The organism is Limnohabitans sp., assembly GCF_038134685.1.
Classification (GTDB): domain Bacteria; phylum Pseudomonadota; class Gammaproteobacteria; order Burkholderiales; family Burkholderiaceae_C; genus Limnohabitans_A.
The window spans coordinates 1-56540 of record NZ_JAYPVP010000007.1 but is presented as its reverse complement, the minus strand read 5'-3'; the positions used below and the strand labels follow the sequence as shown (position 1 = coordinate 56540).

The following is a 56540-nucleotide window of genomic DNA, read 5'->3' as shown; positions in this document are numbered from 1 at the left end:
GTTGCGCAGACCACGCGGATCGTCATAGAAGATGTGTTGCAGCTGGGGGCATTGCTCGCGAATTTCGAGCATCTTGTCCACTTGCTCCTGGTCTTCAACCACCGCAAAGCGCACTTCTGCGTTGTTGATCGGGAACACGCATTCGGCAGCGACGGCGTCCTGGTACAGCGCAATAGGAATGGCACCCAGTGACTGAGCCGCCAGCATGGTGGCGTAAAGACGAGGACGGTTAGCGCCCACGACAATCAGGTGCTCACCGCGGTGCAAGCCCGCCTGGTGCAAACCACAAGCCGTGTGCTCCACCATCTGCGCCAATGCTTTCCAGCTGATGGTTTGCCAAATGCCGTACTCCTTTTCGCGCAGCGCTGGCGCGTCTGGACGCTGGGCCGCATGGGCCAGCAGCAGGCGGGGGAACGTGGTTGCATTCACAGCTTGTATCTCCTGTGTCACGCTATTGAGGCGTTTTTGATCTTGAATCCATGCTACGCCCCACTTTGACGTCAAGTTGTCATTTCGACGACAATCTAGGGGTCATAACTGTTCGGACTTTCCCTAGGTTCGGGATGGAAACTTTGTATCAACGACGCAGATCGCCCTCTGATGAGGAGTTGATCGGCATTCCTTGGCTGCATCTGCTCAGCCCACAAGAGCGTGAGCGTGCGCTGGCCGAACTGCGCGTGGGTGACGCCGCCGTGGGCGACTATGTCTGTCGGGTGGGCCGTCCAGTCAACTACTGGTTTGGCGTGGTGTCAGGCCTTCTGAAAATGAGCAACGACAGCGCCGACGGCCAGACCATGACCTTTACCGGCGTGCCTCCAGGCGGCTGGTTTGGCGAGGGCACCGTCATCAAACGCGAGAACTACCGCTACAACATCCAGGCCCTGCGCAAAAGCGTGGTGGCCGGTTTGCCGGTGGACACTTTTCATTGGCTGCTTGACCACTCCCTGGGCTTTAACCGCTTTGTGATGAACCAGCTCAACGAGCGCCTGGGTCAGTTCATTGCCGCTCGCGAAATTGACCGCCTAAGCAACCCCGAAATCAAGGTCGCCCGCAGCCTGGCGCAGTTGTTCAACCCGGTGTTGTTTTCTGGCGTGGGCGAGGTGCTGCGCATCACCCAACAAGAGCTGGCCTACCTGGTCGGCCTGTCCCGCCAACGCGTTAACGAAGCCCTGCGCACTTTGGAAGACCAACAACTCATCCGCATTGAATACGGCGGCCTGCGCATTCTTGACCTGGAGCAGCTGCGCCGCAGCGTATTCCGCCAACCTGATTGACCCCCATGACCACTCCCCCCACATTTCGCCGCGCCCCCCGCCCCGAGGGCAAATGCACTACCGCAGCAGCACCCACCGACACGATGCGCCTGAACAAACGCATGGCCGAACTGCGCCTGTGCTCGCGCCGCGAGGCCGATGCCTGGATCGAGCAAGGCTGGGTGCAGGTGAACGGCAAGGTGGCCGAGATGGGCCAACAAGTCACGCTATCCGACCGCATCACTGTCGACAAAGCCGCCGAGCAAAAGCAGCAACAGCAAGTCACCATCCTGCTGCACAAACCCATGGGCTACGTCAGCGGCCAGGCCGAGGACGGCCACCAGCCCGCAGTGACCTTGATCCAGGCACGCAACCATTGGCAAGGCGACCTGTCCCGCACCCGCTTCAACCCCGGCCAGCTGCGTGGCCTGGCCCCAGCCGGGCGTCTGGACATCGACTCCACAGGCCTGCTGGTGCTCACCCAGGACGGCCGCGTGGCCCGCCAGCTGATCGGCGAAGACTCGGAGATGGAAAAAGAGTACCTGGTGCGCGTGGCCTACACCGGCCACGAAAACACCGCTGCGGCATCAGCCGCCTCGGCCACCTACGGCGGCAAAGCCACGCAGCTGAGCGCCATTGGCGACCACGACCGCGTCAGCACCAATGTGCAGGCCGTCTTTCCTGCCGCGCAACTCGAGCGCCTGCGCCACGGCCTGAGCCTGGACGGCAAGCCCCTCAAACCTGCCAAAGTGGACTGGCAAAACCCCGAGCAGCTGCGCTTTGTGCTGACCGAAGGCAAAAAGCGCCAAATCCGCCGCATGTGCGAACAAGTTGGCCTCAAGGTGGTCGGCCTCAAACGCATCCGCATGGGCCGCGTGACGCTGGGGCAGCTACCGGCGGGGCAGTGGCGCTATTTGGCGCCCCACGAGAAGTTTTAAGCCCTCTTGAATCCCTTCAAAACGCCCCCACCTCCGGTGGCGTTTTGGTTTTTGACTTTCTGATTTCACCCGTATGAGCAAACAAACCCATGCCTTTCAGGCCGAAGTGGCCCAACTGCTGCACCTGGTCACCCACTCGCTGTATTCCAACAAGGAAATTTTTCTGCGCGAGCTGATCTCCAACGCCTCGGACGCCTGCGACAAGCTGCGCTTTGAAGCGCTGAACAATTCGGCACTCTATGAAGACGCACCCGAGTTGCAGGTGCGTCTGTCCTACGACCAGGCCGCCAAGACGCTGACCATCACCGACAACGGCATCGGCATGAGCGCGCAAGAGGCGATTGACCACCTGGGCACGATCGCCAAGAGCGGCACCAAGGACTTCATGAGCAAGCTCAGTGGCGACCAGAAGCAGGATGCCCAGCTGATCGGCCAGTTCGGCGTGGGCTTTTACTCGGGCTTCATCGTGGCCGACAAGATCACCGTCGAATCGCGCCGTGCGGGTCTGAAGGCCGAAGAAGGCGTGCGCTGGATCAGCGGCGGCTCGGGCGACTTCGAGGTGGAAACCATCACCCGCGCCGAGCGCGGCACCAGCGTGATCCTGCACCTGCGCGAAGATGCCCTGCAGTACGCCAACGCCTGGAAGCTCAAGGAAATCGTCGGCAAATATTCCGACCACATCAGCCTGCCCATCCGCCTGGAAAAGGAAGAGTGGAAAGACGGCGAGCTGATCGACCCCAACAACGAAGAGGGCGGCCGCAAGCCCGGCGGCATGGTCAAGACCGGCGAGTGGGACACCATCAACCAGGCCAGCGCCCTGTGGACCCGCGCCAAGAAAGACATCACGCCCGAGCAGTATCAGGATTTTTACAAGCAGATCAGCCGCGACTTTGAAGACGCTCTGAGCTGGAGCCACAACCGTGTGGAGGGCAGCACCGAATACACCCAGCTGCTCTACATCCCGTCCAAGGCGTCCATGGACCTGTTCAACCGCGACAAGAAGGCTGGCATCAAGCTTTACGTCAAGCGCGTTTTCATCATGGACGATGCTGAAGCGCTCATGCCCACCTACCTGCGCTGGGTCAAGGGCGTGGTGGACTCGGCCGACCTGCCGCTCAACGTCAGCCGCGAGCTGCTGCAGGAAAGCCGCGATGTGAAGGCGATCCGCGACGGCAACACGCGCCGTGTGCTGTCCATGCTCGAAGACCTGGCCAAGCACGACCGTGAACCCGAAGCCCAGGATGGCGTCACCGATGTGCTCAGCGAAGAAGACAAGGCCAAGCTGGGCCAGTACACGAAGTTCTACGCCGAGTTCGGCGCCGTGCTCAAGGAAGGCCTGGGCGAAGACTTCGGCAACCAGGAACGCATCGCCAAGCTGCTGCGCTTTGCCTCGACCACCAGCGACACCGTGACCGTGAGCCTGGCCGACTACAAGGCCCGCATGAAGGACGGCCAGGAAGCGATTTACTACATCACCGCCGACACGCTGGCCGCTGCCAAGAACAGCCCGCAGCTCGAAGTCTTCAAGAAGAAAGGCATCGAGGTGCTGCTCATGACCGACCGGGTGGATGAGTGGGCGCTATCCTTCCTGCACCAGTTCGACGGCACGCCGCTGCAATCTGTGGCCAAAGGCGCGGTCGATCTGGGCAAGCTGCAGGACGAGGCCGAGAAGAAGGCCGAAGAGGAAGCCGCCGAAGCCTTCAAGCCGGTGCTGGCCAAGCTGAAAGAAGCCCTGAAAGACAAGGCCGAAGACGTGCGCGTGACCAGCCGCCTCGTCGATTCACCGGCTTGCCTGGTGGTCAAGGACGATGGCGGCATGAGCCTGCAGCTGGCACGCATGCTCAAGGCCGCTGGCCAGCAGGCCCCCGACATCAAGCCTGTGCTCGAAGTCAACCCCGAACACGCGCTGGTCAAAAAGCTCGACGGTTCGGTCCACTTCCACGACCTGGCGCATATCCTGTTTGACCAGGCGGTGCTGGCCGAAGGTGGGTTGCCGGAAGACCCGGCCGCTTATGTGAAGCGGGTCAACGCCTTGTTGGGTTAAACACCCACCTCCATCACGTCCCAGCAGGCGCCCATGGTGTGGTAATCCACCTTGCCTGCGGGCGACTTGGTGTCTTCCAGCTTGCGTCCGTCATTGCCGACGATGCGAAACCAGGCGCCGTATCGGTGGTCCACCAGATGCTGCCAGCTCCAGGCCCAGAGCTGGTGGTACTGGGTTCGGAAAACATCATTGCCCGTGACACGCCATAGCCTCCACGCGCTGGCCAGCGACTCAGCCTGCACCCAAAAATATTTATCGCTGTCGCACGGCGTTCGATCGGGTGCGAAGCCGTAGATCAGCCCGCCATGCGTACAGTCCCATCCGTGCAGCCACGCCGCTTGCTGCAACTCGATGGCACGCTCCAGATAACGCGCATCCGGCGCGTGCTGATGCGCGATCAGCAGCAACTTTGCCCATTCCGTCTGGTGCCCGGTCTGAAAGCCCCAAGGCTTGAAGATGTCACCGGGCTTGTCGCGGTTGTGATCCCAGTCGATAGACCAGTCGCTGCGGTAGTGCTCCCAAACCAGGCCATCGGCTTGTGCGGCCAGATCAAAGGCAAAACGCTCAATCAGACTTTGCGCACGATTCAGGTAACGCGCCTCGCCCGTGCTGGCATAGGCCGCCAGACAGGCCTCGCACATGTGCATGTTGGCGTTCTGGCCACGGTAGTCAGACAGCACGCCGTCTGCACTCAGCTCATCGGCATAGGCCTGATCGGCTACGCGGTAAAAGGCATCGCCCATGCGGTCAAAGGCCAGCGCCACATCAGCCGCACTGCACAAACCCACAGCATGCGCATGGCTGTAAGCGAGCAGCACAAAGGCTTGCCCATAAGCCATGATGCGGCCGTCTTCCACCTCGCCATCTTGCAAAGTCCAAACGTACAAGCCAGCCTGCGGTCCTGCTTGAACGCGAAAACGCTCCAGGTGCGCCAACGCATGCACGGCCCAGTCATGCCACTGCACTTGACCGGTCTGGCGGTGCGCCATGCAGGCGTTGAACACCCAGCGCGTGGCACTCACCAGATGACGGTGACTGCGGTTGTAGACCGTGCCATCGTCTTTGAGGTAGTGGAAGAAACCGCCTGCGGGGTCCCAGGCGTGGCGCTCGTAAAACGCCAGGGTCTGGGCCACATGCGCCTGCAAAAAGGTCCGGCTCTCAAAGTCGGGATACGCAGGCGCGGGAGTATGCATCAGCCCACCCGCATACCGCTGGCACGGTCAAACAAATGCGCCTGGTCGGCCGACCACTGCAGGTGCACCGTCTCGCCGACGCGAGCGTGCAACACGCCGGGCACGCGGGCAGTGAGTTTGCCCACAGCGGTGTCCACCGTGGCATAGGTTTCTGGTCCGGTGGGCTCGATCATGCTCAGCTGCCCCGGCACGCCTTGGTCGGCAAAGCTGATGGCCTCGGGGCGCAGACCATAGACCAGGTCGTTAGCGCTGTGCTGCGCAGCTGCCGCACGCTGTGCATCAGCCAGTTGCAGCGCGACGCCTTGAGCGTTCACGCCATGGCCAGTGCTTTGCACATCCACCATGTTCATGGCGGGCGAGCCAATGAACTCGGCCACAAAGCGGTTGGCCGGGCGGGTGTATATCTCTGCCGGCGTGCCGAACTGCTGCACCAGGCCATCTTTCATGACCGCGATGCGGTCGCCCAGCGTCATGGCTTCAACCTGGTCGTGCGTCACATAGACCGTGGTGGTTTTGGTGCGCTGGTGCAGCTGCTTGATCTCGGCGCGCATTTCCACGCGCAGCTTGGCGTCCAGGTTGGACAGGGGTTCGTCAAACAAAAACAGCTTGGGGTCGCGCGCCAGGGCCCGACCCATGGCCACACGCTGACGCTGACCGCCAGACAGCTGGCCCGGCTTGCGGTCCAGCAAATGTCCGATTTGCAGCATCGCGGCCACGCGTTGTACGGCGGCTTCGCGCTCGGCTTTAGGCACCTTACGGATTTCCAAACCAAAGGCAATGTTTTGCGCGACGCTCATGTTGGGGTAGAGCGCGTAGCTCTGGAACACCATGGCAATGTCGCGATCCTTGCTGGGCAGGTAGGTCACGTCGCGGTCACCAATCAGAATGTTGCCGCTGGTCGGATGGTCCAGGCCCGCGATCATGTTGAGCAAGGTGGACTTGCCGCAACCGGAAGGTCCGACCAGGATCAAAAACTCGCCCGCCTCGATCTCCAGGTCGATGCCCTTGAGAATGTGCGTGGTCTGGTTGAAGGTTTTGTGAATGCCTTGAATGGAGAGTGCGCCCATGGTGTTTATCCTTTCACTGCGCCAGCCGTCAGACCGCGCACAAAATACTTGCCTGCCACCACATACACAAACAGCGTGGGCAAAGCGGCGATCAACGCGGCGGCCATGTCCACGTTGTATTCCTTGACCGAACTGGAGGTGTTGGCCAGGTTGTTCAGGCCCACGGTGATGGGCTTGCTGTCGGCGCCGGAGAAGACCACACCGTACAAAAAGTCGTTCCAGATGTTGGTGAACTGCCAGATCAGTGTGACCACCAGAATCGGCGTGGACAGGGGAATCACGATGCGCCAGAAAATTTGCCAGAAGCTGGCCCCATCGAGCTGCGCTGCCTTGATCAGCTCATCGGGCAGGCCCACGTAGTAGTTGCGGAAAAACAGCGTGGTACTGGGAATGCCAGCCACAATGTGTACCGCCATCAAGCCCCACACCGAGCTGGCGATGCCCAGCCAGCCGAGCACCTGACTCATGGGCAGCAAGACTACTTGCATCGGCATGAACACGCCAAACAGCATGAAGGCAAACAGGGTTTCGCTGCCCCGGAATTTCCACTTGGACAGCACATAGCCGTTGATGGAGCCCAGCAAAGTGGACACCAAGACAGCGGGCACCACCATCAGCACCGAGTTCCAGAAGAAGGGCTGCAAGCCATTGCACTCCACACCCGTGCACGCCGTGCTCCAGGCCTTGGACCAGGAAGAGAGTGTGGGCGCCGTCGGCAAGCTCAGCAAATTGCCGCTGCGCACCTGGTCTGCATCCTTGAGTGAAGTCACGACCATGACATACAGCGGCGCCAGGAACCACAGCGCGAACAACAGCAAGATGCCCCAGAGCACCAGTCGGTGAAGGTTAATCCGGTTCATCGCTTGGTCCTCAATTCAGAATACAGATAAGGCACCACAATGGCCGCCACTGTGGCCAACATGACCGTGGCACTGGCCGCACCCACACCAATCTGGCCACGGGTGAACGCTGTGGCGTACATGAAGGTGGCGGGCAAATCTGTGGCGTAGCCAGGGCCACCTGCAGTCAGGGCCATGACCAGGTCGAAGCTCTTGATGGCCAAATGCGCCACCACCATCAGCGTGCTGAAAAACACAGGGCGCAGACTGGGCAAGATGATGCTCCAGTAAATGCGCGGCAGGCTGGCACCATCGACTTGGGCAGCCTTGATGATGGACTCATCAATTCCGCGCAAACCCGCCAGGAACAGGGCCATGACAAAGCCCGCGCTTTGCCACACACCCGCAATCACAATGCAATAAATGGCGGTTTCGCCACGCACCAACCAGTCAAAGGTAAAGCTTTCGAAACCCCACTGGTGCATCAGGTGCTCCAGGCCCAGACCCGGATTCAACATCCACTTCCAGGCCGTGCCGGTCACGATCATCGACACCGCCATGGGGTACAGGTACACCGTGCGCAACACACCTTCAGCGCGTACTTTCTGGTCCAGCAAGATGGCCAGCAACACGCCAATGACCATGGCACCGCCAATGAACAGCACGCCAAAGATGCCCATGTTGGTCATGGCCACGCGAAAGCGATCGCTCTCGAGCAGGGCCGCGTACTGCTGCAAACCCACAAACTCGTAGTTTGGCAGGATGCGCGAGGCCGACATCGACAGGTAGCCGTTCCAGGCCATCAAGCCATAAATGAACAGCAGCGAGATGATGAAACTGGGGGCCACCACGATACGGGGCAGCCAGTCCACCGGGGTACGGTGCTTTGAAGACATACGGGGTTTCCGTCAGAAAAAAACCGGACCCGGCTTGTGGCCAGGTCCGGTCAGGACCACAGGAGGATTACTTGGTCTTGGCTGCAGCGGCGATCTTGGCCTGTGCATCCTTGGTGGACATCTTGTCGTCGTTCCAGAACTGGCTCACCACGTCCTGGATGGCGCCGGCAGCGGCCGAGGGAATGGCCATGCCGTGGGCCACGGAGGGCACCAGCGAACCGCTCTTGGCGGTATCCACGAAGTCCTTGGCCGACAGCTTGGCGCAGTCGTCAAACTTGGCCAGGTCCATGCCCAGGCGCACCGGGATGGAGCCCTTGTTCAGGTTGAAGGTTTCCTGGAAAGCGGGCGACATGATGGCAGCGGCCAGGTCGTTCTGGGCCTTGATGTTGGCATCGTTTTTCAGCTTGAACATGGCAAACGAGTCCACGTTGAAGGTGAAGGACTTGGCGGTACCCGGAGCAGCGCTGCAACCGAAGTCAGCGCCCGGCTTCTTGCCAGCAGCCTGGAATTCGCCTTTGGCCCAGTCACCCATCAGCTGCATACCAGCTTCACCCTTGATGACCATGGCGGTGGCCAGGTTCCAGTCGCGGCCAGGAGCATTCTTGTCGGTGTAGCCCTTGACCTTCTTGAAGGTGTCGAGCACTTTGGTCATGGTCGCACCGGTCAGGCTGGCCTGGTCCAGTTGTACCAGGGCCTTTTTGTAGAAGTCGGCACCGCCCACACCCAGAGCCACGCTCTCGAAGGTGGTGAAGTCTTGCCAATTCTGGCCACCGTGGGCCACGGCAATCAGGCCGGCTTTCTTCAGTTTTTCAGCAGCAACAAAGAATTCGTCCCAGTTGGTCGGCACTTTGGCGCCAGCCTTCTTGAATGCTTCGTTGCTGGTCCACAGCCAGTTGACGCGGTGCACGTTCACGGGGGCAGCAATGTAGTTGCCCTTGTATTTCATGACGTTGGCCACCACGGGGGGCAGCACGCTGTCCCACTTCTCGGCCTTGGCCACGCCATCGATGTTGGCCAGCACGCCTTCAGCGGCCCACTCTTGCAGAGCTGGGCCTTTGATCTGGGCTGCGGCAGGGGCATTGCCCGAGACCACGCGGCTCTTGAGCACGGTCATGGCGTTGTCACCGCCACCGCCGGCAACAGCGAAGTCTTTCCAGGTGTGGCCTTGGCCTTGCAGGGTGGCTTTCAGGGCCGAAGCGGCTTTGGCTTCGCCGCCGCTGGTCCACCAGTGCAGCACTTCAACTTCACCGGCGTGAACGGCACCAGCAGCCAAAGCGGCTGTGGCCAGCGCAGCGCGGGCGATCAGGGTCTTGGACAATGTTTTCATTTGTGTCTCCAATTGAGCGGCTGTTACAGCCAGGTTGAATGGACGAAACGCATTTTCGGATTCGCGGAAGCGATGTTAATTTTTCTTTAATAAATTAATATAAGGTTAAACCCTAGGTAAGTTTCGGCATCAAATCAGCCAGGGTAGAGCCCAGTCTATAAATCTTCCTTTAAGCTTGCAGACATGAAACTCCTGTTGGCTGAAGACGATGCGGTACTGGCAGATGCCCTGATCACCCAGTTGCAAAGTGCCGGTTTTGAGGTGGAGCACGCCCCCAACGGCGCGGTGGCTGACTTTTTGCTGGCCCGCAACCCGCCCGATATCGCTGTGTTGGACTTGGGCCTGCCCATGCTCGATGGTTTGAGCGTGCTGCAAAACGTGCGCAAGTCACACCCCACCCTGCCCGTTTTGTTGTTAACGGCCAAGGACTCGCTGGACGATCGCGTCGCTGGCCTGCAAGCGGGTGCAGACGATTACGTGACCAAGCCTTTTGACTTTCCCGAGTTGCTGGCCCGACTGCACGCCCTGTTGCGCCGCAGTCAACCCAAGGCCATGCATGAACAGTGGGGGGGCCTGTCGCTAGATGCCTCTACCCGCAAGGCCCTGCTGGGTTCGACGCCCATCGACCTCAGTGGCCGCGAATGGGATTTGCTGGACCTGCTGGTCAAGCAACGCGACAAGGTGGTCACAAAAGACCAGATCGTGCAAGCCTGGAATGGCGAGGGTGCCGAGGTGGGCGGGGGCAACGCCATTGAGGTGTATATCCACAAGCTGCGCCGCAAGCTCGATGGCAGCGGCTTGCAAATCCGCACTGTGCGCGGCCTGGGCTACCTGATGGAAGCCGATGCCTCCCGTTAAAGACTCTGCCACGCAGAACAACGTCGGCATCTCGCTGGCGCGCCAGCTGCTGCTGTGGGTATTGCTCCCGCAACTGGTGCTGTGGCTGGCTGGGGGCATTGCCTCGTATCAACTCGCATCACGCTACGCCGAGCGAGCCATTGACTCGAGCTTGCTGCAGGCCAGCCGCTCCTTGGCCCGGCAGCTCAAGCCGATTGGCAGCGGCTTGCTGATCGACTTTCCCCGCGCCGCGCAAGACATTCTGGAGGCAGACCCCAGCGACCGTTACTACTACATGGTCAGTTCGCCACCGGGTAAATTCATTTTGGGCAACCAGCTGCTGCCCTCACCGAGCGTCTTTGGCGAGCCCAACATCAACGCGCCCTACTCCGAAGACATTCATCTTCAGCGCAATGCCTCTGCCAAAAACAGTTCAGCCGAAAGCGAACCCATGCGCATGGTCTCGCTGTATCTGCACATTGGCGAAAAGGATGACAACCCGCAAAGCCTGCTGGTCCAAGTGGCACGCAGCAGCGCCAACCGACAAGAACTGGCCCAGCGCATTTTGGTGGACATGCTGCTGCCTCTGTCGAGCCTGATGCTGCTGATGACTCTCATTGTCTGGTTGGGCATTCGTGCCGGTCTGGCTCCTTTGGCTCGTTTGCTGCAGCAGGTCGAAGGCCGCGCCCCGATGGATTTAGCCCCTCTGCAGTTGTCATCGGCCCCCAAGGAGTTGTGGTCGCTGGTGCGTGCACTCAATACCCTGCTGCAAACCGTTCGCGACAACGTGGCACAACAAAAACGCTTCATTGGCGACGCGGCCCACCAACTGCGCACCCCGCTGGCCGGACTCAAAAGTCAGACCGAAATCGCCATGGAAACGACCCAAGACCCTGAGTTGCGCAAGCGCCTGGGCCGAGTGCATGAGAGTGCGGTGCGCAGCGCCCATGTGGTCACGCAATTGTTGACGCTGGCACGCGCAGAGCCCGAGTCCACACTGACCCATGACCTGCAAGATGTCAACCTGACCGCCCTGGCTCAGGATGTCACGGCAGCCCTGGTGCCTCGCGCCCTCAAAGCTCATATTGACTTGGGCATGGAGGCAGAAGCCAACGCACAAGCGCTGCACATCCAGGGTAACGCCCTGCTGCTGCGTGAAGCCTTGATGAACGTGATCGACAATGCTCTGCACTACGCGGGCGCACATGCGCAGGTCACGGTGCGCACGTTCTGCCACCCGGAAACTCTGGGCCTGGAAGTCGAAGACGATGGACCAGGCATTGACAGTGGACAACTGGACCGCGTGTTTGAGCGCTTTGTTCGCGCCACTGATATCGGCTCCGGTTGTGGCCTGGGCTTGCCCATCGTCAAGGAAATCATTGAGCGGCATGGCGGGCAGGTCCACCTGCTGGCCGTTCGGCCGCACGGCTTAAAGGTACGCATGCTATGGCCGCGAACCAAGCTGCAGAAAGAACCCGCTTTGTAACTCGTTGACAAACAGGCTTGTTAAGCTAGGGATCTCTTCCAACCTGCACCATGAACACCACCGCACACACCAGCTTCAGCCTGATTGGCGACATCGGCGGCACCAACGCACGCTTTGCGCTGCTGCGAGGCGACCAGCAAGCCATGGAGCACGAGCTGATTTTGCCCACTGCTCAGTTTGCCGATCTGGCCGCAGCACTGGGAGAGTACCTGCACCGCGTAGGCCAGCCCTTGGTGCACGAAGCGTGCATCGCCATTGCCAATCCCATCACCGGCGACTGGCTGCAGATGACCAACACGCATTGGGCGTTCTCCATTGAGGAGACACGCCAACAACTTGGCCTGCAGCAACTGCGCATGCTCAACGACTGGGAAGCCATGGCCATGTCCGGGCCCGTGCTGCATGCGACCGACCTTCACCAAGTAGGCCCCGGCGAACCGGTCGAAGGTGCACCCAAGGGTTTCATTGGACCAGGCACAGGCCTGGGCGTTTCCTCACTGGTTCGTGCGCGTGATGGGCAATGGGTGGCCTGCGCTGGCGAAGGCGGTCACGTCACACTGGCACCCACCTGCAAGCGCGAGCTCGACATCCTGGGTGTGCTGTGGCAAACCTACCCGCACGTCTCTGCCGAACGCGTGGTCTCGGGCATGGGGCTGGAAAATCTTTACAAAGCCATTTGCCAACTCGATGGCCGCGAGGCCGAACCGCTGACAGCGGCCGACATCACGGCCCGCGCCTTGCAAGCCAAGGACGTGGCTTGCGAAGAAGCGCTGGACCGCATGTGCCGCTTTCTGGGCAGCACCGCCGGCAACCTGGCCGTCACCTTGGGGACTTTGGGTGGCATTTATGTGGGTGGAGGCATTGTGGGTAAGCTCGGCGACTATTTCGAGCACTCAGGCTTTCGCGCTGCCTTTGAAGCCAAGGGCCGCTTCGAAGCCTATATGCAGCGCATTCCCACTTACGTGATTCGCGCTGCTCAGCCCGCCTTGCTGGGTGCAGCCATGGGGCTGAACCTGCGCGTCAAACACTGAGCTCTACAGAGCCTAAACGACCAGCGCCGGCTCCTGCATTTGCTCGATCTGTTCTTCGAGCATTTGCACCTGGCTGCGCCAGTAGTCAGGTGTACCAAACCAGGGAAAGTTGATCGGAAAGATCGGGTCGCCCCAACGGCGCGACAGCCAAGCGCTGTAATGGATCAGCCGCAGCGTGCGCAAGGGCTCGATCAGCGCCAATTCAGCTCGGTCAAAGTCACGCACTTGTTCATAGCCATCGATCAAGACTGACAACTGCGCCGTGCGCTGACGCCGATCGCCGGAGAGCAACATCCACAAGTCCTGCACAGCAGGGCCCATACGTGCATCGTCCAGGTCCACAAAATGCGGGCCGCCGCCCGGCAAGTCTGTTGGGGTCCACAAAATATTGCCGGGGTGGCAGTCGCCGTGCAGGCGAATGGGCTGCGCTGTGCTGCTGGCAAAGGCCGCTTGCACCAACGCCAAGGCTTGCTCAAAAGCGTGGTGCCAGGCGTGTTCAACTTCCAATGGAATCATCTGATGCGTCTGCAGCCATTGCGCGGGCTCCATGGCAAAGCTGTGCACATCCAGCATGGGCCGGCAGGCAAATGCATGCGCAGCGCCCACCGTGTGGATGCGCCCCAAAAAGCGTCCGATCCACTCCAGCACCTCAAAGTCATCCAGCTCGGGGCTGCGCCCGCCACGCACAGGGGACACTGAAAAATGAAAGCCCTCGGCCTGGTGCAACGTCTGTCCCTGCAGCTTGAGCGGGGCCACCACCGGCACTTCTTGCGTCTGCAAGTCCCAAGCGAAATCGTGCTCTTCCTGAATTTGTGCAGCACTCCATCGCCCTGGCCGGTAGAACTTGACGACCACGGCCTCTTGGTCTTGCACAGGCTCGTCCAGCTGGACGCGGTAGACCCGATTTTCGTAAGAGCCCAGCGCCAGCAAGCGCCCATCGCCATGAACGCCTACAGTATCGAGCGCATCGAGCACCAACGCGGGCTCAAGCGTGGCAAAAGAAGGCATCAGTAGGTATATACACCCTGGCCGGTCTTGCGGCCCAGACGACCCGCAGCCACCATTTCTTTCATAAGCGGACATGCGCGGTACTTGCTGTCGCCAAACTCCTTGAGGAAGACTTCCATCACGGCCAGACAGACGTCGATACCGATCATGTCTGCCAGCGCCAGCGGACCGATGGGCTGGTTGGTGCCCAGCTTCATGCCGGCGTCGATGTCTTCGGGCGAGGCCAGGCCTTCGGCCAGCACATAAAACGCCTCGTTGATCATGGGCACCAGAATGCGGTTGACCACAAAGCCAGGCGCGTTCTTCACGGTAATCGGCGTCTTGCCCAAAGCCGTGGCCAGTGCGTGAACCGCGTCGTGCGTGGCATCGCTGGTTTGCAGACCACGAATGATTTCCACCAGCGCCATCATGGGCACCGGGTTGAAAAAGTGCATGCCGATGAAGCGGTCTGCACGGCCGGTCGTCGCGGCCAGCTTGGTGATGGAAATGGAAGAGGTGTTGGACGCGATGATGGTCTCGGGCGCCAGCAGCTGGTCAAGTTGCTGCAGGATCTTGACCTTGATCTGCTCGTTTTCGGTGGCAGCCTCAATCACCAGCTGTGTGTCTTTGAGGTCTTCGTATTGGGTGCTGCCCTTGATGCGGGAAAGTGCAGCGGCCTTGTCAGCTTCGCTGATTTTTTCTTTCTTGATCAGACGATCCAGGCTACTGGCCACAGTGGCCAGGCCCTTGGCCACGGCAGCTTCGGAAATATCCACCATCACCACGTTCACGCCCGACACAGCACACGCCTGTGCAATGCCATTGCCCATGGTGCCTGCGCCCACAATACCTACGGTTTGAATGCTCATGTTCGTCCTCGAATGTCTGAAATAAATGGCTACGGATCCATCTTAGCCGCTGTCCACGCCGCCCTTGCTGACAGGCTGTCACCCACTCAACTCCTGAAACGCTTGCGGGTCAGGGCAAGTGCAACCCAAAACGACACACCCGCGAAAACCGTCAGCACAAGGCCGTGGCGTAGCGCATGTTCGGGCCAGCGGTCCAGGAACAAGGGCCGCACCAGATCCACCGCCGCCGACAGCGGGAGCCAATCGGCAAGCAAGCGCACAAGTGGCGGCAACTGATCACGCGGGAAAAAGATGCCGGAAAGGAACATCATGGGCGTCAGAAACAGGGTGAAGTAGTAAGTAAAAAAGTCATAGCCCTTGGCCAGCGCGTTGAAGATCAGCGCCATGCAGCTGAAGGTGATGCCCACGCCCAGCAGCACGGGCCAGGCCACCAGCAGTTTGGGGCTGTGGCTGATGCCCAGGGCCAGCATCACGCCCAGGATGGCGGTCACGGTGAACAGCGATTTGAAAGCGGCCCAGAGCATTTCGGCCAGCACCACGTCGTCCAGGCGCACCGGGGCGTTCATGATGCCGTCCCAGGTTTTTTGCACATGCATGCGCGAAAACGCCGAGTACAGCGCCTCAAAGGTCGCCGCATTCATGGCGCTCATGCAGATGCTGCCGCTGGCCAAGAAGAGGATGTAGGGCACTTTCTCGCCGCCCAGCTCGATCTGCCCGACCAACGAGCCCAGGCCGTAGCCAAAGGCGACCAGCCACATCAGCGGTTCGGCGATGTTGCCCACCAGGCTGGGGATGGCGAGCTTTTGCCACACCAGGAAGTTGCGTCGAAACACCGGCCACCAACGCATGGACAGGCGCGGCGCGGCCCATAGATTGTTCTGGATTTGGCTCATGATCAGCCTTCCTCCCGGATCTGGCGCCCGGTCAGTTTCAGGAACAGGTCTTCCAGGTTGGAAGGACGGTGCAGGGTGCGCAGCTGTGGCCAGGCCTGCAGGGCGGCCAGCAGGGGTTGGTTGTCGCGGGTGTAGAAGAAGATGGTCTCGCCGCTGACCTCGATGCGGCTGGCCAGCGCCTGCAGGCTGGCCTCTTGCGCCAGGGGCACGGCGCCCTGGCCAAAGACCTCGACCACTTCGGGCTCCAGGTGCTCGGCGATCAGGTCACGCGGCTTGCCCTCGGCGATCTTGCGGCCGTGGTCGAGCACCAGCAGGCGGTTGCACAACCGCTCGGCCTCGTCCATGAAGTGGGTGGTCAGCAAAATCGATTTGCCTTGTTGCAGCAGCACCTGCAGGCGCTCCCACATGAGGTGACGGGCCTGCGGGTCCAGCCCGGTGGTGGGCTCATCTAGCAGCAGCAAGTCGGGCGCGTTGATCAAAGCACGAGCCAAACTCAGCCGCCGCTTCATGCCGCCTGACAGCTGCCCCGGCTTGGCATCCGCTTTGTGTGAGAGCGCGGCGTACTCCAGCAGTTGTGGAATGCGCTCGCGGATCACCCGGTCAGGCAGGCCGAAGTAGCGGCCAAAAACCAGGAGGTTTTCTGCCGCGGTGAAGTCCGGATCCAGCGTATCCATCTGTGCCACCACGCCCAGGCGGGCCTTGATGGTCAGGGCATCGCCAGGCATGTGCCGGTCACCAAAGTAGGTGATGGCACCGCCATCCGGTTCGGACAGGCCCAGACACATGCGGATGGTGGTGGTCTTGCCCGCCCCGTTGGGGCCGATCACGCCCAGGCATTCGCCGGGCTCGATGTGGAAACTCAGGTCATTGACCACCGTCTGGTCGCCATAGCGTTTGGCCAGGTGGTTGACCGATAACAAAGTCGGATTCATGCCCTGATTGTGCCTTGGACCGATAAAATTCAGGATCTCCTGATATCGCCTTGGCGTCTGCTTCATGTCCAGTTCTTTTTCTGACCGCCTGGCGGTTGTGCCCCAATACCTGATCCCCAAACAGACCCTGACAGCTTTTGCGGGCTGGGTCGCTGGTCAACAATGGGGCTCCACGACCACGGCGATCATCAATCGCTTTGTGCGTCGCTACAACGTGAACATGGCCGAAGCGGCCAACCCGGACACCGCCAGCTACCCCAGCTTCAATGCGTTCTTCACGCGTCCTCTGCGTGCAAACGCGCGCCCTCTCGCGGACAGCGACTTTGTCAGCCCGGTGGACGGGGCCATCAGCCAGTGCGGCGTCATTGACGGGGATCGTATTTTCCAGGCCAAGGGCCACAGCTACACAGCGCAGACGCTGGTCGGTGGCGATGCTGCTCTGGCCGCTGCATTCACCAACGGCACCTTTGCGACCCTGTACCTGAGCCCGCGCGACTACCACCGCATCCACATGCCCTGCGCCGGTCGCTTGACGCGCATGATCCATGTGCCGGGCGATCTGTTTTCGGTCAACCCGACCACCGCCCGCGGTGTGCCTGGCCTGTTTGCACGCAACGAACGCGTGGTGTGCGTGTTCGAGGGCGAGTTCGGTCCGTTTGTCATGGTGCTGGTGGGCGCCACGATTGTGGGCAGTATGGCCACCGTGTGGCACGGCGTAGTCAACCCGCCGCGTCCGGGACAGGTGCGCGAGTGGACTTACGAGATGGGTAACATCAACCTGGACAAGGGCGAGGAGATGGGCCGTTTCCTGCTGGGCTCGACGGTTGTCTTGCTGATGCCACAAGGCACGTGGCAACTGCCCACAGACTGGACACCTGCCCGCCCCATCCGCATGGGTGAAGCCATGGGCCAGCGCCCCTGAAGCTGGGGCGCTACAGCGCTTAAATTTCGATCTTCGAGCCCAGCTCCACCACCGAGTTGCTGGGCAGGTTCAGGAACTCGGCAGCCGGGCTGGCGTTGAGGTGCATCTGCGCAAACAGCTTTTCGCGCCAGGGCGTCATGCCGCCGCCGACGGTAGGCACCACAATATCGCGCGACAAGAAGTAACTGGTGCTCATCAAGTCCAGCGGATAGCTCAGGCCCTGCACCCCCTCCAGTGCCTTGGGCAAATCCACATCGTCCTTGAAACCATAGTGCACCAGCACCTGCCAGCTGTCGTGGCCCAAAGGCTGGATTTCCAGGCGTCCATCCCGATCAATCCAGGGCACTTCGTGGTGGCGGACCGTCACAAACAGGTTTTGTTCATGCAGCACCTTGTTGTGCTTGAGGTTATGCAACAAGGCATTGGGCACCACCCCTGGTTCTGCGGTCAGGAACACGGCCGAACCCGCAACACGGGTGGGCGGCTCCACAAAAACCGCTTCCAGAAAATCGCCTAATTTGAGTGAGTCAGACTGCAAGGACTGGTTGAGCAAACGCCGCCCCTCTTTCCAGGTCAGCATCAACATGAAGATGGACCCACCGATGAACAGCGGGAACCAGCCCCCCTCAAACAGCTTGAGCATGTTCGATGACCAGAACGCCAAATCCACAACAAAGAAAAACCCTGTGGCACCCACGCACAATGCCAGTGGCATCTTCCATCCATAACGGATGACGTAGAAGGTCAACACCGTGGTGATCATCATGTCTGTACACACCGCAATGCCGTAGGCCGACGCCAGGTTGCTGGAGGATTTGAACATCAGCACCGCCAGCACAATCGCCACAAACAAACCCCAATTTACAAAAGGCATGTAAATCTGACCTGTTTCGTGCTCGCTGGTGTGCTGCACATGCAAACGCGGCAGGTAACCCAGTTGAATCACCTGCTTGGTGACGCTAAACGCACCGGAAATCAGCGCCTGTGAGGCAATCACCGTGGCCAGCGTGGCCAGGCCCACCATCGGCATCAAAGCCCACTCAGGCATCATCAGGAAAAACGGATTTTTAACCGCTTCGGGATTGGACAGCAACAAGGCCCCTTGCCCAAAGTAGTTGATGATCAGGCTAGGCATCACCACGGCGAACCAGGCCAGTCGGATCGGCTTTTTGCCAAAGTGACCCATGTCTGCGTACAAGGCCTCGGCCCCTGTCACACACAACACCACAGCACCCAGAATGACAAAGGTCGTGCCCGGGTTATGCCAGATGAAGCCCAGGGCATGGTGCGGACTCAAGGCCCACAAAATGGCTGGATACTGGACGATCTGCGCCACACCACTGACGGCCAGGGCCGCAAACCAGATCAGGGTGATGGGCCCGAAAAACTTGCCGATGCCGGCCGTGCCCCGCTTTTGCACCCAAAACAGGGCCAGCAAAATCAGCAGGGTCAGCGGGATCACCATCTTCTTGAAGTTGGGAGAAATGACCTCCAGACCCTCAACTGCAGACAGCACCGAAATGGCAGGGGTGATGACGCCATCGCCATAAAACAGGCAGGTGCCAAACACGCCGATGAACAACAAGCGCCGGCGCAAAGCGGGCCGGTCCTTGACCGACTGAGAGGCCAGCGCCAACATCGCCACCAGGCCACCCTCGCCATGGTTGTCTGCGCGCAGCACCAGCAGCACATACTTGACCGACACAATCGTGGTCAAGGTCCAGACAAACAGCGACAGCACACCAAACACATTGGCAGGGGTGAAATCGACATGGCCAGAACCAAACACCTCTTTGACGGCATACAGCACGCTGGTGCCGATGTCACCGTACACCACGCCAATGGCGCCCAAAGTCAGTGCAGCTAAGTTTGAACGGGAAGAAGACACAAATCAGGGGCTCCTTGCGCAAAACAGGAGCCGAAGTCAGACATGGCGCTATTGTGCGCCTGTCCAGAAAGATTTAAACCGGTTAGGAGAAAATGTTGCAGCGCAGCAACTTAATCCGCTCCCGCATCAAACGTCAAAGTTCTCCGCTTCTGGATCTGTTGCTTCGAGCTCGTAGCTGGCAGCGAGCATGGCCAGACGTCCGACCACCCCGTACATGTAAAAACGATTAGGCACGCTGACACCGGGCTTGACGCCCGGCTGAGGTAAGTGAGCACTCTCTTCGAATGCCAGGGGTACAAAACTGGCCCCTGGAGCATTGAGGTTTTCGTCCACGCCACGGTCCGCGTGCACGCGGTAGAAACCGCCAACCACATAGCGGTCCATCATGTAGACCACTGGCTCGGCCACAGCATCGTTCATCAACTCGTGGGTGATGACCCCCTCCTGGATGATCACATCGCTCACGGTTTGGCCATCCTTGATGACGTTCATCTTGTTGCGCGTCTTGCGGTTGAGCTGATCCAAGTCGGTCACATCGCGCACCGTCATGATGCCCATGCCGTAAGTCCCGTTGTCGGCTTTGACCACGACGAAAGGCTTTTCGTTGATGCCGTATTCCTTGTATTTGCGCTTGATCTTGGTGAGCAAGGCGTCCACATTGCTGCGCAGGCACTCCATGCCTGTGCCTTCGGCAAAGTTGACTTCACCGCACTGGTTGAACATGGGGTTGATCAGCCATGGGTCGATGCCCAGCATCTTGCCAAAGCGCTTGGTCACCTCTTCGTAGCTCTGGAAATGGGTACTCTTGCGACGTACGCTCCAACCTGCATGCAAAGGCGGCAAAAGGTACTGCTCGTGCAGATCTTCCAGAATGCCCGGGGCCCCTGCGGACAAGTCGTTGTTCAGCAAGATGGTGCAGGGGTCGAAGTGCTGCAAGCCCAGGCGGTGGCGCGTGCGCTGCACGGGTTCGAGCAGCACCGTCTCGCCGCCTGGCAAAGCGATTTCAGTCGGCTCCTTGATCTCGGGGTTGATCGAGCCGATGCGCACATTCAGGCCCGCCATGTGAAAGATACGCTGCAGCTGCAGCACATTGCTCAGGTAGAAGGTGTTGCGTGTGTGGTTCTCGGGAATGATCAGCAGGTTTTTGGCCTCAGGGCAAATCTTCTCGATAGCTGCCTGCGCTGCCTGCACCGCCAAGGGCAACATTTCGTTGGTCAGGTTATTCCAGCCACCGGGAAAGAGGTTGGTGTCCACCGGCGCGAGCTTGAAACCGGCATTGCGAATGTCCACCGACGAGTAAATGGGCGGGGTGTGCTCCATCCACTCCAGACGGAACCAGCGCTCGATGGCAGGCATCGAATCCAGGATGCGTTGCTCAAGCTCGTTGATGGGGCCCGTGAGCGCCGTGACCAGATGCGGAACCATATCAACTCCTCACTTCACCCTCGCCCAGCACCACGTACTTGAGCGAAGTCAGACCTTCGATACCCACGGGTCCGCGGGCGTGGAATTTGTCAGTGCTGATGCCGATCTCGGCACCAAGCCCATATTCAAAACCGTCGGCGAAACGGGTGCTGGCGTTGACCATCACGCTCGACGAGTCCACCTCGCGCAAAAAGCGCTGGGCGTGCATGTGGTCACGCGTGAGGATGGCTTCGGTGTGGTGGCTGCTGTAGTGGTTGATGTGGGCAATCGCCTCGTCCAGACCCGCCACCACCTTGACGCTGATGATGGGCGCCAGGTATTCCTCGAACCAGTCCTGCTCGGTGGCGTCCTTCAGGTTCGCCCCCGGCACATTGGCCAGGATCTGCTTCGCTTCAGGACAGCAGCGCATTTCCACGCCCTTGCCCGCGTAAACGGCGCCGATCCTGGGCAGGAACTCGGCCGCCACACCGCGTGCCACCAGCAGGCTTTCGCTGGCGTTGCAAGGGCTGTATTTTTGCGTCTTGGCGTTGTCGGCCACCTTGATCGCCATGGCGATGTCGCAGGGATCATCCACATAGGTGTGGCAGTTGCCGTCCAGGTGTTTGATGACCGGCACCTTGGCCTCGGCGCTGATGCGCTCGATCAAGCCCTTGCCGCCACGCGGAATGATCACATCCACAAACTGGGGCATCGCAATGAGTTGCCCCACAGCCGCACGGTCGGTGGTTTGCACCAGTTGCACCGCGTTTTGCGGCAGACCCGCTTGCGCCAGTGCCTGCTGCACCAGCAAGGCCAGGGCCTTGTTCGATTCAATGGCTTCAGAGCCACCACGCAAAATGCAGGCATTACCGCTCTTGATCGACAGGCTGGCCGCTTCGATGGTCACGTTAGGACGGCTCTCGAAAATCATGCCGAACACGCCAATAGGCACCCGCATCTGACCCACGCGAATGCCGCTGGGTTGCTGTTTCATGCCGATGATTTCGCCAATCACGTCGGGCATGGCGGCCAACTGCTCGCAGCCCAAGGCACAGGTTTCAATGACCTTGGGCGCGAGCTTGAGACGATCCACCATGGGCTCAGCCAGGCCGGCAGCGCGTGCACGCTCCAGGTCTTTGGCGTTGTCGGCCTGCAGACTGTCTGTGTTGGCACGCAGCAAATCGGCCAGCGCAAGCAGCGCCCGGTTTTTCAGGGCCGCAGAGGCTTTGGCCATGGCTGCGCTGGCCTCTTTGGCCTGCGCGCCCAAAGCCGCCATGTATTGAGCTGTATCGAGAGCATTCATGAGATTCATTTTCTCACACCCCCTGCCGGAGGTCTGCCACTCAACGGACAGCGCACAGATGTGCAAGACGCAAAGCCAATCGCTCCAGCGCTTGCCATGCGTCGGCAGGCCAACCAGGTGTTTTCAGACCCTTGACCACGCCATCGACCTGGTGCGCCGCCTGCAACAAGCCTTGCAGGCGCGCCACGGACAAGCGTGGCATCACCCGCTCGAATTGGCGCTCACGCACGCCCCAGACCCGCTGCTCACGCAGCGCCATGGGCATGGGCTTGCCTGCAACCACTGCGTCTTTGACGCGTTTGAGGGCGCGAATGTCTTCGCCCAAGGTGTAGTGCACCAGCACCGGCGTTTCGCCCTCAGCCTGCAGGCCTTCGAGCATGCGATGCACGCGCAGGATATTGCCCGACAGCACCGCCTCGGAAAGCTTGAACACGTCATAGCGGGCCACGTTGAGGACCGCAGCTTCAATAGCTTGCAGTGTCAGCTCACCCGGTGGGTGCAACAGTGCCAGCTTCTGGATTTCCTGATGGGCGGCCAGCAAATTGCCTTCCACCCGGTCTGCAAAAAATTGCAAGGCCTGTTGCCCCTGCTCGCCCGATTGCACATACTGGCCTTGCTGCTGCAAACGCTGGGCGATCCACGCGGGCAAGGCATTGCGCTCCACAGTGTCCACGGCAATGGATACCGCCGATTGCTCCAGCGCCGCAAACCAGGCGCTCTTGCGCGTGGCTGCGTCCAGCCGGGGCAGTGTGATCAGGGTCAGTGTGTCTTCCTGCTGCGGCGCGCCTTCGGCCAGATTTTGCAGGGCGGCGCTGCCGTCCTTGCCAGGTTTGCCCGACGGGATGCGAATTTCAACCAATTGCTTGTCTGCAAAAAGGCTGAGCGCCCCCCCAGCGGCCAGCACCTCGCTCCAGTCAAAATGCGCGCCTTGCACGGTGTACACCGTGCGTTCGGTGTAACCCTGCGTTCGTGCCAGATTGCGAATGGCGTCGGCAACCTCTTGCATCAGCAAAGGCTCATCCCCATGCAATACATACAGGTGACGCAAACCTTTTTGCAAATGCGCAGGCAATTGAGCGACAGTCAGCTGCATGCTCAACGCCTCAGCCGCGGCGGCGCACAGCCGCCAGACGACGCATGATCTGGCCGACAATGTCCGACTGCATGCTGCGGTAAGTCAGGCCCTCTTCAATCTCTTTGGACAGTGCCGCGCTTTCCGCGTAACTGAGATCACGCTCCATTTGCAGCGTCACTGGCTCCAGCCACTCCACGCCCTGGGCATCGCGCAGGCGAAAACCAACACTCAGTCGCAGCTGCACCTCTCGGACCTGACCGGAAGCGTTAACACCCACAATCACCCGCTGGCGGTTTTGAGAAAGGATGTCCAGCGTGGCATCGGCCTCGCGCATGCGCTTGGGGTCTTCGATCAACTCCAGCTTGCCTGTGCCCAACAAGTGTCTGCGCAACTCCACGCCCAACGGGTCTTGCGGAAAATTGACAAACAGTTTGCGAAAAGCAAAGTCACCCCCTTCGCGCAGTTTGAAGCCGCAGCCACTTAAGGCCACAGCTGCCAAACCCCAAAGAAAGTGGCGACGAGCGCTTTGCATCAGACCACCACGTTAACCAAACGACCCGGCACCACAATGACTTTTTTGGCTGCTGCGCCATTGGCGGCCTTGGCAAAGGCTTCACTGGCCAGTGCAGCAGCTTCAATTGCAGCCTTGTCAGCGCTGGCAGGCACCAGAACGGCGCCACGCAGCTTGCCGTTGACCTGCAGCATGAGTTCGATCTCGTCGCGCTGCAGGGCAGACTCGTCGACACCCGCCCAGGCCACATCGAGCAGGTCACCGCAGCAGGCGGCGTAGCCCAGATCGGTCCACAGCTCATCGGTGATGTGCGGACAGGCCGGGTAGAGCACGCGCAGCAGGATCGAGAAGCCCTCGGCCAGCGCGGCGGCATCTTCGGCGCTGTCAGACAGTTGCACGTCTTCGAGCGTGTTGAGCATCTTCATCACCGCCGAGACGACGGTGTTGTACTGCATGCGCTCGTAGTCGTAATTGGCCTGCTTGAGCACGGTGTGGATGTCCAGACGCAGCGCCTTGGCGGCCTTGCCGAATTCCACAGGTTGGCTGCGATCCACCGCAATGCCCTTCTTGAGCAAGGCTTCATTCTTGGCCGCGAAGTTCCACACGCGGCGCAGGAAGCGGTAGCTGCCTTCCACCGCCGCGTCATTCCACTCCAGCGTGGCTTCGGGCGGCGCGGTGAACATGGTGTACAGGCGGGCGGTGTCGGCGCCGTATTTTTCGATCAGGTCCTGCGGGTCCACGCCGTTGTTCTTGGACTTGGACATGGTACCCACGCCTTCGTAGTCGATGGGCGTGCCCACAGGCAGACGGCCGTCGCCACTCTCGGCTTCGTTCTTGAGCTTGGCACCCACGATCTTGCCGTCATCACCCAGCACATGCTCGACATCGTGTGGCCAGAAGTAGTCCTTGCCGCCCTTGGCGGTGCGGCGCGAGTAGATGTGGTTGAGCACCATGCCCTGGGTGAGCAGCTTGCTGAAGGGCTCATCGACCTTGACCAGGCCCAGATCGCGCATGACCTTGGTCCAGAAGCGCGCGTACAGCAGGTGCAGGATGGCGTGCTCGATGCCGCCGATGTATTGGTCCATGCCGCTGCCGCCAGTGGCATTGTTTTGGTCCCGCATCCAGTAATCCGCACCCTCGGCCACCATCTTGTCGGGATTGGTCGGATCGCAATAGCGCATGAAGTACCAGGACGAATCCACAAAGGTATCCATGGTGTCGGTCTCGCGGCGGGCAGGTTTGCCGCACACCGGACAGGTCACGCCCGCGTGGAAGCCTTCGTGCTTGTGCAGCGGGTTGCCAGAGCCGTCAGGAATGCAGTCTTGCGGCAGCACCACCGGCAGGTCTTTTTCGGGCACCGGCACCGCACCGTGCTCGTCGCAATGGATGATCGGGATCGGCGTGCCCCAGTAGCGCTGGCGGCTGATGCCCCAGTCGCGCAGACGCCAGGTGGTTTTCTTCTCGCCCAGGCCTTTGGCAGCGAGCAGCTCGGCCACCTTGTTGACAGCGGCTTTCTGGTTCAGGCCATCGAGTTCGCCGGAGTTGACGCACACGCAGTTTTGCTTGTCGCCGTACCACTCTTGCCAGGCACTGGCATCGAAAGCCTGGTCCTTGACGGACACGACTTGCTTGATCGGCAGCTGGTACTTGAGGGCGAACGCAAAGTCACGCTCGTCGTGTGCAGGCACGCCCATCACGGCGCCATCGCCGTAGCTCATCAGCACATAGTTGCCAACCCAGACCTCGACCTTTGCGCCCGTCAAAGGGTGCGTGACGAACAAGCCGGTGGGCATGCCCTTTTTCTCTTGCGTGGCCAGCTCGGCCTCGGTGGTGCCACCGGTCTTGCACTCTTCCAGGAAGGCAGCCAAGGTCGGGTTGCTGGCCGCGGCATGCAGCGCCAGCGGGTGCTCGGCCGCCACGGCGCAAAACGTCACGCCCATGATGGTGTCGGCGCGCGTCGTGAAGACGTACATCTTGCCGTCACCGATCAATTGACCAGCGGCATCCTTGATGTCGTGCGTGAACGCAAAGCGCACGCCCTCGCTCTTGCCGATCCAGTTTTCCTGCATCAGACGGACTTTGTCGGGCCAACCGTCCAGCGTCGCCTTCTCGTTTCCGATCTGCACATGGTCCAGCAGCTCTTGGGCGTAGGCCGTGATGTTGAGGTAGTAGCCAGGAATCTCGCGCTTTTCCACCAGTGCACCGGTGCGCCAGCCACGGCCGTCAATGACCTGCTCGTTGGCCAGCACGGTCTGGTCCACTGGGTCCCAGTTGACGACTTGCGTCTTGCGGTAGGCGATGCCCTTTTCGAGCATCTTGAGGAACAGCCACTGGTTCCACTTGTAATAGTCGGGGTTGCAGGTGGCGACTTCACGCGACCAGTCGATGGCCAAGCCCATCGCCTGCATCTGCTTTTTCATGTAGGCGATGTTGTCGTACGTCCACTGGGCCGGCGGCACCTTGTTCTTGAGTGCGGCGTTTTCGGCGGGCAGGCCAAAGGCGTCCCAGCCCATGGGCATCAGCACGTTGTAGCCGCGCATGCGCAGCTGGCGCGTGAGCATGTCGTTGATGGTGTAGTTGCGCACGTGGCCCATGTGCAGCTTGCCACTGGGGTAGGGCAGCATGGAGCAGGCGTAGAACTTGGGCTTGCTGGCGTCTTCAGTGACGCGGTAAGCATCTTTGGAGGCCCAGCGGGCCTGTACGGCGGCTTCGATGGCCTGATGGTTGTACTTGTCTTGCATGATGCCCCGATTGTAGAAGGTGGGCGACCCCATTCACGGCGCTTTCAGGGCTTGAGGGCCGGACTGGTCAGGAAACCGATCTGTCCCAGACCGTTTTGTTGCAACACATCCATCACCCGAACAATCTGCTCATATTTCACACTGGCATCGGCGGCCAAACGCACAGACGGCGATTCACCCCGGGAAGCGAGAGTCCACTGCTTGAGCTGCCCTGGCAAATCGGCCCAGGCCACAGCTTCACGGTTGAGCCACAACGTACCATCTGCCTTGATGCCAATGTCCAGCACAGGCGCCGTTTGCACGGCACTCGACGCTTGGGCAGAGGGCAACTCCAAATGCAAGGCTCGACCCAACCAGGGCGCAGTGACCATGAAAATCACGAGCAGCACCAGCATCACGTCCACCATGGGCGTAACGTTGATTTCTTTCATCGGGGCCGCCGGGGCCTGGCGCCTCAAACGTCCGAAAGCCATTCAAGCCTCCTCGGTCGCCAGCAATTCCAGCACATCGTGCGCAAAACCTTCGAGCTCGGCTTCAATGGCTGATGCACGGCGCCCGAGAAAGTTATAGGCCAGCACAGCGGGCAAAGCCACTGCCAAACCCATGGCGGTCATGACCAGTGCTTCACCCACCGGACCGGCGACCTGGTCCAGCGTCAAATCAGTGGCCTGGCCCAATCCGGTCAGTGCATGGTAGATCCCCCAGACCGTGCCCAACAAGCCCACAAATGGAGCGGTCGCCCCCACGGAAGCCAGCACAGTCTGCCCCCACTGCAAGCGATGACTGCATTGCGCAAGTGCATCGCGCAACGCACGCGTCAACCGCGCACGCACACGGCCCACCACCACCAACGTTCCGCTGACGGGCAATACCGTAGATTGCAACAACAGTCCCACCGCCGGGTCCCAATGGGTGGCCTGGATACGTCCCGCATCAAAGTCTGCTGAAGCCCAAAAAGCTGAAACAGCCTTGGGCACGGCACGGGCAGTGCGTGTCAGCAGCCAGCCCTTCCACACAATCACGACCCAGCTCGCCACCGACATGAGCAGCAAAGTCACCGCCAACATCCGGCTCAGCAGGTCTGCAGTCAGCCAGAAGTTCCACATGGTCCAGGCCTCAGTTCAGCCCCAGCACGTCGAACATGTCGAACAGGCCGCGGTCTTGCCCCGCCAGGAAGCGCACGGCACGCAAACTGCCCTGAGCATAGGTGGCGCGACTCGACGATTTGTGGGTCACCTCGATGCGCTCACCTGTGCCGGCAAACAGCACAGTGTGGTCTCCCACAATATCACCGCCGCGGATGGTGGAGAAGCCAATGGTGGACGGGTCACGTTCGCCGGTGTGGCCATAGCGCTCGTACACCGCACACTCTTTGAGGTCGCGGCCAATCGCGTCTGCAATCACCTCGCCCATTTTCAGCGCGGTGCCACTGGGAGCGTCGACCTTGTGACGGTGATGAGCCTCGATGATTTCAATGTCGTAGCCAGTAGCCAGCGCCTTGGCCGCCATTTGCAGCAACTTAAGCGTCACGTTCACACCCACACTCATGTTGGGCGCCATGACGATGGCGATGTGCTTGGCGATCTCTGCGATCTCGGCTTTTTGCGCCTCGGTAAAGCCGGTGGTACCAATCACGGCCTTGACGCCAAGCTCGCGGCACACCCTCAGATGGGCCAACGTTCCTTCGGGTCGGGTGAAGTCAATCAAAAATTTTGAATCCTGCAGTCCCGCACGCAAATCGCCCTGCACCTTCACACCAGAAGCTTGCCCCAACCAGGCTGACGCGTCCTGCCCCACAGCAGCACTCGTGGGCAAGTCCAGTGCGCCCGACAAACGGCAATCGTCCGCCTCGGCAATGGCTTCGATCAGCATGTGCCCCATACGCCCTGAGGCGCCGGCAACAGCAACAGCATGGCGAGCAGGATTGTTGGGTTCGGAATTCATGCAGAGGACTTCAAAAGAAAACAGGAAAAAGGTCAGCGACCAGGCGCTTCCAGTGGCGGATATTGCGACGGCAGCGGCGGCGGGACCGCCGGCGTCTGCGCCTTTTCAGGCACGGCATAAGCCTTCAGCTGCTCAGGCGACGCCTGAAGGGCTGGCACTTTGACGGCTTTACGCTCGCCCTCCAGGCGCTGCACAAACTCCTGCTCACTGGGCAACTCGTCAGACTCGACCTTGTCGAGCACGTCCCCCTGGAACCAGACGGTGAGTTTGAACTGTTGGGGCTCCACATTCTGGCGTCGAATGCTGAAAGCGTAATCCCAGCGCTCACCTCGGAACAAGCTCGTGATCAAGGGCGTGCCCAGAATATCGCGTACTTGCGCCTTGGGCATTCCGGGACGCAAGGCCTGACGCTGTTCTTTGGAGACAAAGTTGCCTTGAACCACCTCGGGCACATAAGTCTTGAACGTGTCACGCCCCACCCAGCTTTGCACGCTGCTGCACGCGCCCAACGACGCACACAGCGCCAGCATGGCCAGCCTGGCCAAAACCGGACGGAAAGTCATTGAATTTGTCATGGCTGTACGGACACCTTTATGATCGGGCCATTGTAGCGGCACAGCGTTTTGCACTGGGCCGTCCATTTGTGACCTTTTGTTGCCCATGCCCCAGATCGACGACCTCAAAAGCTCTGGCCTCAAGGCCACTGGCCCCCGCCTGAAAATACTCGAGGTGTTTCAGCACGGGCCCCAGCGTCACATGACGGCAGAAGACGTGTTTCGCCATCTCATGCACGAAAACACCGACATTGGTCTGGCCACGGTGTACCGCGTGTTGACCCAGTTCGAGCAGGCCGGACTGCTTAGCCGCAACCATTTTGAAGGCGGCAAAGCGGTCTACGAGCTCAACGAAGGACAGCACCACGACCATCTGGTGTGCCTGGACTGTGGGCAGGTAGAAGAGTTTTTCGACGCCGAAATCGAAAAGCGCCAGCAAGCTGTGGCCAAACTCAAAGGCTTTGAGATCGCGGACCATGCCCTGAGCATTTACGCGCACTGCACACGAAAGACCTGCCCCAACAAACGTTGAGACCGCTCAATCCATCGCACGGCGCTGGCGCTCGATGAACTCCTGGTAAGTGTCGATACCGCGCATTTGCAAAATGGTGTTGCGCACCGCAGCCTCCACCAACACGGCGATGTTGCGGCCCGCCACCACCTGAATCACCACCTTGCGCACGGGAATGCCCAGGACCTCTTGCGTCAAAGGTGCGCTGGGTAAACGCTCATAGTCGCGCTCCAGCGTTTCCTTGCGCACCAGGTGCACGATCAGCTTCAGGCGCATTTTGCGCCGCACCGCTGTTTCACCAAAGATGGCCCGGATGTCCAACAAACCAATGCCACGGACCTCCAGCAGATTCTGGAGCAGATCAGGACAACGCCCCTCGATGGTGGTCTGGTTGATGCGGTACAAATCCACTGCATCGTCAGCCACCAGGCCGTTGCCACGCGAGATCAATTCAAGACCAAGCTCACTCTTGCCCAGACCTGACTCACCGGTGATCAGGACCCCCATGCCCAAAATATCCATGAACACGCCGTGCATGGTGGTGCGGTCCGCGAAGTGCTTGGACAAATAGGCCCGCAACACATCAATCACAAAGGCCGATGATTCGTGGGTGGCGAACATCGGGATTTGCGCCCGCTCGCACATGGACAACAGGGACTCGGGTGCAGACTGCCCATCTGCCAAGACAAGCACCGGAGGCTCCAGCGTCACGATACGGGCGATCCGCCTTGCACAGTCCTCTGCGCTGCCGTTGCTCAGGTAAGCCACCTCGCGCTCACCCAGGATCTGCACCCGGTAGGGGTGGATGTAATTCAAATACCCCACGAGGTCAGCACCCGAGCGGGCCATGCGGATGGCCACCTCGTCAAAACGCCTCTCGGAAGCGCCTTGGCCGGCGATCCACTGCCATTTCAGACTGCCACGGTGGTCCTCGAACAACAGGTCTGCACTGATGACCGAGGGCTTCATGGCATCAAGCGGCTTGTGTAGATTGCCAACCCGAAATCAGGCCATGCAGCGCATCGCGGTTATCGCTGCACTTGATACGATCGCGCAGGCTGGCGTCGCTGAGCAGTTCGGCAATTTCGGACAGGATCTCAAGGTGCTTCTGGGTTGCAGCCTCGGGCACCAGCAAGAAAATCAACAGCTGAACCGGTTGCTCGTCCGGCGCATCAAAGCCAATGGGCTGCAAGAGCTGGAATACGGCAGCCATGGGCGCTTTCAAGCCCTTGATGCGGCCATGCGGAATCGCCACGCCGTGACCGAGCCCGGTCGAACCCAAGCGTTCACGTGCAAAAAGGCTATCAGTGACCAGCGCACGCGACAAACCATGCAGGCTTTCAAAAAGCAAACCCGCTTCTTCAAACGCACGTTTCTTGCTGGTGACCTCAACGGACACCAGAACTTGGTCGACAGGCAGGATGGATGCAAGACGATTCATGATCGGGCGCATTATGCACCCGGGAAACCCTTATGCATCTTGAGACAGATTAATGAATACTTTTATTTTCTTCGGTTAACAAAAAACCGCCCGAAGGCGGTTATTCAATGGGGTCAAGCCGTTTACATCATGCGCTTGGGCGCATCGTGATGATGATCGGTCAATTTGTTTTTGTGTTTGACCACCTGGCGATCGAGCTTGTCCATCAACTCATCCACCGCGGCATACAGGTCTTCGTGGGCACTCTCGGCAAACAGATCGTTGCCTTTGACATGGATGTTGCATTCGGCTTTTTGCCGCTTTTCTTTCTCCTTTTGCTTTTCAACACTCAACAGCACTTTGACGTCCACCACCTGGTCAAAGTGGCGGGTGATGCGATCGAGTTTGCCCGTGACATAACTGCGCAGTGCATCGGTGACTTCAAGATGGTGTCCACTGATCGTCAGGTTCATAAGGCTGGCCTCCTGTCATGCAAGGTAATGAATGCCCGAATCGGGCGCTTAACGCATCGCGTTGAGTTCACTATGCGCCGGCTGGAAATGAAAAGCAAGGCGGCTCAAGGTAAACCCCGAATCGCCGCGGTTTTGCATGGGCAACTGAACAAAGCCGTGTTAACGTCGAAAAGATCAGGTTCGGTGCGGGGCTTCATGCACATGAACTCTGGCAGCCATCCAGATGGTAGACAAGCTGACCATCACGCCCACAACGCCCGCGACCCAATAATGGGTCAGATGCCCTTGTGCGTCACGCCCAATGATCAAGCCCCCAGCGATGGCCGCCAGCCCCATGGCTGCTGACTGCACCGAAGCGTTGAGCGTCATGAATGTGCCGCGTAAATGGGGCACCGAGGCCGAGCTGATCAAGGCCATGCCCGGAATCATGCGTCCACTCATCGCGATGAACAAGCAGGTCGAAATCACCACCAGGGCCCACACCGGCAACCCCGCTGACACCGTGGTCAACAGCAACGGAACGCACACCACGGCAGCCAGTCGCCTGAAGGTCTGCGCCTTGCCCAAACGATCGGTCAAGTGCCCAAAGTAGCGTGCCGACACCAGCGTGCCCGCACCACCCACAAGATAAATCCACGGGATTTGCTCTGGGCGCATGCCCGCGTTGGACTGCAGGTAAATGGTGATGTAGGGAATGACCGTAAAGCCCGCAAACATCATCAACCCGGACAAAGCAAAGGCCTTGAGGTGATTGGCATCCGCCAGCACCCGCCCAAGCCCGACCCAGGCTGAGGTGCGGTGTGGGTGATGCAAGTGACCATCGATCACCGGCAGGGTCCGCTGAGCCACGACAATCAAGCCGAGCACGAGCAGAGCAATCGCAAAAAAGGGCACATGCCAGCTCCAGTGCGCCGCCAAAAACAGACCCAGCGGCACACCTGCCACCGTTGACACCGAGAACGAGGTCATGACCACCCCCATCGCCCGCCCCCGGCGTTCAAAAGGCACCAGATCCGCCACAATGGTCTGGGACAAGGCCGACAGCACGCCACCAAATACACCGGCAGCCACCCGCGCCAGCATCAACCACGCGTAGGTTGGCGCGAGGCCACAGGCCAGCGTCGCCAGGCCAAACAAGCTGTACATAACCAGCAGCAAACGTTTCCGGTCGAACTGATCCACATACATGGCGGCTATCAGGCCTGAAGCCCCTGCCGACAACGTGTAGGCCGAGACCAAGAGACCAAACTGGGCATTGCTGATGCCCAGTAATTGGGTAAATTGCGGCCCCAACGGCATCATGATCATGAAATCCAGAATATGGGTGAACTGAACGCCAGCCAGCGTCAGCAGTACCCAGCGCTCGCGGCTGGGCGTCAGGGCCTGAGTCATGGAATATTCCTTTGAAGGGCAAGAATCTAACAGCTTGTGCGCCTGACTGCCGACACCCAGTGCAGATCACTGCCCACATACCCGACCAAAGTGCCATAATTCGTGCACTTTCCCATTTCCGGAGAATTGTCGTCATGGACAGCTACCCTAGTCGGTAGCTTTCGGATGAACTGAGCATCTGCCCTTCGTCTGAAAGCTACGCCCCACCCAGCCCCTTTTGGACCTTTGGCAACTGGCCTGCGCAGGAGACGCCATGCTCAATATCTTTACCCTCGTCAACGGACGCCTCTTTCAGGAAGAAATCGAATCCCTGGAAGAGCTCTCACGCTTTCAGCCGATCTGGGTGGACCTGGAGTCCCCCACGGTGGAAGAAAAGCGCTGGATCAAACAGTACTACGGCCTGTCCATCCCCGAAGACGCGATGGACGAGGACATCGAAGAGTCCGCCCGTTTCTACGAAGAAGACAACGGCGAGCTGCACATTCGCTCTGACTTTTTGATCGCGGACGAGTTCGAACCCACCACCGTACGTTGCGCTTTCATCCTGAACCAACACAACACCAACTTGCGCAGCCAGGGCGTGTTGTTCTCGATCCACGACGAGGACATTCCGGTGTTTCGCCTGCTGCGCATGCGCGCCCGTCGCGCCCCCGGCCTGATCGAAGACGCCAAGGAAGTGCTGCTCAAACTGTTTGATGCTGACGCCGAATACTCTGCCGACACGCTCGAAGGCATCTACGATCACCTGGAAAAGGCTGGCAAACAAGTGCTCTCGGGTGATGTGACCGACGCTCTGGCTGGTGAGGTGCTGGGCGCCATTGCCCGCCAGGAAGACTTGAACGGCCGCATCCGCCGCAACGCCATGGACACGCGCCGCGCTGTCAGCTTCATGATGCGCTCCAAAATGCTCAATGCCGAGCAATTTGAAGAAGCCCGCCAAATCCTGCGCGACATCGACTCGCTGGACTCCCACACCGCCTTCCTGTTCGACAAGATCAACTTCCTGATGGATGCCACCGTCGGTTTCATCAACATCAACCAGAACAAGATCATCAAGATCTTCTCGGTGGCCAGCGTGGCTTTGCTGCCACCGACCTTGATCGCCAGCATCTACGGCATGAACTTCAAGTTCATGCCCGAGCTGGACTGGAGCCTGGGCTATCCCTACGCGCTGGGCCTGATGCTGGCCAGTGCCTTGGGGCCCATGTGGTACTTCCGCCGTCGCGGCTGGCTCAAGTAAGCTGTCGCAACCACTGCGACAGCACAGCCACACTGTAGTGGCTGGCCACCTCGGTCACAAAGCGACCAAAGTCAGTGTGCGCATCGTCATCGGCTCGGTCCGAGATGGTACGTAGCGCTGCGAACGGCACGCCGTAATCAAAGCACACTTGCGCGACTGCAGCGCCCTCCATCTCCACGGCCAGAGCTTGCGGCAAGGCCTGCTGCAGGGCGCGGCACTCGGCCGAACTGCTCACGAAACGATCTCCTGTTGTCACCAAGCCCTGGTGGCATTGAGCACGCTGCAGCGCAAACGCCTGCACACTTTGCGCCTGCACGTGCCGGCCCACATCTGCCAGAACATCACGGGCTGCATGCGCAAGCTGAGAAGACAATGCCACATCCGTTTCGAACACCGTGCGGCCATAAAGTGGCACCTCATGCCGTGCAAACAAGGGCGAGGCATCCATGTCATGCTGTACAAAACCATTGGCCACGACCACATCGCCCACACGCACTTCCTGGCCAATGCCGCCGGCCACACCGGTAAAAACAATTTGATTGACCCCGAAGCGCTCAATCAGAGCAGTCGCCGTGGTCGCGGCCGCCACTTTGCCCACACGGGAAAGCACTGCCACCACCTCCTGTCCCTGCCAGCGTCCGCACCAGAAAGTGCGTCCGGCCACTTGCTGTCGCCGCTCATCGGGCATCGCCTCAAGCATGCCTGCCAGCTCTTCGTGCAGGGCACCCATGATGCCAATCACCATTCGTGTTCTCCAGACAAGATAAAGGCGACCCGCAGGTCGCCTTGGCAAGTGTAGAACAGCCCAGGATCAGCTGGCACTGCGCAACTCACGACGCAGGATCTTGCCCACGGGTGTTTTGGGCAGTTCATTGCGAAACTCCACAATGCGCGGCTGCTTGTAGGCCGTGAGGTTTTCCTTGCAATGCGCCAGCACCGCCCCTTCAGTCAAGGCGGGATCCTTTCGCACCACCACCAGCTTCACGGCCTCGCCCATGCGTTCGTCAGGCACGCCAACAGCGGCACACTCCAACACACCGGGGCACGAAGACACCACATCCTCGACCTCATTGGGATAAACATTGAAACCGCTGACCAAAATCATATCCTTTTTACGGTCCACGATCTTGAAAAAGCCGTTCTCGTCCAACGTGCCAATATCGCCTGACTTGAAGTAGCCATCAGAGGTCATCACGCGGGCAGTCTCGTCGGGACGCTGCCAGTACCCCGCCATGACTTGCGGACCTTTGATGACGATTTCACCCGCCTGTCCGACTTGTGTGATGTCATTTCCCGCATCGTCGATCAGCTTCATCCAGGTGCTTGGAATGGGAACACCAATCGTGCCTGTGAACGAAGTGTTGGTCGGCACATTGCAGCACGCCGAAGGACTGGTCTCTGATAGACCATAGCCCTCGGTGATGGGGCAGCCAGTCTTCTCCAGCCACAGCTTGGCCACACTGTGTGTCACAGCCATACCACCGCCCAGTGATATCTTCAGGTTGGACCAATTGACCTTGTCGAAGTCCGGATGGTTGGCCAGCCCGTTGAACAGCGTGTTGACCGCCGGGAAGCTATGGAAGGTGTGCTTGGACAATTCCTTGAGCACCGCAGGAAAATCGCGCGGGTTCGGAATCAGGATGTTCTTCCCGCCCACCCGCATGAACAGCATCATGTTCACCGTGAAGGCAAAGATGTGATAGAGCGGCAAAGCGCACACAGCTGTAGGCTGCTCATGGACCGGCACCTTTTTCATGACCGGATCATTCCAGGCTTCGGACTGCAGCACATTGGCAATCACATTGCGATGCAAAAGCACCGCACCTTTGGACACTCCGGTGGTGCCGCCGGTGTACTGAAGAACCGCAATGTCATCCGGCCCGATGTCAGGCTTGTCCAGATTCAATTTGGCGCCCTGAGCCAGCGCATCGTTGTATCGCACGGCACCGGGCAACTCAAACGCCGGCACCAGCGCCTTGACCTTGCGCACCACATGGTTGACCAATGCGCCCTTGAGCATACCCAAACGATCGCCCATGGCGGCCAGAACCACGTGCTCCACACCTGTTTGCGCAATGCACTTTTGCAGCGTCGCAGCAAAGTTCTCAATGATGATGATGGCGCGTGCACCCGAGTCCTTGAGCTGATGCTCCAACTCACGCGCGGTGTAGAGCGGGTTGACGTTCACCACCACCATACCCGCACGCAAAATGGCTGCCACGACCACCGGGTACTGCGGCACATTGGGCATCATGACCGCAACACGATCCCCCCGTTGCAGGCCCAAGGACTGCAGGTAGGCAGCCATGGCCCGGCTCTCTTGATCGGTCTGCGCGAAGGTGACCGATTTGCCCATAAAGCTGTAGGCCGTCCGGTCTGAATATCGCTCGAAACTCTCTTCCATCAAGCCCACCAGCGAGCGGTACTGGTCCGGATTGATGTAAGCAGGAACGCCTTCGGGATAATTCTTGAGCCAGGTACGTTCTTGGGTCATAGCAGAGTCTCCTTGATGGTCGCCAGTCTATCTCAAGACTGACAGATTTCTGACGCCAGAAAATCCGGGTTTACACTGAAATCGGGACACCTTTGTACCTACAAAAAAGGCCCAGCTAATGCTGGGCCAAAACTCTTTGGAAAATACGGGAAAAGCTTAGAAAGCGTACTTCACGCCAACTTCAACTGCATCGTCTTTTTTGTTGGTCTTATCCAGGCGACTGATGTCCAGATAAGCGGTCATGTTTTTATAGACCTCATAGCCAAAGCCCAGGCCGAACTCGTTGCGGCTGGCGGCGGTGCCTGCCTTGACTTTCTGGGCAGAAACGCCCACATCAAAAGCGCCCATCTTGTGAGTAAACGCCACGCCTGTGTACTTGGTTTTAACGTCGCTGGTGCTGGTGGTCTGGGCGTGCATGCCTGTCAACTTGGAGTCGCCAAACTTGTACACCATAGCCACGCCCAGGGACTTCTTGTCCGCGTTGTCACCAGTAGTAGAGTCATCGGTCTTGTATTTGGCGATGTCGCTGTAACCAGCCGTCAGGGACAGCTGGTCAGACAGTTTGTACATCGCAGCAATGGCCATGCCCGTGTCGGTATTGGTACCGGATTTGGAGAACGTACCGTCGATAGCCAAGGTCAGGTTGCCGACTTTCTTCAGGTACTGCACATGCTTACCATCGTTAGAAGAGGCAGGCTCAGTCATGAAACCACCGGTGTCACCGTGGCCAATGCCCAATGCTTCCACCACATTGTCTTCATAGAAGCTATCGAACTGGCCCACCATGAAGGTACCCAAGTCCTTGTGTGCAAAACCCAGCTTGACGTCATCGGTCTTGACGGTGTTGTTGTCCACGATCGGGTCGTAGTCCACTTCAATTTCGCCAAATACGGTGACATCGCTGTTGAGCTTATGCGATGCCTTGATCTCGACCTGGTTCATGCCCTTGCCCAGAAAGTCTTTACCGGCCACGCCCGAGCTGTCCTTTTTGCTCAGGTGGTAAGCGCCCAGTTCAACGTTTAGTTCGAACTTGGTGTCCTTGCCAGCGCTCAGTTCACCCGCCTGTGCGGTAGCGGCCAACACGGCCAAAGCGATCATGCTCATTGACTTCTTCATGAATTACTCCTGTAGATTGAAGACAGCTGCTGCATTTGCAACTGTCTCCATTCTTGAAAGTCAATGTGACACCGAGACTGTGTCCAAATGAAGTTTATGTGACGTTGGCTCATTGCAACGTCACACCTTTTTCATATTCGGCACTCGGAGGGAATTTATTTGTGCTCCACCATCACCGGGCGAATGGTGAACACTTCGGGGCGCTTTGTATCCACACTCACATGCACCCAATGGTTGTTGGGGCTGCCAAAGGTTTGCAGCCGCGTGAAGTTCGGCAACAGGTTCAGGGGCTGATGCAGAGGCTTATCCAACTTGAAAACGTGTGTATCGCCGTGCACGAACAACACTTGACCTTTGAATTTCTGCGTTTGAGAAATGACGGTTTCCATTAGGTCTTTGTAGCCAGACTCGGCACGGTTCCAGCCTGTGGCCTTGGCTTCGTCATGCTCTTCCGTCTCGGGCAAATCAAACCCCGGATCAGCCTGCAGTGTGATAACTACGCCTTTGGCTTTCTGCGCCAGTGCCTGTTCAAACGCACCAGTGATCCAACGATTCACCGCCACGTTGCGAACAGCGTATTCGGCGTTATCCGCCTCGCAATCAGCCCAGGTTCGTGCGCTTTTTTTCGTGCAGTCTTTTTGGTCAAGCACACGGTTGTTATTACTGCCAGGGACATTGACCTGCACAAAAACGATGGCGTCTCTCGTAAAGCGTGTGTTCTCAACGAAGGGGGCATCTTGGTGCTCCAATTTCATTTTGCGTTGGCCAAAGCTAACGGGCTGCTCGAACATCACTTTGCGCAGGGTGTCCAGACGCTCCAGGTTATTCCAGCCACCATTGTTTTTTCGGTGACAGTCGGTCCACTCGTTGTCGCCAGGCACATACACCACCGGTGCCTTCATGCCATTGAACGTGTTTTTGGCCTGCGCAAAGACCTCGTTGGTACAGGCTGAGCTGCCATCTTTAATGTCACCATCAAAGATCGAGAATGCAACGTCCGACGAATCGATGCTTTGGATGACCGATTGGGTCCAAGCCGCATCCTTGTTTTTGGCGTAAGGCATATCACCCCACAAACCAAATGTGAACGTACCCGCAAACGAGGCGGTGCAAGCCATCGAAACAACAACAGCAACTGACTTCGGCATAAACATGAAGACTCCTGAATGGATAGGGAGTCGCCATTGTTCGACGTATAAATGTCAGTGGTGTGTCGCCAACCCTCTTACGCAGCACACAGCGAGTCAACAAAAAGGGGCCAAAAGGCCCCTTGATTTGGGTCGGAATGGCTCAGCCCTTCAGGGCCACCAACACCTCATCAAGCATCTTCTTGGCGTCGCCAAACAACATGCGGTTGTTTTCTTTGTAGAACAGCGGGTTGTCCACACCGGCATAACCGCTCGCCATGGAACGCTTCATCACGATGCTGGTGCGGGCCTTCCAGACTTCGAGCACCGGCATGCCGGCGATCGGGCTGGTCGGGTCGTCCTGAGCGGCGGGGTTGACGATGTCGTTGGCGCCAATCACCATGGCAACATCGGTGTCGCCAAAGTCTTCGTTGATCTCGTCCATCTCCAGCACGATGTCGTACGGCACCTTGGCCTCGGCCAACAGCACGTTCATGTGGCCTGGCATGCGGCCGGCCACCGGGTGGATACCAAAGCGCACGGTCACGCCCTTGTCGCGCAAGGTTTTGACGATCTCGTTGACGGTGTGCTGCGCTTGGGCCACCGCCATGCCGTAGCCCGGGACGATGATCACGCTCTTGGCTTCACGCAGGAGCTCGGCGGTGTCAAGAGCGCTGACAGGCACCACTTCGCCTTGCGGCTCAGCAGCAGCGCCATCGGCCTTGGGTGCGGCAGGCGCGCCACCACCAAAACCACCCGCGATCACACTGATGAAATTCCGGTTCATCGCGTTGCACATGATGTAAGAGAGGATCGCACCCGAAGACCCCACGAGCGCACCCGTGACGATCAGCAGGTCATTGCTCAGCATGAAGCCGGTGGCCGCAGCAGCCCAGCCCGAGTAGCTGTTGAGCATGGACACCACCACCGGCATGTCAGCACCACCAATGGCCATCACCATGTGGATACCGAACAGCAGTGCAATCACCGTCATCACCAGCAAGGCGGGCATGCCGCTTTGCACATCGTGCGCATTGACAAATTCACGGCCAAAGTAAATGACGACCAGCAGAGCCAGCAGGTTGAGCCAATGGCGAGCCGGCAACAGCAGCGGCTTTCCACCGATCTTGCCGTTGAGCTTGCCAAAGGCGATCAGCGAGCCCGAGAAAGTGACCGCGCCGATCAGGATGCCGACGTAAATCTCGACTTCGTGGATCACTTTTTCAGCGCCGGTGAACTGGACCGAGGTGTCCACATAGCTGGCAAAGCCCACCAAGCAGGCGGCCAGACCGACCAGGCTGTGCATGAGCGCGACCAGCTCGGGCATCTGGGTCATCTTGACGGTTTTAGCCGCGTACACACCAATACCACCGCCAACGACCAAGGCCGCAATGATCCAGGGAACCCCTGCAGCGGCCACCCGTGGGCCGACAATGGTGGCAATGACGGCCAGCGTCATGCCAATGACACCATACAGATTGCCGCGGCGCGAGGTTTCCGGGTTGGACAAGCCCCCCAGGCTGAGGATGAAGAGAATGGCAGCGCCGAGGTAGGCGACTGTGGCCAGGCTTGAAGTCATGAGCGTCTCTTTTCTTTCTTATTTTCTAAACATATCCAGCATGCGGCGGGTCACTGCGAAGCCACCGAACATGTTGATGGCTGTGAGCACGATGCCAGCAAAGGCCAGCCACTGGATCAGCCCGTCAGGACGACCGTTGGTGCCCGCTTCGGGGGGCAGGATCTGCACCAGTGCACCGATGACGATGATGCTGGAGATGGCGTTGGTCACGCTCATGAGCGGTGTGTGCAGCGCCGGCGTCACATTCCACACAACCATATAGCCAATGAAACAAGCCAGTACAAACACGGTGAAGTGCCCCAGGAAAGCCGCAGGCGCAAATGCCCCCATGGTCCAGAACACCACGGCGCCGATTCCGAACACCACAGCCAGCGTCTTGAGGGACATAGGACCACTGCTGCCGTGTCCATGACCACCCTTTTTCTCGGCCACCGCAGCAGCAGGCTTGGCGGCCGGTTTCGGTGCCGGCGCAGCCAGTGGCGGCGCGGGCCAGGTGATCTCACCGTCCTTGATGACCGTCAGGCCCCGGATCGCGTCATCTTCCATGTTGACGTTGATGACGCCGTCCTTGGTCTTGCACAGCTCCTCCGTCAAACGGAACAGGTTGGTGCCGTACAGGGTGGACGACTGACGTGCCATGCGCGAGGCCAGGTCGGTGTAGCCGACGATGGTCACGCCGTGCTTCACGACCGCCTTGCCGGGTTCGGTCAGTTCGCAGTTGCCGCCTTGCTCGGCAGCCATGTCCACGATCACGCTGCCGGGCTTCATGGACTGCACCATCTCGGCGGTGATCAGGCGCGGCGCAGGCTTGCCGGGGATCAGCGCGGTGGTGATGATGATGTCGCACTCTTTGGCCTGCTGCGCGTACATGGCGCGCTGCGCGGCCTGGAAGCCTTCGCTCATGACCTTGGCGTAACCGCCGCCGCCCGAGCCTTCCTCTTCGTAATCAACCTTGACGAACTCACCACCGAGCGACACCACTTGGTCGGCCACTTCGGCGCGGGTGTCGTTAGCGCGCACGATGGCGCCCAGGCTGGCGGCCGCGCCGATGGCGGCAAGCCCCGCCACGCCAGCACCGGCAATGAAGACCTTGGCCGGGGGCACCTTGCCCGCGGCCGTGATCTGGCCGTTGAAGAAACGGCCAAAGGCGTTGGCCGCTTCAACGACCGCGCGGTAACCGCTCACACCGGCCATGGAGGTCAGCGCATCCATTTTTTGCGCGCGGCTGAGGGTACGAGGCAGCGCGTCAATGGCCAGCACAGTGACTTTTTGAGCAGCCAGCTGCTGCATCAACTCAGGGTTCTGGGCCGGCCAGACAAAACCAATCAAGGTCTGACCAGGGCGCATTTGCCCCACTTCTTCGGACGTAGGCGGCCGCACCTTGAAGACGATGTCACAGCCACTCCAAAGCGCAGCCGCATCAGCAGCAATACTGGCGCCAACGTCGACATAAGCCGCATCAGACAGATCAGCCAATTCACCGGCACCTTTTTCAATCACCACCTCAAAGCCGAGCTTGACCAGCTTGGTCACGACATCGGGAACAGTGGCTACCCGTTTTTCACCGGGGAATATCTCGCGCGGAACGCCAATGCGCATGGAGCGTCTCCTGTTGTTGATAGATCGGGCCGCTTGAAGCCCTAGAACATTCAAATATAAGCGATTACAAATATATAAAAGCTTACACAGTGACTTTTTAGCAAAAATCCTTCGACTTCACACTCAGCATTTGCCCCATGCAAGGTCGATAATCGAGCCCATGGATTTGCGTTGGAAACCGAACGTCACTGTCGCCGCCATCATTGAACATGATGGCCGCTACCTTTTGGTCGAAGAACACACCGCCGATGGCCTGCGCCTGAACAACCCCGCAGGTCACCTCGACCCGGGCGAGTCGCCGATGGACGGCTGCCAACGCGAGGCGTTGGAGGAAACGGGCCACAGTTTTGAACCTCTGGCCCTGGTCGGCATCTACCTGTCCCGCTCCATCCACACCACCACCGAAGCAGACATCACCTATCTGCGTTTTGCGTTTTGCGGCACGCTGGGCGAACACGATCCAACACGCGAGCTGGACACCGGCATCGTGCGCACCGTCTGGATGACCCCGCAGGAAGTGCGCGAAAGCACGGCTCGCCACCGTAGCCCACTGGTATTGCAGTGCATAGAAGACCACCTACGTGGCCAGCGCTTCCCCTTGTCCCTGATTCACACCGACCCCTCGGTCAACCAGATCGCATGAACGCTGACTTGATTCAATGGGTTGTCACCGGTGCGGCCGCACTGGGCGCCGGCGTGCTCAATGCCATTGCTGGCGGCGGCAGTTTCCTGACCTTTCCAGCCTTGGTGTTTGCCGGCGTGCCGGTTTTGCAGGCCAACGCCACCAGCGCCATGGCCGTGAGCCCGGGCTACCTGGGCAGCGTGCTGGGCTTCAAGGAAGAAATCCGTAGCCTGCCCCGGCGCGACGTCTGGACAGGCGTCATCATTTCCGGCTTGGGCGGCCTGATTGGCGCGGCCTTGCTGATGCTCACTCCTGCCAAACTGTTTTCAGGGCTGGTGCCTTGGTTGCTGCTGGTAGCGACAGCCTTGTTCTGGATCGGCCCATCCATTGCCCGGTTCAGCCAAAACAGTCAGCTCGAGCGTGCCCGCATTCCAGGCTTGCTCTTGGTGTCAATTTATGGTGGTTACTTCAACGGCGGATTGGGCATTTTGCTGATGGCGCTGTATACCCTGACCGGCCTGCACCACTTGCACACCGTCAATGCACTCAAAAACCTCAACTCCTTTGTGCTGTCCTTGCTGTCGGTGGCCGCCTTTGCCTTGGCTGGCGCCATTGTCTGGCCACAGGCCATCTGGATGATGGTTCTGGCCACGATCGGCGGCTGGCTAGGAGCACGCTGGGCCAAGCGCTTGCCAATGGCTTATGTTCGGGCACTGGTGCTGCTGACCGGCGTGGTGATGACGGTGGTGTTTTTCGTTCGCCAATAAAAGCTTACTGAAACGGCACCACTTGACCTGCCGCCACTTGGTCCAGGCGCTCTTTTTCGGCCATGACCTTGGCAACATAGCCGCCATCTTCGGCCAAGTCATAACCGCCCAGGTAAAACTTCAGCCCCTCTGCCAATGAGCCGCCCTTGAGGCGAATCATCTCCTGGAGCACCGCCACACCCACCCGCATGTTGATGACCGGGTCAAACGCAGCCATACGTCCACCGTACTGGCGGTATTTTTCTTCATGGATGTTGGTCATGACCTGCATCAGCCCCTGCGCCCCCACATGGCTCTGCACATAGGGATGGAAATTGGACTCGATGGCCGCAACCGCCAAAATCAGGTTAGGCGAAAGCTTGGATGACTTGCCCAGCACCTGGGCCTCGGCCACCAGGGCCGCAAGGGGCTCAGGCGCCACGCGGTATTTGTTGGCCAGCCATTGCGCCACCGCAGCCTGATCCTTGGGCAGATCCTTGAGCTCCACCGCTACAGCTCGTTCGGCCGTGTTCTGCGGCAACCAGGACACCAGCACTTCTTTGTTGCGTAGCCACTGCAGGCCTTGCTCCTGCACGGTGTCCCAGAGCCCGGGGCGGATCAGCAGCGTCAAGGCCAGCACGCTCACCCCCACCCCCAGCATCGCCAGCGAGCTGTGTGAGATGATGAAAAATCCCCGGCCCACATCCTTGAGCATGACGCGCAGGTGTTGGCACCAGGTGCATGAAGCCGTCATGGGGTCCTTTCCGGGCAGGGCTTGATTATAAATTTCGCCCCAGACCAACAAGGCGCGAGCGGGGATAATCCCTGCATGTCCAGCAAAACCCGTGTCGTCGTCGGTCTGTCCGGCGGCGTTGATTCCGCCGTTAGCGCCCACCTGCTCAAGCAGCAGGGCTACGAGGTCGTGGGCATCTTCATGAAGAACTGGGAAGATGACGACGACAGCGAATACTGCTCCTCCAACATCGATTTTGTCGATGCCGCCGCCGTGGCCGACGTGATCGGCATCGAGATCGAGCACGTCAACTTCGCGGCCGACTACAAGGACCGTGTGTTCTCCGAATTCGTGCGCGAATACCAAGCCGGGCGCACGCCCAACCCCGACATCCTGTGCAACGCTGAAATCAAGTTCAAGTCTTTTCTGGACCACGCCATGCGGCTGGGTGCGGAAAAGATCGCCACCGGCCACTATGCGCGGGTACGACTGAACGAATCCAGCGGTCGCCACGAACTGCTCAAAGGCCTGGACCCTTCCAAGGACCAGAGCTACTTTTTGCACCGCCTGAACCAGGCCCAGCTGAGCAAAACGCTGTTCCCGGTGGGCGAGCTGCACAAGACCGAGGTGCGCCGCATCGCCGAGGAGATTGGCCTGCCCAACGCGAAGAAAAAGGATTCGACTGGTATCTGCTTCATTGGCGAGCGGCCATTCCGCGAATTTCTGAACCGCTACATCAGCAAGGAACCCGGCCCGATCAAGGACCCCACCGGCCGCACGATTGGCAAACATGTGGGCCTGAGCTTTTATACCCTGGGCCAGCGTCAAGGCTTGGGCATTGGCGGCATCAAAGCCAAAGGGGCACAAAAAGGGCAAGGCGAGCACGAGCCCTGGTTTGTAGCCCGCAAGGACATTGAAAAGAACACCCTTTGGGTGGTGCAAGGTCACGACCACCCCTGGCTGCTCTCGCAAGGCCTGCTGGCGCTTGATGCCAGCTGGTGTGCAGGCGAGCCGCCCACACCGGGCACCTACGCCGCCAAAACCCGCTACCGTCAGAACGACGCCCCTTGCACCCTGAGTGCAGCTGCCAATGGCCAGACCGCACCCGGCTTTGGTCTGCACTTTCCCGAGCCGCAATGGGCCGTGACACCGGGCCAAAGCGCCGTGCTGTACGACGGCGACGTCTGCCTGGGTGGCGGCGTGATCGATGCTGCTATTGCGATGGCCCACTGAGTTTTGCAAGGAGCCTGTTCATGAAAATCGCCGCCATCCAGATGGTTTCCGGCCAGGACGCAGCCGCCAACCTGGCGCAGGCCCTGGAGTTGATTGCACAGGCCGCCCAAGCGGGTGCCGAACTGGTCGGTCTGCCCGAATATTTCTGCCTGATTGGCCAGCACGACGGCGACAAACTCGCCATTCAGGAGCCGCTGGGTCACGGCCCACTGCAAGACGCCCTGAGCGCCGCCGCCAAACAGCACGGCATCTGGCTGGCGGGCGGCACCTTGCCGATTTCCGCCAGCACCCCCGACCATGTGTTCAACACCACCCTGGTCTGGAACCCGCAGGGCCTGCAGGTGGCGCGTTACGACAAGATCCACCTCTTTGCCTTTGACAACGGACGTGAAAACTATGACGAGTCCCGCGTGCTCGAAGCCGGGCGCACGCCCACCGTGTTCGAGCTGCCCTCGCGCGATGGCCACACGTGGCGCGTAGCCTTGTCAGTCTGCTACGACATGCGCTTTCCGGAGCTGTACCGCAAGCTACAGCCGGACTTGATCATGGCGCCCAGCGCCTTCACCCACACCACCGGCCAGGCCCATTGGGAGGTGCTGCTGCGCGCCCGCGCCATCGAAAACTTGGCCTACCTCATGGCCCCGGCTCAAGGCGGACTGCACCCCAGCGGCCGCCGCACCTGGGGCCAGACCCTGGCCATCGACCCCTGGGGCGTGGTGCTCGCCCAGCAGGCCGAAAGCCCCGGCGTGGTGCTGGCCGACTGCGACTGGCAAAGGGTGCAGCAAGTGCGCGAGCAACTGCCTGCGCTCAGGCATCGGGTGTTTTAAGGTGCGGGGCAGTTGAATCTGCCACCTAAGTGGTCAAGGCCTTGGCATGTAACCTTCAGCCCGAGGGTCTGTTTCAATGACGGAACGATGGTCTGCGCTTATCCATGAACGAGGCTAGACCCTCTTTGAAATCGTCTTCACGAAAGCATTCGTGAAATGCTTGCATTTCCTCGACGAGGCCGCGATCCAGAGGCAGGTCATCGCTATTTCGAACGCAGGCCTTGATGCGCTGAGCCACCGGAGCAGAAAAGCTGGCGATTTTCTCGGCAATTTTCATCGCCTCGGCCTGAAGCTCTACGTCATCGACCACGCGAGAAACAAGGCCTGCCTGCAAAGCCACATCCGCCGTGAGCGATCTCGCGGTCAGCAACATGTCCAGGCTCAGCGCCTTGCCGATGGCCCGGGTGAGCCGTTGCGTGCCACCTGCACCCGGCATGGCAGCCAGTGTAATTTCGGGATGGCCAAATTTTGCAGACTTGCCGGCCACCACTACATCGCACATTTCTACGAGCTCGCAGCCACCGCCTAAAGCCATACCGTTCACCGCCACCACAATTGGTTTGCGCGCGCGTGCTAGGTAAGACACGCAGCCCGCAAACGCCTGCTCCCGGACTTGCTCTGGCGTCAGTTGTGACATCTCTGAGATGTCGGCACCAGCACAAAAGTGCTTTGCTGCCGAGGAAATCAAGACCGCTTTGACCCTGGAATCTTCATCGCAGGCTTTCACCGCATCATCGATTTCTTTGCAAAGCTCAATGCTCAGCGCATTGAGCGTGGCTGTGTTGCAAAGCTGCAAGTGCGCGACATGTGTCTCAAGGTGAAGATTCAGGTTGATGCTCATGATGTGACAAATGAGAGAACTATGCTCACCCCTCGCGGTGTATCCCCGCGTGTATCCGCTGCACGATTTTCCACACCCCCCAAAGCACCAGCGGAATCGACAAACCCGCCACCATCTCGGGGTTCAGAGGCAAGCCCAGTTTGGCGAGTGCCTTGGCAGCGTACAGCACCAGGCTGACCACGTAGTAGCTGATGGCCGCAATGGACAGTCCTTCCACCGTGGACTGCAGCTTGAGCTGCATGTCCTGGCCGCGTGTGAGTTTCTCCAGCAGCTGCTGGTTTTGCGTTTCGGTCGCAATGTCCACCCGGGTGCGCAGCAAGGCGCTGGTGCGGGTGATCCGCTCTGCCAGTAAAGCCAGGCGTTGGGCTGTGGCCGCCACGGTGGCCATGGCCGGACCCAGACGGCGCTGCATGAATTCGCCCACGGTTTGCGTGCCGTGCACGGGCCGCTCGCGCAGCTCGCCCAGACGCTCGCGCACCACCGCGTCATACGCGCGGGTCGCCGAGAAGCGGTAACCGTGTTCAGCCGTGGTGCGTTCCACGCGGGCGGCCAGCGCCACCAGATCGTCCAGCAACTCTTGGTCGCTGCCCTCTTTGGCATCCAGCCGGGCGGCGATATCGGCCAATTTGTTTTCAGCCTGGGCCAGTTCTGCTGACAGCTGTTTGGCGACAGGCAAGCCGCGCAGCGCCATGAGGCGATAGGTTTCAAATTCCAGTACGCGCTGCGAAATGCGCCCTGCTCGGCCTTCGGGCGTTTTGCCGCCGGTCACCACCAGCATGCGCTCGAACCCGTCTTCCCCGATGCGGAAATGCGTGAGCAGGCAAGAGTGCGATTGCCCGCTGACCGTGTTGCCCATGTGTGAGCCAATCACCATGCCTTCGCCCAGCCAGTTCTGCGCCAGGGTCAGCATGTCCTCGTCGCCCATGCCCTCGGCCATCATGGCCATTTGAATCGCGGCCACAGTCTTGCCAGGCAAACCACGCAGCCATTCGGTGCCGGTGGCCACATGGCTGGCCAGCTCGGGCAGTGTTGCACCCCAACCCGCATGCGCAGGCAAAGGCTGGACGATGGAGTAGCGGGTGAATTCGGTGTGGCGCTCCCACTTGACGGTAAAACCGTCACACCGCAAACGCAGGAAATTGCCTTGCAATTGCTGCCAGCTCAGGTCGGCATGGCCAGGCAACCGCTGCAATTGCGCCAGCTCCTGCTCACGCGTGATCCCTTCGTTGAGCAAGGCCACATAGGTGATGAGTGCCGGCAAACGCACACGCGCTGACGGACGGGCATGCACCTCGTTGTGCAGCACGCGGCGCTGCGCATCGTCAGCAGGCAAAAAGCGGGAGTCGATCTCGTTCATGCGCTCATTCTCCCACTGCAGGGCTTACTTCAAGCGTGCACCGGTGCTGTCAAACACCTGGGTTTCGATCGCAATGCCCTGGCCCACGCTTTGGGTCACGGTGCAGTACTGTTCAAAGCTCTCCAGCACACGGTCCAGATGCTCCAACCCTGCGCTGGGCACGCCCAGCGTCAAGGTGGCCGTGATCTTGAGAACGCGCAGGCGGTTGTCTGCATTGCGCCCCACTTCAGCCTGCACTTTGCAATGGATGGGTTCGGGCGCCTGCTTGAACTTGCGCAAAGCAAACAGCAAAGAATCCGACAAGCAGTTACCCACCGCCGCACACAACAGCTGCACGGGAGACGGCCCCAAGCCAGTACCCAGCGGTGCCGGCTCGTCTGTGGTCACCACCGGCATATCGCCGCCGAAGTGCACATCAAAACGATAGTCGTGCTGCTGCACGAGTTCAATTTGAATGGTTTTGTCGCTCATCGGTTTTCCTTGCAGATTCAGGGTTTGGGGGCAGGCCCGGGCTCGGGCTGCAACAAGTCGCCACTGCGCAAGCCCCAGAAGGTCCAGCGCACCAAGGCGGTGATGACCACACTGGCCAGCACCAAAGCCACCAGCCCCACCCACTGCGGCAGCCAACTCGCCTGCCCCACGCGCAAGCTCAGCGAAGCGAATGCGGCCAAGGGGAACGACAGGCTCCACATGCCCATGCCAAAGGGCTGGTCAAAGCACTTGGGCAGCTGGGACATGGCCCACAGCACAAAGCCCAGCGCCAGCACCCAGCACAACATGGCAGGCACCGCACCGGCCTGCCAGATGATCAGGTCAGCGCCAATCACCGAAGGCGGTGCAATCAACACAAATACGCTCGGACGCAGGCGGTCGGGCCACCAGCCCAGGCGTTGCACTCGCAGCACCAGCAACACCAGCACGACGGGCCACAGCGCAATGCCCAGCATGGCCTGTGCCCAAGCCCAGTCGGCATGACCCAAAGCCACGCCTGCCAAAGGCAGCAGCACATTACCCACTACCGGAATCAGCAAGCCTGGCGTGACGCCGACCCAGCGCGCTGTGTGCATACGCACCCAACGCACCAGCACAGCCACCGTGAGTGCCGCCTGCGCGGCAGCACCGATTTGCCAAAGCACATTCCAATGCGGCGCCACACCTGTGAGGCTCACGCCCACAGTGGCCAGCAAGATCATCGACACCGGCACCGTGGCAATGAACACGTAGCGCACCGGATGCATCCACTTGTGATGCGCCAGATGCGGCCAGCGCAACACACGCACCACCGTCAAGCCCAGCAGCACCACAAACCACAGTGCCGCAAAAGCCCCAATCAGTTGTGACACCAGCAAGCCACTGTCACCAAACAGCGGGGCCGCTTGTCGCCAAGCCAAAGACAGGCCGGACAGACCCATGACCGGGATGAACCAGGTCAGGCCCAAATGCTCCAAAGACGCCGGAGCGCGCGGCGGCTGAGCCGCGGGCACTGCACAACTCAAGTCAACCTCTTAGCAGCAGCCGCCTGTACCGCAGGCATTGCCGTCTTTAACACCCAGCTTGCGCAGGATGACTCCCATGGGACAGAAGTTGGTCAGCCCAAACTGAAACAAGTTCAGGCCTACAAAAGCCGTAAATGCCAGAAACCACTTGTTCACAAACAAAGGGCTGCCTTCGACGCCCAGCGCCAGCGACAGCATGATGAACAGGCCAGCAAATACACGGATATAACGTTCAACAGTCATGGTTTTCTCCTTTTAATCAGCTTCAAAAAATTAAACAGTTTCGTAACGCTTGCGATAGAGCGCGTAGTACAGCACCGGAATCACCACCAGCGTGAGCATGGTGGACACCAGAATACCGAAGATGAGCGAGATGGCCAGACCGTTAAAGATCGGGTCGTCCAGAATGAAGAAGGCGCCAATCATCGCTGCCAGGCCCGTCAGCGCAATCGGCTGGGCACGCACCGCAGCAGACTGCACCACTGCGTCTTTAAAGGCCATGCCGGTCTTGACCTGGAGCTCAATAAAGTCCACCAGCAAGATGGAGTTGCGCACGATGATGCCCGCCAGCGCAATCATGCCGATCATGCTGGTCGCCGTGAACTGCGATTGCAGCAGCGCGTGGCCGGGCATCACGCCAATGATGGTGAGCGGAATCGGCGCCATGATCACTAACGGCGTGGAGTAGCTCTTGAACTGCGCCACCACCAACAGGTAAATCAGGATCAGCCCCACGCCATAGGCAGCGCCCATGTCCCGGAAGGTTTCATACGTCACCTGCCACTCGCCGTCCCATTTGAGTGCGTATTGACGGAAAGCATCACTCGGCTGGCGAATCCAGTACTCACCCAGCTCGCCGGTGTCCGGCAGGGCAGCGGCTTTCAGGTTGGGGCGGATCGCAAACAGGCCGTACAGCGGCGAATCCAGCTTACCCGCCATGTCTCCAAACACATAGCTCACAGGCTGCAGGTCCTTGGTGAACAAGGGCTTGTCAATCACACCTTTGTCCACACGCACCAGCTCCGACAGCGGCACCAGCCGACCGTTGGCTGCACGCATCGGCAAGGCCAGCAAGGCATCCAGGCCAACCTGCGCATTTTGCGGTAGCTGCAGACGCACCGGAACGGGCAGCTTGGACTGGCCATCGTGCAGATAGGCTGCATCCATGCCCGACAAGGCGCCATTGACGGTTTGCGCGATCATGGCCACCGGAATGCCCAGCGCTTCGGCGCGTTGGCGGCGCACCGTCAGGTGAGCACGCGGAGCGTCTTCCTTGAGGCTTGTGTCCACACCCACAATGTCATCGGTCTGGTCAAAGGCCTTGGCCACGCGAGCCGCCAGCGCCTGGCGGCCAGCTTCATCGGGGCCATAGATCTCGGCCACCAAGGGGCTCATCACCGGCGGGCCAGGAGGCACTTCAACCACTTTGACGCGAGCACCGTGGGCTGCACCAATTTTTTCCAGCTCGGGGCGCAGGCGCTGCGCAATCGCGTGGCTCTTGTCGCTGCGGTGGTGCTTGTCGACCAGGTTGACCTGCAAATCGCCCTGTTCGGCATCGGCACGCATGTAGTACTGGCGCACCAGCCCGTTGAAGGTGATGGGGCTGGCCGTGCCGGCGTAGCCTTGCACATCGGTCACCTCGGGTTGCTTGGCCAGGAAAGCGCCCATTTCGTGCAAGGCCGAGGCGGTGCCTTCCAGCGGGGTTCCCGCAGGCATTTCCACCACCACCTGGAACTCGCTCTTGTTGTCAAAGGGCAGCATCTTGAGCACCACCCATTGCACCAGCGTCAGCCCCACCGACAGCATGAGCGCCACCAGAATGCCCACCAGCAACATCCAACGCTTGCGGGCGCTGCTCAGGAACGGCGTGAGGACTCGTGCAAAAAAGGTTTGGAGTTTGGCGGCCAGCCCTTTGGGCTCAGCGTCGTGCGCATGGCTGTGGCCATGGTTCTTCATGAGCTTGAGCGCCAGCCAGGGCGTCACAGTAAAAGCAATGGCCAGCGACAACGCCATGCCCAGACTGGAGTTGATCGGGATCGGGCTCATGTACGGCCCCATCAGGCCACTCACAAAAGCCATGGGCAGCAAAGCGGCAATCACGGTCAAGGTTGCCAAAATGGTCGGGCCACCCACTTCATCCACCGCACCGGGAATGATTTCACGCAAAGCTTTGCCCGGAAAGAGCTGCTGATGGCGGTGAATGTTCTCCACCACCACAATCGCATCGTCCACCAAAATGCCGATCGAGAAAATCAGTGCAAACAGGCTCACGCGGTTGAGCGTGAAGCCCCACGCCCAGCTTGCAAACAGCGTGGCCGTCAAAGTCAGGATCACCGCGCCGCCCACAATCACCGCCTCGCGGCGGCCCAGGGCCAGGCCCACCAGCAAAATCACCGAGCCTGTGGCGAACGCCAGCTTCTGGATCAGCTTGTTGGCTTTTTCGGCAGCGGTCTGGCCGTAGTCGCGCGTCACACTCACATTCACACCCGCCGGGATGACGGTGTTGTGCAGCACATCGAGTTGGGCACGCGCAGCCGAGGCCACATCGACCGCGTTTTCTCCCGGCTTTTTGGTCACTGTCAGGGTCACAGCGGGATACACCTTGCCGGTGTTGTCTGCCACTTTCTCGCCCTTGGTTTCTACTTGCGATGCCGCGCCTGGCGTGAACCAGACATAACGTTGCGGCAGTTGCGGGCCGGCATCAATCCGAGCCACCTCACGCAGGAACACCGGGCGGCCATTGCTCACACCCACCACCAGGTCACCAACATCGTTCTCGGATTGGAGGAACTCACCGGTTTCCACCGTCAACATCTGACCATTGTCCGGCTGGATGACCGAACCCGAAGGCATGCCAAAGTTGGCCGCTGCGATCGTATTTTTCAGGCTGAGCAAGTCCACGCCGCGCTCGCGCAAACGTGTAGGGTCGATCCATACCTGCACCGCCCGGCCAGGCCCTCCAATGGTCTGCACTTCACGCGCACCCTTGACCTGCTTGAGCTCCATCTCCAGCGTGCGCGCCACGCGTTCGAGGTCGCCAGCAGAGGCTTCGTTGTCGTTCCACAGCGTCACTGCCAACACGGGTACATCGTCAATGCCTTTGGGCTTGACGATCGGAGCCATGGTGCCAAGGTCTCGTGGCAACCAGTCCTGGTTGGCGTTGAGCACGTCATACAAACGCACCAGTGCTTCGGTACGAGGTACGCCGACCTTGAACTGCACGGTCAAGACAGCCACACCGGGACGGGCCACTGAATAGGTGTGCTCAATGCCCTGGATTTGGCTGAGCACCTGCTCGGCTGGACGGGCCACCATGCGCTGCACACTCTCGCTGCTGGCACCCGGGAAGGGAATCAGCACGTTGGCCATGGTCACGTTGATTTGCGGCTCTTCCTCACGCGGCGTCACCAGCACGGCAAACAGGCCCAGCAGCAAAGCCACCAGCGCCAGCAAGGGCGTGATCGCATTGGACTGGAAGGCGGCAGCCAGACGCCCGGAGACGCCCATTGTGTTGTCTTGTTCTTGTTGCATGGCCGACCCTTAATTGTTGGCCGCCTGTGCGCCAGCCAGCCCGGCCTTGACAGCATCCACGGCCACCGCATCGCCAGCTTTCAAGCCCGCCAGCACTTCAACGCCAGCGGCACCATGGTCTGCGCCCAGACGTACGGCCTTGAGGGCAAAGCCATCGGCCGTGGCCACATAAACACCGGTCACCTCACCACGCTTGAGCACAGCAGCAGCAGGCACCACCATGCGCTGCGCGGCACCGGAGACAAAACGTACCCGTGACGATTGGCCAGGAATCATTTGAGCTGCCGCATCAGCGGGCACATCCAGCTTCCAGGTCATGGTCTGGCTGACAGGGTCAGCTGCGCCTACGGGTTGCTGTCCAGCAGGCTTGACCCAACGTCCGCCTTGCGCGTCAGTCACTTGCACCAACACCTGCTGGGCGGCTTTGGCATTGGTCGCCTGTGAAGCCGGCACCTGCACCACCACACGCAGAGGCTGGGGTGCGTACACCGTGGCAATGGGTGCGCCCGGCACGGCCAAGTCACCTGCTTGCGCATGGGTTTCGAACACATAGCCGTCAAACGGCGCCGTCACTTTGGTAAAGGATTGAGCCAATTGAGCTTGACGTGCACCGGCACCCGCACCTGCGCGACCAGCCTCGGCAGCCTTGAATTGGGTTTGAGCCATGTCCAGTGCCGCCTGACTCACAAAGCCTTTGGCCTGCAGCTCTTGGGTGCGCTTGTAGTTGGCCTGGGCGTTGGCAAACTCGGCATCGGCCTGCGCCAGCTGGGCGCCTGAACGCTGTACCAGGGTTTGGGTGTCGCGGTCATCAATGATGGCCAACACCTGACCAGCGCGTACACGTTCGCCTACCTTGACCAAGAGCTGCATGACCCGCCCACTGGCCTGGGCCGAAACCGTGCTGTGCTTGACCGGCTCGACCACGCCATCAATTTCGTAGCCCGCGGACACAGCCTCTGCGGCCATTTTCTTGACAGGCACTTGCGGGCCTGCCCATACAGGACTGGCCATCAGGGCGGCGGCTACAACAGCGGACAGGTACACGGTGTTCATTTTCATTGCTCGCATGGAATTTCTCCTTGGGCTGGATTCTATCTTATACCCCCTAGGGTATGCAAGCCCATACAAAAAAGCCCGTCAAGCGCTGGGTTTGACGGGCTGTCAGACGCATCAGAGCGGGTCAGAACGGGATATCGTCGTCCATGTCGTCAAAGCCACCGGGCGCTGGACGAGCAGCAGCGGGCGCGGGGCGAGCTGCGGGTGCCGCAGGACGCGCTGCCGGGGCGCTGCGCGGGGCGTCATAGCCATCGCCGCCGTCTGAAGGCGCACCCATGCCCTGGCGTCCACCCAGCATTTGCATGGTCTCGGCACGGATCTCGGTGGCGTACTTTTCAACACCATCCTTGTCGGTGTATTTGCGGGTACGCAAGCTGCCCTCAACGTAGACCTGGCTGCCTTTTTTCAGGTACTGCCCTGCGATTTCGGCCAGTTTGCCGAAAAAGCTGATGCGATGCCACTCGGTGGCCTCGCGCATTTCGCCACTTTGCTTGTCTTTGTAGCGGTCGGTGGTGGCCACATTGATGTTCGTGACGGCATCGCCCGAGGGCATGTAGCGGGTTTCGGGGTCACGCCCCAGATTACCAACGATGATGACTTTATTGACCGATGCCATGAAAACTCCTCGAATAAGCCCCGATTATGCGGGTTTTGCAGCGCCAGCGGACCGCTCGGGCAGTGCCAGCCCCCAGACCACCGCCAGCCACAGCAACAAGGCAGCGGCCGTGCTCAAAAACAGCACATGCGGGCCACCTGACTTGACCAACAAACCTCCCAGTCCCCCGCCGACAAAAAAGCCCAGCGACTGCAAGGTGTTGTACACCCCCATGGCGGCACCACGCATCTGGGTCGGCGCCATGCGCGTGACCAAACTGGGCTGGGACGCCTCCATGATGTTGAAGCCCACAAAAAACACAAACACCAACAGCCCCATGGGCCACAGGCCCGCGGCGCCCTGCACCTGCCAGAGCAGACCCATCTGCACAAGCGCCATCAGGGCAATCGCCACACGCAGCAGCTTGCCCAGATGACCACGTCGCTCCAGGGCAAACAGGCCCCCCATCAAGATGAAAGACAAGCCCACGGCAGGCAAGTAAACCTGCCAATGCATGTCCTTGGGCAAGCCCGCCTGCACCAGCAAGGCCGGTACAGCCATCCACATGGACAGCTGGACCGCATGCAACACAAACACCCCGAAGTTCAGGCGCAGCAGCCCCGGGTGTCTGAACACATCACGCAAGCCTTGGCGCTGCTGGTGGACCTGCTGCGCAGGCTCCGCCGGCACCGCACGCCATACCACCAGCACACCCACCAGGGCCAAGGTCCCGGTCAAGGCAAACAGGCCCGCCAAACCCACCCAGGCGTTGAGCACAGGCGCCGCCACCAATGACACGGCAAACATCAGCCCGATACTGGCCCCCACCAAAGCCATGGCCTTGGTACGGACCTCGTCGCGGGTCAAATCGGCCAGCAAAGCGCTGACAGCAGCCGAAATGGCGCCAGCACCCTGCAGGCTGCGCCCCCAGACCAGGGCCTCCAAAGTCGTTGCAGAGGCCGCCCAAAAGCTGCCCGCAGCAAACACCAGCAAGCCCAGCACAATGATGCGTTTGCGCCCAAAACGGTCAGAGGCCATGCCCAAAGGCAGCTGCAGCAGCGCCTGGGTCAGGCCATAAATACCCATGGCCAAGCCCAGTAGCGCCGGATCGTCCCCGCCGGGGTACTTGCGCGCCTCGAGAGCGAACACTGGCAAGACCAAAAACAGGCCCAGCATGCGCAAGGCAAAAATCGAGGCCAGCGAGGCGCTGGCGCGGCGCTCGCTGGACGTCATGGCAGTGGATGCGGCTCGTGCCAAAAAATTCCCCTGTATCAACACTTGAATGCAAGGGGTCGATTGTCCCTGATCCGGACGCACCCTGTCCAAAACACGCCCCGGCCCCGATAATGAAGGTTTTTGTCAGCTGGCCGCCAAATTGAACAAGCCTCATACCGACCCCGCTCTGCTTTCTTCCGCCGAACACGGTGCATACCTGCCTGTGGCCGCGCGGCAAAGTCATATCTGCGTGCGCGGCGCCCGGACCCACAACCTCAAAAACATCGATCTCGACATTCCGCGCAACCAGCTGGTGGTGATCACCGGGCTGTCGGGCTCGGGCAAGTCGAGTCTGGCCTTTGACACGCTGTATGCCGAAGGCCAGCGCCGCTATGTGGAGAGC

The 56540-nt window shown here is 59.9% G+C and carries 54 protein-coding genes (1 of these 54 running past the window's edge); 14 read left to right on the top strand and 40 right to left on the bottom strand.

What is annotated here, in order from left to right; all coding sequences use genetic code 11:
* Positions 1-429: the start of an AMP-binding protein gene (locus AAFM15_RS04700; protein ID WP_341685548.1), read on the bottom strand. It extends 1521 nt beyond the left edge of the window; the window shows 429 of its 1950 coding nt (coding positions 1-429); the start codon lies at positions 427-429; its stop codon lies off the left edge, out of view.
* A gap of 134 nt (positions 430-563) precedes the next feature.
* On the opposite strand from AAFM15_RS04700, the gene AAFM15_RS04695 reads away from it, so the two are divergent.
* The 3 genes from AAFM15_RS04695 (at position 564) to htpG (ending at position 4235) form a co-directional block, all read left to right on the top strand.
* Positions 564-1274 carry a Crp/Fnr family transcriptional regulator gene (locus tag AAFM15_RS04695; RefSeq protein WP_341685547.1) on the top strand — a complete coding sequence of 237 codons (711 nt, stop codon included), beginning with the start codon at positions 564-566 and terminating at the stop codon, positions 1272-1274.
* Between the two features lie 5 nt (positions 1275-1279).
* A complete protein-coding gene (locus AAFM15_RS04690; RefSeq protein ID WP_341685546.1) occupies positions 1280-2191 on the top strand; it encodes a pseudouridine synthase in 912 nt (303 codons plus the stop codon).
* A gap of 73 nt (positions 2192-2264) precedes the next feature.
* On the top strand, positions 2265-4235 hold the full coding sequence (gene htpG / locus AAFM15_RS04685; RefSeq protein ID WP_341685545.1) for a molecular chaperone HtpG: 1971 nt from the start codon (positions 2265-2267) through the stop codon (positions 4233-4235).
* Here htpG and AAFM15_RS04680 read toward each other — a convergent pair.
* The 5 genes from AAFM15_RS04680 to AAFM15_RS04660 form a co-directional block, all read right to left on the bottom strand.
* Positions 4232-5428, bottom strand: a complete 1197-nt coding sequence (locus tag AAFM15_RS04680; protein WP_341685544.1) for an AGE family epimerase/isomerase — start codon at positions 5426-5428, stop codon at positions 4232-4234. The two genes, htpG and AAFM15_RS04680, sit on opposite strands and share 4 nt — an antisense overlap.
* Complete coding sequence (locus AAFM15_RS04675) at positions 5428-6495, bottom strand: sn-glycerol-3-phosphate ABC transporter ATP-binding protein UgpC (RefSeq protein ID WP_341685543.1); 1068 nt, start codon at positions 6493-6495, stop codon at positions 5428-5430. Before AAFM15_RS04675 ends, AAFM15_RS04680 begins: the two co-directional genes overlap by 1 nt.
* Before the next feature lie 5 nt (positions 6496-6500).
* Complete coding sequence (locus AAFM15_RS04670; protein ID WP_341685542.1) at positions 6501-7355, bottom strand: carbohydrate ABC transporter permease; 855 nt, start codon at positions 7353-7355, stop codon at positions 6501-6503.
* Positions 7352-8230: a sugar ABC transporter permease gene (locus AAFM15_RS04665; protein ID WP_341685541.1), complete on the bottom strand. Its 879-nt coding sequence runs from the start codon at positions 8228-8230 to the stop codon at positions 7352-7354. The genes AAFM15_RS04670 and AAFM15_RS04665 overlap by 4 nt, the downstream gene beginning before the upstream one ends.
* A gap of 67 nt (positions 8231-8297) precedes the next feature.
* Positions 8298-9557 (bottom strand): ABC transporter substrate-binding protein, encoded by a 1260-nt coding sequence (locus tag AAFM15_RS04660; protein WP_341685540.1) that lies wholly within the window; start codon positions 9555-9557, stop codon positions 8298-8300.
* Positions 9558-9740: 183 nt separating this feature from the next.
* Between AAFM15_RS04660 and AAFM15_RS04655 the strand changes: the two genes are divergently transcribed.
* Genes AAFM15_RS04655 through AAFM15_RS04645 form a run of 3 tightly spaced genes read left to right on the top strand, consistent with a single transcriptional unit; the run spans position 9741 to position 12911 of the window.
* On the top strand, positions 9741-10415 hold the full coding sequence (locus AAFM15_RS04655; RefSeq protein ID WP_341685539.1) for a response regulator transcription factor: 675 nt from the start codon (positions 9741-9743) through the stop codon (positions 10413-10415).
* Positions 10402-11880, top strand: coding sequence for a sensor histidine kinase N-terminal domain-containing protein (locus tag AAFM15_RS04650; RefSeq protein ID WP_341685538.1), 1479 nt, complete (start codon positions 10402-10404; stop codon positions 11878-11880). The genes AAFM15_RS04655 and AAFM15_RS04650 overlap by 14 nt, the downstream gene beginning before the upstream one ends.
* Positions 11881-11930: 50 nt before the next feature.
* The gene (locus AAFM15_RS04645; protein ID WP_341685537.1) at positions 11931-12911 is read left to right on the top strand and encodes a glucokinase; all 981 of its coding nucleotides are present in this window, start codon (positions 11931-11933) and stop codon (positions 12909-12911) included.
* A 12-nt stretch (positions 12912-12923) separates the two neighbouring features.
* On the opposite strand, the gene AAFM15_RS04640 is transcribed toward AAFM15_RS04645, so the two are convergent.
* The 4 genes from AAFM15_RS04640 to AAFM15_RS04625 all read right to left on the bottom strand — a co-directional run bounded on the left by AAFM15_RS04640 (position 12924) and on the right by AAFM15_RS04625 (position 16592).
* Entirely contained in the window at positions 12924-13919 is a 996-nt protein-coding gene (locus tag AAFM15_RS04640) for a serine/threonine protein kinase (RefSeq protein WP_341685536.1), read from the bottom strand.
* The gene (locus tag AAFM15_RS04635; RefSeq protein ID WP_341685535.1) at positions 13919-14767 is read right to left on the bottom strand and encodes a 3-hydroxybutyryl-CoA dehydrogenase; all 849 of its coding nucleotides are present in this window, start codon (positions 14765-14767) and stop codon (positions 13919-13921) included. The genes AAFM15_RS04640 and AAFM15_RS04635 overlap by 1 nt, the downstream gene beginning before the upstream one ends.
* Before the next feature lie 86 nt (positions 14768-14853).
* Positions 14854-15660: an ABC transporter permease gene (locus tag AAFM15_RS04630; RefSeq protein WP_341685534.1), complete on the bottom strand. Its 807-nt coding sequence runs from the start codon at positions 15658-15660 to the stop codon at positions 14854-14856.
* A 2-nt stretch (positions 15661-15662) separates the two neighbouring features.
* A complete protein-coding gene (locus AAFM15_RS04625; protein ID WP_341685533.1) occupies positions 15663-16592 on the bottom strand; it encodes an ATP-binding cassette domain-containing protein in 930 nt (309 codons plus the stop codon).
* 64 nt (positions 16593-16656) lie between these two features.
* On the opposite strand from AAFM15_RS04625, the gene asd reads away from it, so the two are divergent.
* Complete coding sequence (asd, locus tag AAFM15_RS04620) at positions 16657-17514, top strand: archaetidylserine decarboxylase (RefSeq protein WP_341685532.1); 858 nt, start codon at positions 16657-16659, stop codon at positions 17512-17514.
* A 19-nt stretch (positions 17515-17533) separates the two neighbouring features.
* Here the strand turns inward: asd and AAFM15_RS04615 are convergent, their stop codons facing one another.
* From AAFM15_RS04615 to AAFM15_RS04570, 10 genes are all read right to left on the bottom strand, one after another.
* Positions 17534-19402 carry a potassium transporter Kup gene (locus AAFM15_RS04615; protein WP_341685531.1) on the bottom strand — a complete coding sequence of 623 codons (1869 nt, stop codon included), beginning with the start codon at positions 19400-19402 and terminating at the stop codon, positions 17534-17536.
* Positions 19403-19528: 126 nt separating this feature from the next.
* On the bottom strand, positions 19529-20827 hold the full coding sequence (gene gshA, locus AAFM15_RS04610; RefSeq protein WP_341685530.1) for a glutamate--cysteine ligase: 1299 nt from the start codon (positions 20825-20827) through the stop codon (positions 19529-19531).
* A 1-nt stretch (position 20828) separates the two neighbouring features.
* Positions 20829-22109 carry a glutamate-5-semialdehyde dehydrogenase gene (locus AAFM15_RS04605; protein WP_341685529.1) on the bottom strand — a complete coding sequence of 427 codons (1281 nt, stop codon included), beginning with the start codon at positions 22107-22109 and terminating at the stop codon, positions 20829-20831.
* 40 nt (positions 22110-22149) lie between these two features.
* Entirely contained in the window at positions 22150-23202 is a 1053-nt protein-coding gene (holA, locus tag AAFM15_RS04600) for a DNA polymerase III subunit delta (RefSeq protein WP_341685528.1), read from the bottom strand.
* A 10-nt stretch (positions 23203-23212) separates the two neighbouring features.
* Complete coding sequence (gene lptE, locus AAFM15_RS04595) at positions 23213-23716, bottom strand: LPS assembly lipoprotein LptE (protein ID WP_341685527.1); 504 nt, start codon at positions 23714-23716, stop codon at positions 23213-23215.
* Positions 23716-26436, bottom strand: coding sequence for a leucine--tRNA ligase (gene leuS, locus AAFM15_RS04590; RefSeq protein ID WP_341685526.1), 2721 nt, complete (start codon positions 26434-26436; stop codon positions 23716-23718). The genes lptE and leuS overlap by 1 nt, the downstream gene beginning before the upstream one ends.
* A 44-nt stretch (positions 26437-26480) precedes the next feature.
* Complete coding sequence (locus AAFM15_RS04585; RefSeq protein ID WP_341685525.1) at positions 26481-26909, bottom strand: biopolymer transporter ExbD; 429 nt, start codon at positions 26907-26909, stop codon at positions 26481-26483.
* Positions 26910-27542: a MotA/TolQ/ExbB proton channel family protein gene (locus AAFM15_RS04580; RefSeq protein ID WP_341685524.1), complete on the bottom strand. Its 633-nt coding sequence runs from the start codon at positions 27540-27542 to the stop codon at positions 26910-26912. It lies immediately after the preceding gene.
* A 10-nt stretch (positions 27543-27552) separates the two neighbouring features.
* A complete protein-coding gene (gene dapB / locus AAFM15_RS04575) occupies positions 27553-28380 on the bottom strand; it encodes a 4-hydroxy-tetrahydrodipicolinate reductase (RefSeq protein ID WP_341685523.1) in 828 nt (275 codons plus the stop codon).
* 32 nt (positions 28381-28412) lie between these two features.
* On the bottom strand, positions 28413-28955 hold the full coding sequence (locus AAFM15_RS04570; RefSeq protein ID WP_341685522.1) for an outer membrane protein assembly factor BamE: 543 nt from the start codon (positions 28953-28955) through the stop codon (positions 28413-28415).
* An 85-nt stretch (positions 28956-29040) separates the two neighbouring features.
* Between AAFM15_RS04570 and fur the strand changes: the two genes are divergently transcribed.
* Entirely contained in the window at positions 29041-29466 is a 426-nt protein-coding gene (gene fur, locus AAFM15_RS04565; protein WP_341685521.1) for a ferric iron uptake transcriptional regulator, read from the top strand.
* A 6-nt stretch (positions 29467-29472) separates the two neighbouring features.
* On the opposite strand, the gene hprK is transcribed toward fur, so the two are convergent.
* From hprK to AAFM15_RS04545, 4 genes are all read right to left on the bottom strand, one after another.
* Entirely contained in the window at positions 29473-30414 is a 942-nt protein-coding gene (gene hprK / locus AAFM15_RS04560; protein ID WP_341685520.1) for an HPr(Ser) kinase/phosphatase, read from the bottom strand.
* A 4-nt stretch (positions 30415-30418) separates the two neighbouring features.
* Positions 30419-30886 (bottom strand): PTS sugar transporter subunit IIA, encoded by a 468-nt coding sequence (locus AAFM15_RS04555; protein WP_341685519.1) that lies wholly within the window; start codon positions 30884-30886, stop codon positions 30419-30421.
* Positions 30887-31008: 122 nt separating this feature from the next.
* A complete protein-coding gene (gene hpf, locus AAFM15_RS04550) occupies positions 31009-31338 on the bottom strand; it encodes a ribosome hibernation-promoting factor, HPF/YfiA family (protein WP_341685518.1) in 330 nt (109 codons plus the stop codon).
* Between the two features lie 174 nt (positions 31339-31512).
* Complete coding sequence (locus tag AAFM15_RS04545; protein ID WP_341685517.1) at positions 31513-32730, bottom strand: MFS transporter; 1218 nt, start codon at positions 32728-32730, stop codon at positions 31513-31515.
* A gap of 253 nt (positions 32731-32983) precedes the next feature.
* Here AAFM15_RS04545 and corA point away from each other — a divergent pair, with 253 nt between their 5' ends.
* On the top strand, positions 32984-33970 hold the full coding sequence (gene corA / locus AAFM15_RS04540) for a magnesium/cobalt transporter CorA (RefSeq protein WP_341685516.1): 987 nt from the start codon (positions 32984-32986) through the stop codon (positions 33968-33970).
* Here corA and AAFM15_RS04535 read toward each other — a convergent pair.
* From AAFM15_RS04535 to AAFM15_RS04510, 6 genes are all read right to left on the bottom strand, one after another.
* Entirely contained in the window at positions 33963-34715 is a 753-nt protein-coding gene (locus AAFM15_RS04535) for a 5'-methylthioadenosine/adenosylhomocysteine nucleosidase (RefSeq protein ID WP_341685515.1), read from the bottom strand. The two genes, corA and AAFM15_RS04535, sit on opposite strands and share 8 nt — an antisense overlap.
* Positions 34716-34781: 66 nt before the next feature.
* Complete coding sequence (locus AAFM15_RS04530; protein ID WP_341685514.1) at positions 34782-36464, bottom strand: long-chain-fatty-acid--CoA ligase; 1683 nt, start codon at positions 36462-36464, stop codon at positions 34782-34784.
* Between the two features lie 156 nt (positions 36465-36620).
* A complete protein-coding gene (locus AAFM15_RS04525) occupies positions 36621-37580 on the bottom strand; it encodes a porin (protein WP_341685513.1) in 960 nt (319 codons plus the stop codon).
* Between the two features lie 155 nt (positions 37581-37735).
* The gene (locus AAFM15_RS04520; protein WP_341685512.1) at positions 37736-38734 is read right to left on the bottom strand and encodes a hypothetical protein; all 999 of its coding nucleotides are present in this window, start codon (positions 38732-38734) and stop codon (positions 37736-37738) included.
* A 136-nt stretch (positions 38735-38870) separates the two neighbouring features.
* Positions 38871-40286: a Re/Si-specific NAD(P)(+) transhydrogenase subunit beta gene (gene pntB, locus AAFM15_RS04515; protein WP_341685511.1), complete on the bottom strand. Its 1416-nt coding sequence runs from the start codon at positions 40284-40286 to the stop codon at positions 38871-38873.
* A gap of 18 nt (positions 40287-40304) precedes the next feature.
* Positions 40305-41885 carry a Re/Si-specific NAD(P)(+) transhydrogenase subunit alpha gene (locus AAFM15_RS04510; protein ID WP_341685510.1) on the bottom strand — a complete coding sequence of 527 codons (1581 nt, stop codon included), beginning with the start codon at positions 41883-41885 and terminating at the stop codon, positions 40305-40307.
* Positions 41886-42045: 160 nt separating this feature from the next.
* Here AAFM15_RS04510 and AAFM15_RS04505 point away from each other — a divergent pair, with 160 nt between their 5' ends.
* Both AAFM15_RS04505 and AAFM15_RS04500 read left to right on the top strand, forming a co-directional pair.
* Positions 42046-42528 carry an NUDIX hydrolase gene (locus AAFM15_RS04505; protein ID WP_341685509.1) on the top strand — a complete coding sequence of 161 codons (483 nt, stop codon included), beginning with the start codon at positions 42046-42048 and terminating at the stop codon, positions 42526-42528.
* Positions 42525-43274 (top strand): sulfite exporter TauE/SafE family protein, encoded by a 750-nt coding sequence (locus AAFM15_RS04500; RefSeq protein ID WP_341685508.1) that lies wholly within the window; start codon positions 42525-42527, stop codon positions 43272-43274. The genes AAFM15_RS04505 and AAFM15_RS04500 overlap by 4 nt, the downstream gene beginning before the upstream one ends.
* 4 nt (positions 43275-43278) lie before the next feature.
* On the opposite strand, the gene AAFM15_RS04495 is transcribed toward AAFM15_RS04500, so the two are convergent.
* A complete protein-coding gene (locus AAFM15_RS04495) occupies positions 43279-44007 on the bottom strand; it encodes a lytic transglycosylase domain-containing protein (RefSeq protein ID WP_341685507.1) in 729 nt (242 codons plus the stop codon).
* A gap of 75 nt (positions 44008-44082) precedes the next feature.
* Here AAFM15_RS04495 and mnmA point away from each other — a divergent pair, with 75 nt between their 5' ends.
* Together mnmA and AAFM15_RS04485 are read left to right on the top strand one after the other, a co-directional pair.
* Positions 44083-45219, top strand: coding sequence for a tRNA 2-thiouridine(34) synthase MnmA (gene mnmA / locus AAFM15_RS04490; protein WP_341685506.1), 1137 nt, complete (start codon positions 44083-44085; stop codon positions 45217-45219).
* Between the two features lie 20 nt (positions 45220-45239).
* Positions 45240-46046, top strand: coding sequence for a carbon-nitrogen hydrolase family protein (locus AAFM15_RS04485; protein WP_341685505.1), 807 nt, complete (start codon positions 45240-45242; stop codon positions 46044-46046).
* A 73-nt stretch (positions 46047-46119) separates the two neighbouring features.
* Here the strand turns inward: AAFM15_RS04485 and AAFM15_RS04480 are convergent, their stop codons facing one another.
* The 9 genes from AAFM15_RS04480 to AAFM15_RS04440 all read right to left on the bottom strand — a co-directional run bounded on the left by AAFM15_RS04480 (position 46120) and on the right by AAFM15_RS04440 (position 56155).
* Entirely contained in the window at positions 46120-46887 is a 768-nt protein-coding gene (locus AAFM15_RS04480; protein ID WP_341685504.1) for an enoyl-CoA hydratase-related protein, read from the bottom strand.
* 25 nt (positions 46888-46912) lie between these two features.
* Positions 46913-48244 (bottom strand): DUF3422 domain-containing protein, encoded by a 1332-nt coding sequence (locus AAFM15_RS04475; protein ID WP_341685503.1) that lies wholly within the window; start codon positions 48242-48244, stop codon positions 46913-46915.
* Positions 48245-48268: 24 nt separating this feature from the next.
* On the bottom strand, positions 48269-48715 hold the full coding sequence (locus AAFM15_RS04470; protein WP_341685502.1) for an OsmC family protein: 447 nt from the start codon (positions 48713-48715) through the stop codon (positions 48269-48271).
* Between the two features lie 17 nt (positions 48716-48732).
* Positions 48733-49740 (bottom strand): C4-dicarboxylate ABC transporter, encoded by a 1008-nt coding sequence (locus tag AAFM15_RS04465; RefSeq protein ID WP_341685501.1) that lies wholly within the window; start codon positions 49738-49740, stop codon positions 48733-48735.
* Between the two features lie 9 nt (positions 49741-49749).
* Complete coding sequence (locus AAFM15_RS04460; RefSeq protein WP_341685500.1) at positions 49750-49983, bottom strand: DUF2892 domain-containing protein; 234 nt, start codon at positions 49981-49983, stop codon at positions 49750-49752.
* A 30-nt stretch (positions 49984-50013) separates the two neighbouring features.
* Positions 50014-53271: an efflux RND transporter permease subunit gene (locus AAFM15_RS04455; protein WP_341685499.1), complete on the bottom strand. Its 3258-nt coding sequence runs from the start codon at positions 53269-53271 to the stop codon at positions 50014-50016.
* Between the two features lie 9 nt (positions 53272-53280).
* Positions 53281-54339 (bottom strand): efflux RND transporter periplasmic adaptor subunit, encoded by a 1059-nt coding sequence (locus AAFM15_RS04450; protein ID WP_341685498.1) that lies wholly within the window; start codon positions 54337-54339, stop codon positions 53281-53283.
* A 112-nt stretch (positions 54340-54451) separates the two neighbouring features.
* Positions 54452-54943: a single-stranded DNA-binding protein gene (gene ssb / locus AAFM15_RS04445; RefSeq protein ID WP_341685497.1), complete on the bottom strand. Its 492-nt coding sequence runs from the start codon at positions 54941-54943 to the stop codon at positions 54452-54454.
* A 24-nt stretch (positions 54944-54967) separates the two neighbouring features.
* The gene (locus AAFM15_RS04440; protein WP_341685583.1) at positions 54968-56155 is read right to left on the bottom strand and encodes an MFS transporter; all 1188 of its coding nucleotides are present in this window, start codon (positions 56153-56155) and stop codon (positions 54968-54970) included.
* 142 nt (positions 56156-56297) lie between these two features.
* Between AAFM15_RS04440 and AAFM15_RS04435 the strand changes: the two genes are divergently transcribed.
* Positions 56298-56540: ATP-binding cassette domain-containing protein (locus tag AAFM15_RS04435; protein WP_371833081.1), on the top strand; the 243-nt coding region annotated here is incomplete at its 3' end.

Excerpts from the sequence above, each read along its gene's own strand:
- AAFM15_RS04505 (WP_341685509.1), top strand. The coding sequence starts at position 42,046 with ATGGATTTGCGTTGGAAACCGAACGTCACTGTCGCCGCCATCATTGAA.
- AAFM15_RS04690 (WP_341685546.1), top strand. The coding sequence starts at position 1,280 with ATGACCACTCCCCCCACATTTCGCCGCGCCCCCCGCCCCGAGGGCAAA.
- mnmA (WP_341685506.1), top strand. The coding sequence starts at position 44,083 with ATGTCCAGCAAAACCCGTGTCGTCGTCGGTCTGTCCGGCGGCGTTGAT.
- asd (WP_341685532.1), top strand. The coding sequence starts at position 16,657 with ATGTCCAGTTCTTTTTCTGACCGCCTGGCGGTTGTGCCCCAATACCTG.
- AAFM15_RS04675 (WP_341685543.1), bottom strand. The coding sequence starts at position 6,495 with ATGGGCGCACTCTCCATTCAAGGCATTCACAAAACCTTCAACCAGACC.
- AAFM15_RS04530 (WP_341685514.1), bottom strand. The coding sequence starts at position 36,464 with ATGACCCAAGAACGTACCTGGCTCAAGAATTATCCCGAAGGCGTTCCT.
- AAFM15_RS04455 (WP_341685499.1), bottom strand. The coding sequence starts at position 53,271 with ATGCAACAAGAACAAGACAACACAATGGGCGTCTCCGGGCGTCTGGCT.
- AAFM15_RS04635 (WP_341685535.1), bottom strand. The coding sequence starts at position 14,767 with ATGAGCATTCAAACCGTAGGTATTGTGGGCGCAGGCACCATGGGCAAT.
- AAFM15_RS04440 (WP_341685583.1), bottom strand. The coding sequence starts at position 56,155 with ATGACGTCCAGCGAGCGCCGCGCCAGCGCCTCGCTGGCCTCGATTTTT.
- AAFM15_RS04450 (WP_341685498.1), bottom strand. The coding sequence starts at position 54,339 with ATGCGAGCAATGAAAATGAACACCGTGTACCTGTCCGCTGTTGTAGCC.
- dapB (WP_341685523.1), bottom strand. The coding sequence starts at position 28,380 with ATGAATTCCGAACCCAACAATCCTGCTCGCCATGCTGTTGCTGTTGCC.
- AAFM15_RS04495 (WP_341685507.1), bottom strand. The coding sequence starts at position 44,007 with ATGACGGCTTCATGCACCTGGTGCCAACACCTGCGCGTCATGCTCAAG.
- AAFM15_RS04665 (WP_341685541.1), bottom strand. The coding sequence starts at position 8,230 with ATGTCTTCAAAGCACCGTACCCCGGTGGACTGGCTGCCCCGTATCGTG.
- holA (WP_341685528.1), bottom strand. The coding sequence starts at position 23,202 with ATGCAGCTGACTGTCGCTCAATTGCCTGCGCATTTGCAAAAAGGTTTG.
- AAFM15_RS04520 (WP_341685512.1), bottom strand. The coding sequence starts at position 38,734 with ATGTTTATGCCGAAGTCAGTTGCTGTTGTTGTTTCGATGGCTTGCACC.
- AAFM15_RS04580 (WP_341685524.1), bottom strand. The coding sequence starts at position 27,542 with ATGTGGAACTTCTGGCTGACTGCAGACCTGCTGAGCCGGATGTTGGCG.
- AAFM15_RS04630 (WP_341685534.1), bottom strand. The coding sequence starts at position 15,660 with ATGAGCCAAATCCAGAACAATCTATGGGCCGCGCCGCGCCTGTCCATG.
- AAFM15_RS04510 (WP_341685510.1), bottom strand. The coding sequence starts at position 41,885 with ATGCGCATTGGCGTTCCGCGCGAGATATTCCCCGGTGAAAAACGGGTA.
- gshA (WP_341685530.1), bottom strand. The coding sequence starts at position 20,827 with ATGGTTCCGCATCTGGTCACGGCGCTCACGGGCCCCATCAACGAGCTT.
- AAFM15_RS04460 (WP_341685500.1), bottom strand. The coding sequence starts at position 49,983 with ATGACTGTTGAACGTTATATCCGTGTATTTGCTGGCCTGTTCATCATG.
- AAFM15_RS04570 (WP_341685522.1), bottom strand. The coding sequence starts at position 28,955 with ATGACAAATTCAATGACTTTCCGTCCGGTTTTGGCCAGGCTGGCCATG.
- corA (WP_341685516.1), top strand. The coding sequence starts at position 32,984 with ATGCTCAATATCTTTACCCTCGTCAACGGACGCCTCTTTCAGGAAGAA.
- hprK (WP_341685520.1), bottom strand. The coding sequence starts at position 30,414 with ATGAAGCCCTCGGTCATCAGTGCAGACCTGTTGTTCGAGGACCACCGT.
- ssb (WP_341685497.1), bottom strand. The coding sequence starts at position 54,943 with ATGGCATCGGTCAATAAAGTCATCATCGTTGGTAATCTGGGGCGTGAC.
- AAFM15_RS04535 (WP_341685515.1), bottom strand. The coding sequence starts at position 34,715 with ATGGTGATTGGCATCATGGGTGCCCTGCACGAAGAGCTGGCAGGCATG.
- AAFM15_RS04640 (WP_341685536.1), bottom strand. The coding sequence starts at position 13,919 with ATGCCTTCTTTTGCCACGCTTGAGCCCGCGTTGGTGCTCGATGCGCTC.
- fur (WP_341685521.1), top strand. The coding sequence starts at position 29,041 with ATGCCCCAGATCGACGACCTCAAAAGCTCTGGCCTCAAGGCCACTGGC.
- AAFM15_RS04525 (WP_341685513.1), bottom strand. The coding sequence starts at position 37,580 with ATGAAGAAGTCAATGAGCATGATCGCTTTGGCCGTGTTGGCCGCTACC.
- AAFM15_RS04500 (WP_341685508.1), top strand. The coding sequence starts at position 42,525 with ATGAACGCTGACTTGATTCAATGGGTTGTCACCGGTGCGGCCGCACTG.
- AAFM15_RS04475 (WP_341685503.1), bottom strand. The coding sequence starts at position 48,244 with ATGAACGAGATCGACTCCCGCTTTTTGCCTGCTGACGATGCGCAGCGC.
- AAFM15_RS04585 (WP_341685525.1), bottom strand. The coding sequence starts at position 26,909 with ATGGCTTTCGGACGTTTGAGGCGCCAGGCCCCGGCGGCCCCGATGAAA.
- AAFM15_RS04545 (WP_341685517.1), bottom strand. The coding sequence starts at position 32,730 with ATGACTCAGGCCCTGACGCCCAGCCGCGAGCGCTGGGTACTGCTGACG.
- AAFM15_RS04680 (WP_341685544.1), bottom strand. The coding sequence starts at position 5,428 with ATGCATACTCCCGCGCCTGCGTATCCCGACTTTGAGAGCCGGACCTTT.
- AAFM15_RS04470 (WP_341685502.1), bottom strand. The coding sequence starts at position 48,715 with ATGAGCGACAAAACCATTCAAATTGAACTCGTGCAGCAGCACGACTAT.
- AAFM15_RS04605 (WP_341685529.1), bottom strand. The coding sequence starts at position 22,109 with ATGAATGCTCTCGATACAGCTCAATACATGGCGGCTTTGGGCGCGCAG.
- AAFM15_RS04625 (WP_341685533.1), bottom strand. The coding sequence starts at position 16,592 with ATGAATCCGACTTTGTTATCGGTCAACCACCTGGCCAAACGCTATGGC.
- AAFM15_RS04660 (WP_341685540.1), bottom strand. The coding sequence starts at position 9,557 with ATGAAAACATTGTCCAAGACCCTGATCGCCCGCGCTGCGCTGGCCACA.
- pntB (WP_341685511.1), bottom strand. The coding sequence starts at position 40,286 with ATGACTTCAAGCCTGGCCACAGTCGCCTACCTCGGCGCTGCCATTCTC.
- htpG (WP_341685545.1), top strand. The coding sequence starts at position 2,265 with ATGAGCAAACAAACCCATGCCTTTCAGGCCGAAGTGGCCCAACTGCTG.
- AAFM15_RS04480 (WP_341685504.1), bottom strand. The coding sequence starts at position 46,887 with ATGAGCATCAACCTGAATCTTCACCTTGAGACACATGTCGCGCACTTG.
- lptE (WP_341685527.1), bottom strand. The coding sequence starts at position 23,716 with ATGCAAAGCGCTCGTCGCCACTTTCTTTGGGGTTTGGCAGCTGTGGCC.
- hpf (WP_341685518.1), bottom strand. The coding sequence starts at position 31,338 with ATGAACCTGACGATCAGTGGACACCATCTTGAAGTCACCGATGCACTG.
- AAFM15_RS04650 (WP_341685538.1), top strand. The coding sequence starts at position 10,402 with ATGCCTCCCGTTAAAGACTCTGCCACGCAGAACAACGTCGGCATCTCG.
- AAFM15_RS04695 (WP_341685547.1), top strand. The coding sequence starts at position 564 with ATGGAAACTTTGTATCAACGACGCAGATCGCCCTCTGATGAGGAGTTG.
- AAFM15_RS04485 (WP_341685505.1), top strand. The coding sequence starts at position 45,240 with ATGAAAATCGCCGCCATCCAGATGGTTTCCGGCCAGGACGCAGCCGCC.
- AAFM15_RS04655 (WP_341685539.1), top strand. The coding sequence starts at position 9,741 with ATGAAACTCCTGTTGGCTGAAGACGATGCGGTACTGGCAGATGCCCTG.
- AAFM15_RS04555 (WP_341685519.1), bottom strand. The coding sequence starts at position 30,886 with ATGAATCGTCTTGCATCCATCCTGCCTGTCGACCAAGTTCTGGTGTCC.
- AAFM15_RS04670 (WP_341685542.1), bottom strand. The coding sequence starts at position 7,355 with ATGAACCGGATTAACCTTCACCGACTGGTGCTCTGGGGCATCTTGCTG.
- leuS (WP_341685526.1), bottom strand. The coding sequence starts at position 26,436 with ATGCAAGACAAGTACAACCATCAGGCCATCGAAGCCGCCGTACAGGCC.
- AAFM15_RS04645 (WP_341685537.1), top strand. The coding sequence starts at position 11,931 with ATGAACACCACCGCACACACCAGCTTCAGCCTGATTGGCGACATCGGC.